Source organism: Burkholderia sp. BCC0506, from assembly GCF_902833145.1.
Taxonomy (GTDB): Bacteria; Pseudomonadota; Gammaproteobacteria; order Burkholderiales; family Burkholderiaceae; genus Burkholderia.
Genome location: NZ_CADFEN010000008.1, coordinates 280873 through 337195 on the forward strand (window position 1 = coordinate 280873; position 56323 = coordinate 337195).

Below are 56323 nucleotides of genomic sequence, written 5' to 3' on the forward strand. Positions count from 1 at the left end.
AACGCCGGCGTAGCTATTGCCCCGGCCTCTTTCGTACGAGTCGACTCGCTCTTGCTGCGTCGCCTTAATTTTTCCTGCAAACCGCGCGCGCCGTGGTTCGAGGTTGGCCTTTTCTTGCAGCGTTTCGTCACGGTTGGCGAGTTCCAATTTCTTCCAGCCGCCCGAGCCGAACCGACGTTTGTCCTCATCGAGCATCTCGATTTCGAAGACATTCTTATCTGGTCCTCGACAAAGCAATGTCCAAGAATCCTGGACGGTTCGCTTGATTTCGACCTTTAACTGTCGCTTTACTGGCAGCTTCGCATGGTTTGAAGCAATTTCGATAAGCTCGGATGAAGTGTATTGAGCTCTCTCATACTTGATACGGCCCCTGATGCAAGGCACTTCCTTCCAGGGCAAGAAGGTGTCGAACACTTCCTCTGGCGTCCAGGACCTGGCTGCCTTTCCGCGCCGCAATCCTTGATAGTACCGGTGGATCGCCGGATCACTGCGTGCGGGTCAGCGCGCGGCCGCCATCATGAGCATGATCCGCTCGGCACAACTGAACGGGCTCGGACCTCTCGCCTATCTGAAGGACGTGCTGACGCGCTTGCCGACCCACAAGGTCAACGACATCGACGCGCTGCTGCCGCATCGCAGGCAGCCACTCTCGGTCGCCGCGTAAACTCGCTCGTCAAGATGGGTTGGCTGGCCGCTTACCAAACTACTTTGGGAAACGCAGAAATGCTGCTGAAGTGACTGCATTAACTTAAACCAACAGGCCTCAACGATTCCCGGTGCGGTTCACACCGACGCGCTATCGAAGCATCACATCTTTTCGATGACGCCGAGTGATGTAATCTTCTGCGACTTAACCTGATAGACCGAAACCGCCGCGTACTTCTGATCGCCCTTGCTGTCGAATTCAATCCTCCCGGTAACGCCGGTGTAGTCAATCGAATGGAGCGCATCAATGACCTTCAACGGGTCGAGGGAACCAGCCTTCCGTATGGCTTCACCAACCACCATCACGCTGTCGTACGTGTACGGCCCGAAGTACTGCGGCGGCTGGTGGAAGCGCGCCTCGTACTTTTCAACGAACTCCTTGGAGCCCGGGAGCTGGTCAAGAGGCGCGCCGGTTTGAGTACAGTATTCCCCCTCCGCGGCGGAGCCCGCGACTCGAACCCAGTTCTCCGTGCAAATCCCGTCGCCGCCAACGAATCGCACGCGCGTCATACCGAGCGTCTTCATCTGCTTCACGAAAGGCGATGCGATGGCATCAGTGCTGGCCAACACGATGGCGTCCGGTTGACTTGACTTTAGCGAGGTAAGGATTGCCCGGAAGTCTACAGCTTTATCGTTCGTGAACTCCCGCGTCACCGCAATTCCGGACTCCCCGGCATCCTTCGCCACCTGGTCGCCCAAACCCTGACCATATGCGGTCCTGTCGTCCACCAATCCTATGCGCTTCGCCTTCAACTGGCGGCGGAGGAATTGAACCATTCCACGCGCTTGTGCGTTGTCGTCAGCGACGACACGGAAAGTGTTCTTTAGGCTTTGCGCCGTAAGCGCGGGATTTGATGCGCCGCTCGATATGAAGGGCATCCCGGCCTGGCTGTAAATGCGTGAGGCTGGAATCGCAACGCCCGAGTTGATGTGGCCCACGACGGCGACGACGTGGTCATCAACCAATCGTTGGGCGACAATCGTGCCAACTCGTGGGTCCGCCCCGTCGTCTGCAGCAACGAGTTCGAAGCGGACGCGCTTGCCGTTCAACATGATGTTCTTTGCGTTAAGCGCGTCAATCGCCAGTTCCCCGCTGTTCTGCACGTCTTTGCCCAAACTCGCCAGCTGACCGGTCGTTGGTCCTGCAACAGCAATCTTCGCTACCAAGTCATCGGCGTTTGAATCGGTTGATGAAAATGCCAGTACGGCGGCGATACAAGCAGCCGCAAGCGGAGTTTGAATCTGAGTGTAGTGAGACATGCTGTTTCTCCCAAAAGGTGACTTCATTCGCTCAGTGAATGCCACGTTCTGACATCGTTTGATATCCTAATTTAATACGTCGTGAATGCCGTCGACTTGAGTGTGCCGGCGAGTCACGAAAAAAAGTGGGTATTACGTAAAAAGCATCATAGTTGAGTCAAAAAACAAATTCTCGCAAATGAGAAAAATTTATTGCGAACCCGACTGCTTAGAAGCGTTCCGCTCGAAACGGCGCGAGGTCGACCGCCGGGCGAACGCCTGTAATCGACTCGGCTATCAAGCGCCCAGTGATGGGCCCAAGCGTCAAGCCGTGGTGAGCATGTCCAAATGCGAACCAGATGTTTTTGTGGCGCGGGGCGGGCCCAATGACGGGCATCATGTCCGGCGTGCATGGGCGGCGGCCAAGCCACGGCTCGGCGTCGACTCGTTCTCCGAGGGGAAAAACTTCGCGGGCGACAGGTTCCACGGCGTCCAGTTGAACGGGTGTTTTCGGGGAGTCTCGAAAGCCAAGTTCCACGCCCGTCGTCAGTCGAATTCCTCTAACCATGGGCGTAATCATGTAGCCAATCTCGGCATCGAGGACTGGCTGATTCAGCGTCGCGCCGGGCCTGCTTGCGTAATGCATGTGATAGCCACGCTTCACTTCCAGTGGCAGTGAATAGCCAAGCCTTGTGGTCAGGTCGCCAGACCATGGACCCATGGCAATGACAGTCGCCTCGGCCTCTGCTAGCCCTGATTCGGTGTGCACGCGCCAGCCGCCTTCGAGGGTGGAAGCGTCGCCAACAAGCACGGTGCCACCGAGACGTTCAAGGAGCTTGGCGTACGCAGCGACGAGACCAGCCGGGTCACTGACTGAATCAGACGACGTGTAGCGTACAGCGGCACGCAGCACAGAACTCAACGACGGCTCGGTCTGATGCAGAGCATCTGCGTCCAGCGCTTCAAACTCGACTCCGTATTCTTCTCTCCATCGTGACGCCTCCGCAACGGCATCTTCGAAAGCTTTGCCTGTACGAAAAGCCTTTACCCATCCGTTCTTTCTGAGTAGAGGCTGTGCTCCAGCTGCTTCAATAAGCTCGCGGTGTTCCGAGACGGAGTGCTCGATCAGCGTGGAATAGGCTCTCGCAATCTGTGCGTGACGGTCAGCGCGCGAGTTCTGCCAATACTTCAGCAGAAACGGCGCCAAACTTGGCATCGCCATCGGGTGATAGCGAACATCCGTCGCGCGATTGCCCGCGTAGTGGACAAGGGACGCAAAGTCGCGAGGGAATGCGTACGGATACACGCCTTCACGCTGGATGAGCCCAGCATTTCCGAGCGAGGTTTCATTACCGGGCGCTTTGCGGTCGATGAGCGCCACTTTAAGGCCTCGGCGCTGCAGTTGCAAAGCGACTGACGTGCCGACGATACCACCGCCGAGGACCATTGCGTCAAACTTCATCTCGATATTCCTTTCATCAGGCACGATGCGAAGGCTTGATTAGCGAGAAGGCCAGTCAAGCGAGCGCCGTAACGCCAATCTCAACGTCCAGGCCCGGTTTCATCAAAATCGACGTAACGCATGCACGCGTTGGAGCGTGCCCTTCGGGCACCCACGCGTCCCAGACACCGTTGAATTGGTCAAAGTGCTGCGGGTCGCTCAACCACACGTTGGCGGTCAGTAAGCGAGTCTTGTCGATTCCGGCTGAGGCCAGCAGCTTGTCGATGCGAGCGAGGATTTCTGTCGCCTGCACGTCGATAGGGGCACCAGCCGTCTCGGGAACCTGCCCCGAAAGATAAACAATACCGTTTGCCACCACGACCTGGCTCATGCGAGCGTTGGTCTGCAAGCGTTCGATTTGATTACTCATGTTTACACCATTGATAAGCCGGATGCATCGCGCCGTCCGGATGGGTTAAAAATCGGAGGTGAAGTAACGATAGACTTCAGTGCTGGATTTGCTTCGCGTAGAAGCAAGATGTTCGGGCGGGGACGGCACAGCGTTGACGAGCAGGCGAAGGCTTGTTCAAACGCGTGAGAAATCGCAAGGGTCTGCGAGTCGCCACGGAACGGGCCGACTATCTGCAAGCCGAACGGCATGCCCGCCCCATCCACGCCACACGGCAAGGAGAGTGCCGGATGGGTCGTGAGGGTAACGACATAGGTGAGCGCCAGCCACCGATAGTAATTTTCCTGTGTTCTTCCTTCCACGGTAGACGCGTAGAGTTCCGTCCACGGAAACGGCGACACCGGCGTCGTGGGTGAGATAACAACGTCGTAACGGGAGAAGGCAAATTGAAAGCGCTGGAAGATTCGTGTCTGCTCGGCTTGCGCCCACGCAGAATCCGCAAGTGACATCTTCGCGCCCATCTCGTAGTTCGCGCGAGTGTTCGGACCCAAGGCGCTCGGGTCGCGTGCGTATGCGGCGTGCAGACCGGCAACGAAGCTTTCGGCGCGGACGACGTCAAAGCACCGATGCGCATCGCCGAGATGGAAGTCAACTGGCTCGCACGTACGAACGATGCCCTTAATGGAGGCGACTCGCGACCGGAACGTTTCTCGGATTGTTTCGTCTACGTCACAACAGCCAAAGTCTTCTGTGTAGCCGACGCGAAGTCGCGAGAGGTCGATGTTGGCAATCCGGCCAAGCCCGAGGGCATCGACTGAATAACTCAATGGGTCATCGGCCGACTCGCCGGCAGTTGCGGCGAGTTGCAAAGCGGCCTCGGCGACAGTTCGCCCCATCGGTCCGACAACTGAAATGGGGGTCCAGCCCAGTAGCCGGCGCGAATTGGGTATAAGCCCTGGTGACGGGCGGAACCCGACCACCCCACATTTTGACGCCGGAATGCGTAAAGAACCACCGGTATCAGACCCTGTGCACACCGGCAACATGTCGCATGCGAGCGCGGCGGCCGAACCGCCTGAGCTTCCACCTGCGTTTAGCGCCGGGTTGAACGGGTTGCCCGTTGCGCCCCATACTGGATTTCGTGTGTTCGCGCCGGCACCGAGTTCCGGCACGTTTGTCTTCGCGAGCAAGATTGCTCCCTGTTTGCGCAACCGCTCGACCAGAACGACATCGCGTGACGGCACATTGCCACGTGACATCGGAGAACCGTAGGTGGTAAGTAAGCCGGCTGTGTCTTCAAGGTCTTTCACGCCCATCGGCAGGCCGTGAAGGAGCCCCAGTTCCCTTCCGTCCATTACGTGCTGTTCGGCGACCTTCGCCTCGCTTCGCGCGGTGTCGAAGCAGGTCGCTGTGACAGCGTTCACCGCCGGATTGAGTGCTTCGATGCGGTCGATACAAGCATCGACCAAGTCGACCGGAGAAATCTGCTTGGTGCCAATCAATCTGCGCAGCTCTTCTGCAGACTTGGTCACCAATTCTTCTTGAGCGCGCGTCATTGTCATTCCTGAGTTCAGCGTTAGTTGATGGCTTCGCCTGTTCGGTCACGCAGCCAGATGACCGGGACCAACGAGATCGCGCAAGCAGCCGCGACATACCACGCCGGAGCCAAAGCATTACCGGTACGCTCGACAATCCAGCTTGCGATGAGCGGGGAAAATCCGCCAAAGAACGAAGCACTCACGACGTATGTCAGTGCAATTCCAGTCGCTCTAACTTCGCGCGGAAACAGCTCCGGAATCATCACGAGAACCGGAACAATCTGGCCGGCGACGAAAATAGCGAGAAATGCGGAGACGATGCACAGGAGGAGGATTGAAGGATGTGCACTCAGCAGCGAGAACGCGGGATAAACCGATGCAAGAAGGATGACTCGCGAGGTAACGAGCACTCGTTTACGCGTGAACCGGTCTGCCAGCTTGCCTGCTATGGGAGCAGCGATAAAGAGCGTCATTGAACTGACCACGCCCGAGATGACCGATGCGGTCGGCGATAGGTGCAACGTTCGAACTGCGTAATTCGGAAGGAAAAATGCCGTGATGTACACGGACACCGAGCCACCAAGTTCTGTGAATGTACCCAGGATGGTCAGCTTAAGGTGGGTCGTGAGGGCAGCTTTCAGCGCACCATCCTTCTTTCCGTCATTAGCTGGTGCGTGGCTAAGCGTTTCCTCGAGCCGGCGTCGAATCAGCATCCCGACCGGCGCAGCCAAGATGCCAAGGAGAAACGGAAGGCGCCATCCCCAATCGTCCACGACCTCTTTAGAGAAGCTGACATTCACCAGCGTGGCGACCACTGCACCGAGTGCAAGACCGAGCGCAGTCGCTGCGAAGTTCCAACTTGCGAAGAATGCGCGCGTGTTGTCCGTCGCGTATTCAACAAGCAGGGTCGTACCAGGGCCGAATTCGCCACCTGCGGCAAAGCCTTGAATTAGACGAGCCGCAAGTACAACCAATGGCGCGAGGACCCCTGCCACTGCATACGGCGGAGCAGACGCGATGAGCGCGCAACTCAGCGCCATCAACATGATGGTCAGCACCATGGCCTTTTTTCGCCCGACGCGGTCAGCATAGGCACCGATGACGACGCCACCGAGGGGGCGAACGACGAAGCCAACGCCGAAGACCCCGATTGAAAGAAGAAATTGATTGACCGGAGACGATGAGGGAAAAAAAAGCTTCCCGATTTGGATGGCGAAGAAGCTATAGATGGTGAAGTCGTAGTACTCAAGCGCTGTTCCAAGGGTAGTCGCAGCAACAACCTGAGTCTTTGATAAGCCAGCCTTTTCGAGTGCAAGCGATGACACGATGCTGCTCCTTCGCGTGATGGACATTGACGTGAGTTATCATATACGAGAAAAAATTAATTCTCGTATACGACAAAACCCGAATTCAAGAGACCTCATGCGAAAGTCCGGAGCACAACGCGAGCAACTGAACCCCCCGTCAGAGACTGACGGAAGCTCGCCTCACATCGACCACAAGGTGGTCGGCGCACAATTGCGTCAGGCGCGCAAGTCGCGCCACTTGACATTGATGCAGTTGTCCGAGCTTTCGGGCATTGCTGTCTCGACGATTTCCAAGGCGGAGCGTGGCGACATCGCGCTCACCTACGACAAGTTCGTTGCGCTGGCCCGCGCGCTCAACGTCGACTTCGACACAATCTTCGGGCGCGCGCCCGGCCGAGCATCGGGACCGATTGAACCCACTCTCACGCGGTCCGGAAAGCAGCTGATTTACGACACGCCGAATTACGAGTACGGAATGATTGCCAACGACCTTGTGGGAAAGCGCATGGTGCCGATGCGGGCGCACATCCGTGCGCGAGCGCTCGACGACTTTCCTGACTTCATCCGCCACAGCGGTGAAGAGTTCGTCTTCCTCTTGCAGGGGGAACTGGAACTTCATTTTGAGAACGGGTCTGTCTTCCGGCTGGAGCGCGGCGACAGTCTGTATTTCGACAGTGCGCAGGGGCATGTCTATATCAGCACCGGAGCAGAAGACGCGGAGGTTCTTGTGTGCTGCGTCGACACCGACGAGCATCGACCACCACAGACGCTTTGATTGGGACATCGCAGGCTCCAGCATGCGTCGGTACACCAAGGCAACCGACGAACGAAGAAAAAATTGCGACAGCGCCCTCGAATCTGACTCGCTATGTGCGTGTCGAGGTACAGCGACAGACAGGCCCGGTTGGAATGTTTTTCTTCCGACACGGTGATGGTTCGTGGCGCGTTTTTCCGCCTGAGACCGAACGATTAGCGATGCGAGCCTATTAGAGTTCAGCCAGGGGCGTATAGCGCCCCTCAGCCTCATGCCTCTGCCACGCCACGTTCAGCTCCCGGACAGCCCCAGCATTTTGTCGAAGAGGAACGTGGCGATGATTCCATATGCGATACCGTTGTTCGGCTTCGCAGTCGTGAATGGCGTAAACTCGCTATTCGTGTTGAATGTACGTACGATGTACGGACTCACGATGACAGTGGGCGTGACGATGATATTGGCGTCTACCCGTACTGCGTACTCGTTTCGACCCACGTTGTAGCCAGTGCCTCCGAAAGCAAGATTGGTCCGTTCAATAAAGCTTTGTTCCGATGCAGTGTTTCGCGTATAGATGACCCGCGCAGAAACAGTGTCGTAAGGCCGGCTCTTTAAAAGGCCCTTCGCGGTTAGGCCGAGCGTGCCGGTGCTCTCAAGCCCAGACGCGTTGTGTTGGTCGAAGCTGCTGGTGAAATTGCCAAATACGCTCAACGAGAAGGCCCCCGGTGTGCCTGCAATGTTGCCGTCCGGATGCCACACCACCTGTTTGGCACCAAAATAGACCCCGGAGCTTCCTTTATACGGCCCCGGCATTATCGGACCCGGGCTTTTGAACGCGTTATGGCTGGCACTGTTGTAGAAGAAGAGTAGTTCGTAATTTTTCGCGTAACGGTCCTGCTGAGGATTGGTCCTGTAAGTCACGTTAGTGAGGTAAGTATTGCTTTGTGGGCCTTTTGCCGACCAAGTCCAGCCATTGTTAAATGGGTAGTTTGCATCCGATTTCCAGAATCCTACCTGCGCGGTGATCTCGTTTGTGAACTTATAGGCAGCCCGGACTCCCCAGTTCGCGGAGACGATTGGGTTGATCTGTCCCGCGTCCTGCAGGATCGGGGAGAAGCAGCCTAAGGGAATTTCGCAGACCGGAACGGCAAAGTAATTTCCCGCGTTGCTCTTTCCAAATTCCACCGTGCCCCGTCCTTCCAGGAACTTCTGTTCCCACGTGAAGAGCGTCAAGTACGCCTTTCGCGGCACATACGGCGACGGCTGGCCGACAATACTGTCGCCCACCTGCCCGCCGTAGAGTGTATTGACAACAGATGGCGCAAACAGTTGTTGAAAATGGATGATCGCGCCAGGAACGCCCAGCATCTTCTGAAGATTGACGTCCGCCCCCACGGCAATGACTGTCAACGCTTCATGATTGCCGGTCTGCTGACCGGCGGACGGATTATCAAGATAGAACTGAGTCAAGGAAAGGCTCGGCGTGATACCGACATTCTGCAGCGCCTGACCTGCCTTCCAGAAAATCGGATGTGCAGCGTCCCGGTCGCTTGCCTGATCGCGCACAGTTCCGATGAGGGGGGGCGTTTCACTGCTCGAGCGTGAGTTACCCGTCGAATCGAGAGCGACAGTCGCACTGTCCAAAGCATATGCGACCGTGGTCGCAGAAGCGTCATCAGCGCGAGCGAACGAGGCGGAACCGGCGAGCATTAGAGCAACAGCCAATTTGCTCTGCGTCTGGCGAGAGACCAACCGCCCAAAGGCGGTCACTGCGCCATGCATTCCAGCGTATAGGCGCGTCTGATCTCGGTTGGATTGGTGCTTCATTGATTGTCTCCGTTTTTGATCGTATTTATATCAATCTGCATGCTTGTTGGTCCGCTTCGTGCATAACGCCCAGTAGACCAACAGTCGCGTGAATCGTCGGCGTTACGATCAGAAAGCAAATGCAACGGACTACTGAATGTATTGCGGAATTTTCTATTTTCCTCCATCGGAGGCCGTCAGCGGCGTCGCTCGCTCTCGCGGGACCTAGGTATTGGATAGCGAAAAATGGCCAGCATTCTTGCCCGCGATCCGACCGAATACGATGGCGTTGGCAACGGAATTACCGCTGCCCAGATAGACCTCGCCCATGGCGCCTCCCGAGGCCTCGCCTGCAGCGTACAGCCCCGGGATGGGTTGTCCCGAAGCGTTCTGCACGCGCGCCTCGCGGTCGATCCGTAGCCCGAAGGACGTCAAGCCCAGGCTCCGCATTTTCAGGACCGCCGCGTAATAGGGGCCGTCTCCCAAAGGCCGGAGATGAAGGGCGTTCTTGAAGAAAAGCGTATCGTTGCCAGCTGCTACATCAGCGTTGTAGCGTGCGACGGTCACAAGGAGCGCCTCGGCGGGAATGCCTGCCTTCGCGGCGAGATCCGTCAACGTTTCGCCACGCAGAAGCCGGCCGTCGCGCAGACCGGCTTCGAGAGTGTCGCGTTTCCAGTCATTTGCCAATTCTCCCGCTCGGATCATCGGTGCATAGCGAAAGTCCAGGGGGGAATCTTCGAAGGAAGCTTGATCGAAGATTGCGAAGGCGACCTGATCGGGCTGAGCTTCCATGATGGACTTTTGGATGCAATACGCGGCGCCTTCGTCCATGAAGCGGCGCCCAAAGCGGTTGACGAAAATCAACCAGCCGGGCGGTAACGTCAATTCGCGGCTTAGACCGGACGTCATCATCATCGTGCCACGGTCCTCGCCGTAGAGATCAGCGCCAACCGCGGGCCCGAAGGTGAGGGCGTCTCCCTGCGCCGTGGCGGGGCCTCCGTACCATCTCCCCTCCACCTGAGAGCTCGGATAATGCCGCGCGAGGAGTTCATCGTTGGCGCCAAAGCCGCCGCTCGCCACGACAACGGCCTTCGCTCTGATGACTTCGCCTTCGACCTCGATGCCCACGACTGCACCGTTCTCAGACACCAGCTTTTGCACCCGAGTGTGGGTGACAATCTCTACGCCAGCCGACTGAGCGCGCCCTTCGAGTATCTCGGTAATGCGCGCGCCCCCACCCACCGGCCAGTGGCTGCGTGGGGTATCTGACACGTCGCCTTGCGAAAGATTGCCGATGCTGACGCCGCAGTCGATCAGCCAGTCGAGCGTCTCGGAACCAGCATCGCAAAATCGCCGCATAACCGATGGTTCTATGCGGTAGCGAGACAGCGCCATCGCATACGTGAACATCGCATCGGGCGTGTCGCCGACGATCCCAGCCTCGCGCTGAACCTTGGTTCCGGCAGCATAGATGGCGCCACCTGAAGTGGCGGTCGCGCCCCCGCAGCGCGCGCCCGCCTCCACGAGCAACACGCGTGCGCCGGTCTCGGCCGCCATCACGGCGGCAGACAATCCCGCTCCGCCGCCACCGATCACGATCACATCAAAGTCGTCTCCTGCCATCGCTCCTCTCCTTTTGTCTCAGAATTTCGTTCCACGAATTGCGTCAATCGCCGATCGGTGTCACGCAGCGAGATGGGCCGCCGCGATATAGCCGAATGTCATCGCCGCCCCCAACGTCGCGCCGGCGCCGGGATAGGAATCGCCGAATGGCGACGCCGAACTGTTGCCGATCGCGTACAGGCCGGGGATGGGCGTCCCATCGGCCTGTTCCACCTGTGCGTTGGCATTGACGCGGATGCCACCCTTGCTGCCGATGTCGCCGATATAGATGCGGATGGCGTAAAACGGCGGTTTGTCGATCGAAACCAGGCTGGGGTTTGGGCTTGCCGACCGTTCGCCGGACATCATCTGGTCAAACAGGGAATCACCACGGCCGAATTGTGAGTCCTTGCCCGTCTTGGCCGCTTCGTTCATCTGCGTGACGACCGAGTTGAGCTGCTCGGATGGCAAGCCTGTCAGCGATGCCAATTCGGAGACCGTGTCCGCTTTGTAGATGAAGCGGTTCCACCATTCACGCGGAATCGTTTTGTCCGACGCCATCGACGACGGAAGGAGGTTGCCGATGGGATAATTCGCGCGATAGCGGGAGTCGAAGATCATCCAATAGGGATCGGAGCTGCGGCGGGTCGATCCTTCGGCAAGTACCTTGTTGCCGATGCGGTCGTAGGACGATGATTCGTTGACAAAGCGTTCACCATCCGAGCGAACGAGAATGCACCCGGGAGAACGGAACACCGGCCCCGGCACCATTGAATTGGGGACGTGCGGATCCGGCAGCACGGCGACCGGCGTCCACCAGAAATGTCCCATCATCTCGGTGCCGGCACCAACGTCCTGCGCCGCCAGCAGACCGTCGCCAGTGTTCACGCCGGGCGCGATACTGTGGCCGGCACTAGTCGGGCGAAGCGCGTGCGTATCTCGTAGGGTCTGGTTATGCTCGAACCCACCCGCTGCGATAATGACACCCTTGGCGGCACGCACCGAGATTTCCCGTCCATCATTGTCGAACGTCGCGCCGCTGACGCGGCCGCCGCTTTCGACCAGATCGGTCATGCGCATATTCAGCATCAGCGGAATACCGCGTTTTTTCATCGCGATCCGCAGGGCGCAGACAAGCGCTGCTCCCATTGTGACGCGACGATCGCGCCGCGTGATCCGGCGCCATGAAATATCTGTCCAGTAACGCGCGAACAGCTTGAGAATCGAAAACTGCCAGCCGGACGGCTTTTCGATAAGCGCGTGCATGTCGGGCCAGTCAAGCGCGATCCGATGTCCCGCCTTCCATAGGTGGGAAGGTTCGCGCATTTCGAAAAACATCGGGCCGAGTGCTTTGCCGTCAAGCTTTTTCGGAGCAACGCTGCGGCCGAACATGCTGCCGTCGACTTCCATGAAATAGTCGGGGAACGTATCCCCAACGATTCCGACACCAATCTCCTCGAGATACCGTGTCATGTTCGGCGCCGCAGCAAGGAAGGCGTCGATGCGATCTTCACGAACGTTGCCATTTGTAATGGCAACAAGATACTTCTTCGCCTTCTCGACACTGTCTTCGCCGTTCAGGAACTGGTGGTTCGGCGCCCAGATTTGCCCTCCCGACAGCGCCGACGTCCCGCCGAAATAATGCGTTTTCTCCATCACGACGCTTCTTTGGCCGAGATCGTGGGCGCGAATGGCGGCAAGCATGCCACCAGCTCCGGACCCCACGACAAGCACGTCGCAGTCGATGTGCCGTTTCGGTTCCATGTTCAAGTCTCCTAATGTCATTATTGTGGTCGGACCGGCAAAGGTAGTTCACCCCGCGGCGGGGCACATCGTCAGTCTCGACGACATGCGCGTCGAAGCGCCTGGCTAGCGTCGTCGAATGCTTTTCGAACTTCAGCTGCCAGATCGAAGAAGCCGCAAAAGCCGTGAATTAAGCTGGCGTACTCGTGATATTCAACTGGGACGTCAGCGTTGGTCAGCCGATCGGCATACATTCTGGCTTCGTCACGGAACATGTCATTGCCACCCACCGCAATGAAGGCGGGTGGCGAGCGGCGGAGGTCCTTACGAAGGAGGATCGAGATACGTGGGTCAGTCCGCTGACTGTCCAACTCGAGGTAATTCTGCATGCAATTGCGGTGTAGCCCGATGGTGATCAGGTGGCCTTCGGCGAATTCGCTCCTTGACGCGGTATCGATGTCGACTTGGGTCATCGGGTAGAACAGCAGTTGCAGCGCACACTGTTTGCTTGGCTCGTCGCGCAATTCGGAAGCGACGAAGGCCGCCATATTCGCACCTGCAGACTCGCCGCCGACCGCGATCCGCTTGGGATCGACGCCTAGTTGTCGAGCATGGTCGAAGAGCCAAGACGTGCTGGCTAACGCGTCATCGTGCGCCGCTGGGAAACGATGCTCGGGAGCGAGGCGATAAGCGACCAACAACACCTTGATGCCCGCACCCAATGCAAGACGTCGTCCGCTCTGATCGTGCGTATCAAGCCCGCCGACCATCCAGCCACCGCCATGAAAGTAGACGAGGCACGGCAGATCGTCCGTGTCGGCCGCGCTGCGGGCTGGTGACAACAAGCGGGCGTCCAGCCTGGTATCGCCGATTTCGATTCGAAAGTCTCTAGATTCGACTCCCGGGATCGGCGTCGGAGCAGATCGGAGGGCACGGAAGAACTGCCGCTGCTCATTGGCGTCCATGCCTTCGAGCGCGGGGCCAGCATGGTATTTCTGAAGCATGGCGGCAAGATTCTGGTCGAGCATAACTGGGCCTTTCTGGTTCGCGCAGTCACCGGCGCGGATGGCTTAGGGTTTTCAGTACATCACACGTCCGCTCGACACGTCGAAGGCGGCGCCGGTCGAGAAACTGCATCCCGAACTCAGCCGCCTGCCGATCATCGCGGTGATCTCCTCGACGACGGCAAGGACGGCAGCCAAAGTTCTTAACAGGATGTAGCGGTCTTTGACCTTGGTCGCTTCGGACGGCCGCGCTTGCTTCCATTTCTTTGCGAAGGTGCGGCGCGTCGGCGTACCGGTGATTTCGCTGCGGTCAGGCGATCTGGGTTAAGAGGGTGCCAAGGCCGGCGACCTCGATCCGGATTTTGTCGCCCGTTGATATGAAACGGCCGTTTTCGGCTCCCACACCCGCTGGAGTTCCGGTGATCAGGACGTCGCCAGGAAAGAGGTCGAATAGGCTGCTGAGGAACGCGATCTGCTCGGCGATAGAATAGATGTGGTTCTTCGTGTTCGAGTCTTGCCGCAATTCGTCGTTGACCCAGGTCTTGATGGCAAGATCCTCGGGATCGGCGATATATTCCGCCGGTGTCAAGAACGGGCCGACAGGGCAAGATTTCGGGAAGACCTTCGCGCCCATCCAGTCGGCCCGAAATGGAGAGCTCACGTCCTCCTGTCGCCGAATCAGTCGATCGCGTGCCGACAGATCGTTGGCGCAACTGTAGCCGGCGACATAAGAAAGGGCGTCCGCTTCGCGGACGTTACGCGCGCGCCGACCGATAATGACTGCGAGTTCCGCCTCGAAATCCAGCTTCTGCACGCCACCGGGATAATCGACGTACTCGCCGTGTCCCGCCAAGCCGGTGCGGCCCGGAATCATGAAGAAGAACGGCGGAGCGCCGCTAGCGCGGGGATCATTCACGGTGATATTCATCACTTTCGCCATCGCTTCGACGTGATCGCGATAATTCGCCCCGCAGGCGTAAATTGTAGCGGCGTTCAGGGTGGGCGCGACAAGACGCGTCACGCCGAGGTCGATCGCCTCCGGCATTTCGTCGCCGTCCGCGATCCGGCGGGCCAGTGCCTTCATTCGTTCGTGCTGCACGTCAACGTCGGTCAGGTAGGCTTCCAGGGTGCAATCCGGCAGGTGGTAGGCCTGATCGGCAACCACGATTCCGAGTTCCGGCGATCCAGACGAGGGCAGAAATTGAAAGAGCTTGTAAGATGCCACGAAATAACTCCCGAACTAGCGCGCCGTAGAATCAGCACTGGAGTGCTGTGCCTGAAATTCCTTGTGGAACTTGCCGTCCTTCATCACCGCGAGAATGTTGCTCTTATCCTGAAGCAGGGTGACATCCTGCGTGACATCGCCTTTCACTAGCACAATGTCGGCGAGATAACCCGGCTTAATCATTCCAAGCTCATCGCCCATGTCCATCAACTGGCCGCCCAACTTCGTTGCGGCGACGAGCGCTTCAATGGGAGTGAAACCCATCTGCTTTACAAAAATGTCGAGATCGCGGGCGTTCCAGCCGTGCGGATTGAAGGGGAAGCCATAGTCGCCGAAGGGCAGGACTCGGATCCCGCGCCGGCGCATTTCGGGGATCAGTTGCCGATGGCGCTCGATCACGTTCCGTGCGTCGGCCTTCTGCTCGGTGAGATCCATCCCAGGCGGTGGCGTGAAGTCCAGCAGGGCCTGAAGCACGCCGATCGCCGGTGCCACGAAGATATCGTCCTTGCGCTCCTCAAGCAGATCCAGCGCTTCTTCGTCCGCGTGGGTGCAATGGTAAAGAACGCGGAAGCCGTGGCGCGCGCCGAGCTTGACGGCTTCGGCAGCATGCGCGTGTCCGTTCAGCCAAATTCCAGATTCGACCGCTTGCTCATGCGCGGCTTGAAGCTCCTCGTCCCGATATTGCAACTCGAACGATGCACCGGGGCGCAGCTGGCTTTCGCCCGACAGCAGGAACTTCACGGACTTGGCACCGAACTCCGCGCACTCCTTGATGAACGCCCGTACCTCTTCCGGGCCGCCAAGTTGATGCTCGGACTTGCCGGGATTGAAGGTGTTATCTTCCCCCGCGGGTGGTTCCTTTTCGATTGACGAGGGAATGAAGCGCGGACCGGGCAGGCCACCGCTTTCAATTTGATCGGCAAGATAGATTTCGAGCCGCTGGCTCATCGCGCCGGCCGAATAGGCGCTAGTAATGCCATGGTCGAGCAGTATCCGCGCGTTGCGCGCAGCGGTCAGCGCGAGCGCTTCGGGCGGCATCGCCATTTCCCTGACAGGACGTTCGACCGAGCTGGGCCACGTAAGGTGAGCGTGCGCTTCCACCATCCCGGGCATCAGGGTCGCGCCCTCGCCATCGATCACATGCGCATCGGCCTGATTGCCTGCGCCGTTCATCGAGCCGCCAGGCGTGACGGAAACGATGCGGTTCTCCTTGACGGACACCTCGCCGGCGAACGGCGGTGATCCCGTGCCATCAAAGATTCGGACGTTTTTAAATATGATCATAATGTTTCCATAAGTAATACTAAACGTTTGAAAGCGATTATTAGGGTGCCCACACCCGTTATCTAACAAGTCATACGTCCGATGCCATACTTGGCGGAGTCGCTCGCGCGACTCACAAGAGGCGTTCGAACAGTTGCGTATCTCCGACGGTCGCAATCATTGTCGAACAACCGTCAAAGTCGTCGCCCGTTCGCTTTTTCGTCGGCCGGTTCACGATCGGCCTACCACCTGCGGCAGTCGGACGGCCGTCACATGAGGCGGAGCCGGAGCCTGTGCTGAGTGTGCGAAGCAGTGCATCAAGTGCGCGCGGAACTTTGACAATCGTCAAAGTTTTGGCGTTTGGTGTCAAGGTCGCGTCACTTGGGATTTTCCCTACCGATGGAAGAGCGGATGACAGCCTTAAAATTCGAAAATGGCAACTCACATCAAAAAGCCCGCACCACGTGATGGGGCGGCGTTTCGGCAGTCGATCCGGCGGACGGCACTCGACGTCTTTTCAACTTACGGCTTCGACGCCACGAGCATGCGCCAGCTTGCGGCCGCTGCAGGCATGGACGTAGGCCATCTCTCGTACTACTACCCTGCGAAGGAGGCCCTGTGGCGTGATGTGCTGACGGAGTGCTCCCGCGACTATGAGCAGCACGTGGAGTCCGCGCTAGCAGCGGCGGTCGATTCGAAGACGGCAACCGAACGTGCCGCTATCGTGCTGCCCAGCCTCCTCGGCTTCATGGCCGACAATCCGAAGCTCTCGCGATTGATGATGCAGGAGTTCTCCATTAATTCGGCCCGCCACGACTGGGTCGTGGACACCATGGCGAAGCGGGTGTTCCTGCGGTTACAACCATTATTCGACGGCCTCAGGTCCGAAGGCGTCCTCGTCGATATCGATCCGACAGCCGCCTACTTTGCGCTAATCGCCGGAGCAGTTGCATTTTTCGCTTCAACGGACGAGTTCGGCCGGATATCGGGCTACGGCGTTCCAGATGCCGAACAGAAGAAGGAGGTGATTGCCTTTTTGTGTCGGGGTTTTCTCGCCACGACGGGGACGCCGTCAGGCAAGCGAGAGTCAGTCGAGAAAGCATCGCGCGGACAGAAGAAGCAGTCGACCTAGGCCCAAACCGCGCATCTCGGATGTGCGATTGGCGACCGTCAGGAAGGCCGGCGCAGACCGAAGGCGCCGGTTGCAAAGCCAACGGGATCGCTCTATTTCGTTACTTCAATTGGCTGTTCCAGTGTATTCCCTTAGCGGGGTAATCGTCGGGATCGTGCAAAAATGGCGATTTGATCTTGAAAGCGCTTATCAATCAATTGGTTACATCGTCGTAACGTGAACGAAGGCCGTCGGAGCGCGAAGCCTTGCTGCATGCGCCTCTGCGAGTGGGTGCCACCAGATTTGGCTCGATCCGGACGATTACGCCTGGCGGCCCGAACACAACTTTAGTTGTGTGAGCGCGAAGAGCGGAAGAAGAGCGCAAGCGGCATGACCAGTGATGGACAGATAACGCACAGTTTCGGCGGCATTGCTGACCGTATCGGGCCTGTTCTAAGCGGACCTGCTCGCGGCAGTGGTCGGTGGTCGGGCTTTCCGCCTGACCGCTCACTGCACCGCGTGCTCCCTCATGACGGCGTCGCGATACACACGAGCGACGAGCGTCCCGGTCCTCTCGATATGCCGCTCGACTGTGCCTTCCTCAAGGCAGTGCAACACATCGAGCGTACTGTCGCCGCAGACATTGCAGTCTCGCCGCGCCAGTTCGAGTTCCTTCGTCATTCCTTTCCTGGTCAACTCGGCAGAGAGCCACTCGAACGCGGTTGCGCCGTCCGTCGGTCGCATGTAGCGGGGCAGTGCCCGCCCATGAGCGCGAGGTCGGAGGCCGATGCCTCTCCAAAGGAAATTCTGCAAAACAGGGGATCTGCCATAGCGCCAGTATCATCTGTCTCGCCGCTCAGGATTTCCTCGGCCAACATGCCGGCCATGCCGACGAGCATCTTCCAGTTCGCAGGTAGCTCGGGAGCGGCAAACCCATGGTTCAGCGCCACCTTGCGCATCACCTCAGGACAGGTGCGAGGACGAAACTGGCCCAGCCATGAGCTCTCGTCTGGATTGCCGCTCTCGTTTTTCCACACAACTGCGTCGCCAGCGCCGCCGAAGCGTTCGTAAAGCATCTTGTGGCCCGCTTCGTGGTACGCGGTGTTTCGGAGCTCTCTGGCAGCTATCTGCTCTTCCGAAAAATCGATCATGTTCGTTGGACGTTGTCGATGCCGTTGCGAGTCCCGCCGGTCGGCGGTCGCACAGGCGCGCGTTGCCTGCAAATGAGTGTAGGTTCGCCGAAGCGGCATGATTTGCCCAAAGTCGAGCAAATCGGCTTTGCCACCTTGTTCTCGCATCGGCGAGACCCGACAGCGGTTACGCCGATTTCCAGTGTCGTTCTCCCGCCAGCCGTGCGGACCGCTGACGACGCGGCGTCCGGAAGAGCCGGTTCGATCTCCCATTGGATGGCCTATTGACTTGCGCGTAGAAATGCGCGGGGGCTTCTCGGTCAAGGCAAAAAGCCGTTTTCGATTAGATACGGATACGCCATGTACCACGGGCGTACCGGGCCCGCACCGGATGCCGGTATCCGCATCTAATCGAAAGTCGTATCCATATCTAATCGAAAGCTACAGAGCCGGACCGAAGCTCCGTACTAACCCTGATTAAAAACACTTATCGCGGTGAAAAATTCCGCATCTTATTGAACCGATATCGGCTGGATATAGTGGCTCGCTTTCCCGCACGCACCACCGGCGTGCGCAAAACGGCAGGAGCCTCTCGATGACCACCGATACCCGATTCACCGAAGTCGAGGATCTGCTGCCCGCCGCCGGCGGGCTGCGCGAGATCCGTCACCACATCCATCGCCATCCCGAACTCGCGTACGAAGAGCACGACACGGCCGCGCTGGTCGCGGACAAGCTCGAGCAATGGGGCTGGCAGGTGACGCGCGGCGTCGGCAAGACGGGTGTCGTCGGCACGCTGAGGGTGGGCGACGGCACGCGCAGCATCGGCATTCGCGCGGACATGGATGCGCTGCCGATCGTCGAGGCGACCGGCCTGCCGTATGCGAGCGGCACGCACGGCAAGATGCACGCATGCGGCCACGACGGCCACACGACGATGCTGCTCGGCGCCGCGCAGCATCTCGCGAAGACGCGCCACTTCTCGGGCACCGTGCACCTGTATTTCCAGCCGGCGGAAGAGCACGGCGTCGACAGCGGCGCGAAGAAGATGATCGACGACGGCCTGTTCGAGCGCTTCCCGTGCGACGCCGTGTTCGGCATGCACAACCATCCGGGCGCGGCGCCCGGCGTGTTCCTCACGCGGCGCGGCCCGTTCATGTCGGCCGGCGACAAGGCGATCATCTCGATCGAGGGCGTCGGCGGCCACGCGGCGCGGCCGCACCTGACGGTCGACCCGGTCGTCGTCGCGGCGAGCATCGTGATGGCGCTGCAGACGATCGTCGCGCGCAACGTCGATCCGTCGCAGCCGGCGGTCGTCACGGTCGGCTCGATGCACGCGGGCACCGCGAACAACGTGATTCCGAACGGCGCGCGCCTGGAACTCAGCGTGCGTTCGTTCAGCCCGGACGTGCGCGCGCTGCTCAAGCGCCGCATCACCGAGCTGGCCCAAACGCAGGCGGCGAGCTACGGCGCGAGCGCGAACGTCGAGTACATCGAAGGCTATCCGGTCGTCGTCAATACGGATGCCGAAACGGATTTCGCCGCGCAGGTCGCGCGCGAACTCGTCGGCGATGCGCACGTGGTCGAGCAGGCCGACCTGCTGATGGGCAGCGAGGATTTCGCGTTCATGCTGCAGCAGCGGCCGGGCTCGTTCGTGCGGCTCGGCAATGGCGAAGGCGAGGACGGCTGCATGGTGCACAACCCGAAATACGACTTCAACGATCGCAACCTGCCGATCGGCGCGGCGTTCTGGACGCGCCTCGTCGAGCGTTACCTCGGGCGGTGATCGCGGCGGCGGCGCGCGGCCGGCGCTTCCGGCCGCATTGACAGGAGAGGATAGCGATGCAGAAGGACCATCTCGCGCTGCACCCCGCGTCGACGGGCGCCGCCGAAGCCGGCGTGTCCGGCTCGCCTGCCGTCACGCGCCACGGCGCGATTACCGCGGCCGTGATCGGCAACTGGCTGGAATTCTTCGATTTCACCGTGTACGGCTTCTTCGCGGTGCTGATCGGCAAGCTGTTTTTCCCGTCGAGCGACCCGACCACGTCGCTGCTGCTGTCGGTCGCGACGTTCGCCGCCGGCTTCTTCACGCGGCCGCTCGGCAGCGTCGTGCTCGGCGTCTACGCGGACCGCAAGGGGCGCAAGGCCGCGCTGAACCTGACGATCATGCTGATGGCGCTCGGCACCGGCCTGATCGCGATCGCGCCGACCTATGCGCAGGTCGGCGTGGCCGCGCCGCTGCTCGTCGTGTTCGCGCGGCTGCTGCAGGGCTTCTCGCAGGGCGGCGAATTCGGCGCGGCGACGTCGACGCTGCTCGAACAGGGCGGCACGTCGCGCCGCGCGTTCCGCGCGAGCTGGCAGCTCGCGACGCAGGGCGGCGCGGCGCTGATGGGCTCGGGCTTCGCGGCGCTGCTGTCGAACACGATGACGAAGGATGCGCTGGAAAGCTGGGGCTGGCGGCTGCCGTTCCTCGTCGGCGTGCTGATCGCGCCGGTCGGGATGTACCTGCGCCGGCGGCTCGCGGACGATGCGCCCGGCGATCGCCATCACGGGATCGAGCGCGGCGTGCTGCACGAACTGTTCTCGAAGCACACGCGCACGGTGCTGCTGCTGATGCTGACGGTGATGGGCGGCACGGTGTCGACCTACATCCTGACGTTCTACATGCCGACCTACGCGATCCACACGCTCGGCCTGCCGATGAAGCTGTCGATGTTCGTCGGCGTCGCGTCGGGCTGCGTGATGCTGGTCACGTGCCCGCTGTTCGGCTGGCTGTCGGACCGGCTCGGCAGCCGGCGCCTGCCGATCTTCGTCGGCCGCGGCGTGCTGGTCGCGCTGCTGTTCCCGGCGTTCTGGCTGATGAACCATCATCCGACGCTGTCGGTGATCCTGCCGCTGACCGCGCTGATGCTGCTGTTCTATTCGCTCGGCTCGGCGTCGGAAATGGCGCTGATGTGCGAGTCGCTGCCGCGCCATGTGCGGGCGACGGGCATCTCGATCGCGTATGCGCTCGCGGTGACGATCTTCGGCGGCACCGCGCAGTTGATCGCGACGTGGCTCGTGAAGACGACCGGCAGCAAGCTCGCGCCGGCCGGCTACGTGGCCGCGTGCGTGGTGCTGTCGCTGATCGCGGTCGCGATGCTGCGCGAAACGGCGCGCGAGTCGCTGGACTGACGCGCGCTGCGCGAGGCGGGCCGCGCCGCGGCCCGATGCGCCTACCGCCCGCGCACCACCCTGAGATACGACGCGAGCATCGTCGCGAGTTCCTGCGCGGCCGGCGTCAGCGGCACGGCCGCGCGCTGCAGCAGGCAGATGTCCTGCGCGTCGGCCCGCTCGCGCACCGGCACCTTCACGAGCGCGCCGGCGAACGGCCCGTGCCGCGTGATCGCTTCGGTTTCGAGCGCGAGGCAATCGGTCTGCGTGACGATCTGCAGCGTCTCGAACATCCCTTCGACGGTCGCGAGAATCTTCGGCGGCGGCTGGCCGTGCGCATCGAAGTACGCGAGCAGCCGGTTGACGACCGGGTCGGCGCTCAGGTTCGGCGAGCGCGTGGACACCCATGCATGGTCGGCCAGCTCGGCGAGCGATCGTGCATGCATCGCCGGGTGCCCGTTGCGGCAGACGACCACCGGCGCCGACGTGCGCAGCGGCGTGACCGCGAGATCGGTCGTGTCGGTCTGCTTCGCGACCAGCGCGATCGCGAAATCGACCGCGCTTTCGCGCAGCCAGCCGATCATCATCCGCGACGTGCCGGTGCGCAGGTGCACGTCCACCTTGTCGAAGCGCGCGCGGAACGCGGTCAGCACGGGCGCGAACGCGTCGATCAGCGGCTCGGTCACGAGGCCGAGCGTGACCGTGCCTTCGTAGGCGCCGCTCAACTGACGGATTTCCCGCTCGACCTGCTCGCATTCGCCGAGGATCGCACCGGAGCGCGCGAGCAGCCGCTGGCCGACGGCCGTCGGCACGATCCCGCGATTGGTGCGCGTGAACAGCGTCGCGCCGAGCGCCGCCTCGAGGCCCTGCAGTTGCTGCGTGACGCCGCTTTGCGCGAGATCGAGCGCGCGGGCGGCCGCGCGCAGGCTGCCGTGCTCGACGACGGCCTGGAAGATGCGGAGCTGGGACAGCGTGAACGCCATGGGAAGCAGCGAGGCCGGTGATCGGAAATACCGATCATGATAAGTCAGCCACGGGTTCCGGCGGCGGTGGCCGCCGCCTACGATCGCAGGCAGTCCGGCTCATGCCGTTTGCCCCCGCTTCCTGCCCGTCGTCGACCATGAAACGTTTCCTCGTCCCGCTCGCTTCCCTGTGCCTTGGCCTGGCGGCCACGTCCGCGTACGCGCTCGACGCGCACGTGGTGCGGCTCGGCATCGACCCGACCTATCCGCCGATGGATGCGAAGGCGCCCGACGGCAGCCTGAAGGGGTTCGACGTCGATCTCGGCAACGAGATCTGCCGCCGCGCGCAGCTGCGCTGCCAGTGGGTCGAACTCGAATTCTCCGGGATGATCCCCGCGCTGCAGGCGCGCAAGATCGACGCGATCCTGTCGTCGATGGCGATCACCGCGAAGCGCGAGAAGCAGATCCTGTTCTCGTCGAAGCTGTTCCGCTTCAAGTCGCGGCTCGTCGCGCGGCCCGGCAGCGGGCTCGACGGCACGGCGGCGTCGCTGGCCGGCAAGCGCGTCGGCGTGCAGTCGGGCACGCAGTTCGAGTCGTGGGCGCTTGCGCACTGGGCGCCGGCCGGCGTCGGCGTGGTGCCGTACAAGAGCCAGGACGAGGTGTTCGCCGATCTCGTGAACGGCCGCGTCGACGCGGCGCTGCTCGGCACCGTGGAGGCCGACTACGGGTTCCTGCGCCAGCCGCGCGGCAAGGGCTTCGCGTTCGTCGGCGCGCCGCTCGACATGGGCGATCGCGGCGTCGGCATCGGCATGCGGCAGTCGGATACGGCGCTCAAGGCGTCGATCGACGGCGCGATCGCGTCGATGCTGAAGGACGGCACGTACGACCGGATCGCGAAGCAGTATTTCGATTTCAACCCGTACGGCGACTGAGCGCCGTGCCGGCCGGTTCTTCCGATTCCCCGCTTTCATCCGTTCGAGATCCTCGATGCAGATTCGCACCACGCCGCTCCTGTCGCCGTCGATCGGCACGCAGCGCACGCTGACGAGCTTTCATTTCGGGCCGGCCGACAGCGGCCGCAAGATCTACCTGCAGGCCGCGCTGCACGCGGACGAGACGCCCGCGATGCTCGCGGCGGTCGTGCTCAAGCAGCGGCTCGCGCAGCTCGACGCCGAAGGGCGGCTCGCGGCCGAAATCGTGCTCGTGCCGGTGTCGAACCCGATCGGCCTCAACCATCATCTGCTTGGGCAGTTCATCGGCCGGTTCGATCTCGCGAGCGGTCGCAACTTCAATCGCGGCTTCCTGCCGCTCGCGGAGATCGCCGCGCGTGCGCGCGACCGGCTGGGCGACGACGGCGCACGCAATCGGGCGATCGTGCGCGAATGCGTCGGCGCGGCGCTCGACGACATCGTGCCGCGCACGGAATTCGATGCACTTCAGCTTGCGCTGCTGAAGCTGTCGCACGACGCCGATGTCGTGATCGACCTGCATTGCTCGCTCGAAGCGGTGATGCATGTGTATACGAGCGACACCGCGTGGCCGGACGTCGAGCCGCTCGCGCGGTATCTCGGGGCGGAGGTGTCGCTGCTCGCCGAGGATTCGGGCGGGCACGCATTCGACGATGCGCATCATCTGCTGTGGTCGCGGTTGCGCGCGCAGTTGCCGGCCGGCACGCCGATGGCGGCCGGCACCGTGGCCGCGACGGTCGAGTGCCGCGGCCAGCGCGACGTGACCTACGAATACGCGCAACGCGACGCCGGCGCGCTCGTCGACTATCTGATGTGGTGCGGCGCGGTGCGCGGCGAACGCGCGCCGCTGCCGCCGCTGGCCGCGCCGGCCACGCCGCTCGCGGGCAGCGAGCAGTTCTACGCGCCGGTGAGCGGGATCCTCGTGCACCGCGCGGCGATCGGCGCGACGATTCGTGCGGGCGATCCGCTGTTCGACATCGTCGATCCGCTGACGGATGCGGTCACGACGATCTCGAGCGCGACCGATGGCGTGTTCTACATGCGCCGCGCGATCCGCTTCGTGACGGCCGGCGCGCCGCTCGGGCGCGTGACGGGTACGGTGCCGGTGCGCACGGGGATGTTGTTGGGCGCGTGAGTGGTGGCGGGGGCGTGTCCGAGCGGCGCCGCGCAATTTCGTTCTCGTCAAATTGACCGGGCGGTGCCGTCCCCCTAAATTGGGCGATGCGGAGCGTGCTCCGTGTTCCGTGAGAAGGACGTTGCAAGCAGAGTCAGAGAGTTGAGCGGGCGGCCCATGCCGCCCGTCTTTTTATCCGCGCCATCTGCGTGTTTCGCGTGTTTCGCGCTTTCCGCGAACGATCGCGTTGCCGATCCGGCGAGCGAAGTAACCGCTCACCCGCGCCGAGCGACGAGCTCCGATACCGTCTGCGCGGCCTGCTGCAGTGGCCCGAGAAACTCCTTCACCATCTGCTTCGCGGTATGCCGCTGCGCATTGCCGCTGATGTTCATCGCGGCGATCACCTGCCCGCGCCGGTTGCGGATCGGCGCGGAGATCGACATCAAACCCACTTCGAGTTCCTGGTCGACCACGGCCCAGCCCTGCTGGCGCACCTGCGCGATCGTCGCCTTCAGCTCGCCGATGTCGGTGATCGTGCGCGGCGTATGCGCGCGGATCGCGCTCTGTGCGAGCGTTTCGTCGAGCGCCGCGTCGTCGAGCGCGGACAGCAGCACGCGGCCCATCGACGTGCAGTACGCGGGCAGCCGGCTGCCGATCGACAGGTTGATCGTCATGATCTTGTGCGTCGGCACGCGCAGCACGTATACGATCTCGGTGCGGTCGAGCACCGCGGCCGAGCAGCTTTCGTGGATCTGCGCGGACAACTGCTCCATCACCGGATCGGCGAGATTCCAGAACGGCATCGACGTCAGATACGCGAAGCCGAGCTCGAGGATCTTCGGCGTGAGCCGGAACAGCCGGCCGTCGGCCTCGACGTAGCCGAGTGTCTGCAGCGTGAGCAGGATCCGGCGCGCGCCGGCGCGCGTGAGGCCGGTGGCCGATGCGACCTCGGTGAGCGTCTGCTCCGGGCGTTGCGCGTCGAACGCGCGGATCACCGCGAGGCCGCGCGCGAACGACTGCACATAGGAGTCGCCGGGTTTCGTCTGAGTATCTTCGGTTGTCGTGAGCGCCTGGAATGTCGTGCAGCCGAGAAGATAGCGCATGGGGCCCGACACGCCAACCGCCCGGCGGACCGCGCGCTTGACAGGTCGTCCCTGCACTCCCTATGATGCGTTGAACGTTCGATACACGATCTTATGTTCGTATGTAGAACATTTAAGCGCATCCCGGCGGGCAATGCAAGGGGCGCGCCCTGTTCATTTCCCAGCCTTTCACGGGACCGGAGACACTGATGACCGAAGCTTTTCTGTGTGATGCGATCCGTACGCCGATCGGGCGTTACGGCGGTGCACTGTCCGGCGTGCGCGCCGACGATCTGGGCGCGGTGCCGCTCAAGGCGCTCGTCGAGCGCAATCGCGACGTCGACTGGACGGCGATCGACGACGTGATCTACGGCTGCGCGAACCAGGCCGGCGAGGACAACCGCAACGTCGCGCGCATGTCCGCGCTGCTCGCGGGTCTGCCGGAAGGCGTGCCGGGTTCGACGATCAACCGCCTGTGCGGTTCCGGCATGGATGCGGTCGGCGTGGCCGCGCGCGCGATCAAGTCGGGCGAAGCCGCGCTGATGGTCGCGGGCGGCGTCGAGAGCATGACGCGAGCGCCGTTCGTGATGGGCAAGGCCGCGAGCGCGTTCGCGCGCCAGGCCGACATCTACGACACGACGATCGGCTGGCGCTTCGTCAATCCGTTGATGAAACAGCTGCACGGTGTCGATTCGATGCCTGAAACGGCCGAGAACGTCGCGGTCGATTACCACATCAGCCGCGCGGATCAGGACCTGTTCGCGCTGCGCAGCCAGCAGAAGGCGGCGCGGGCGCAGCAGGACGGCACGCTTGCCGAAGAAATCGTCGCGGTCACGATTGCGCAGAAGAAGGGCGATCCGGTGGTCGTGTCGCGTGACGAACATCCGCGCGAAACGTCGCTCGAGGCGCTCGCGAAGCTCAAGGGCGTCGTGCGCCCGGACGGCTCGGTGACGGCCGGCAACGCGTCGGGCGTGAACGACGGCGCCGCCGCGCTGCTGCTCGCGAACGAGGCCACCGCGAAGCGCTTCGGCCTGACGCCGCGCGCCCGCGTGCTCGGCATCGCGACGGCCGGCGTCGCGCCGCGCGTGATGGGCATCGGCCCCGCACCGGCCACGCAGAAGCTGCTCGCGCGGCTCGGGATGACGATCGACCAGTTCGACGTGATCGAGCTGAACGAAGCATTCGCGTCGCAAGGTCTCGCGGTGCTGCGCATGCTCGGCGTGGCCGACGACGATCCGCGCGTGAACCCGAACGGCGGCGCGATCGCGCTCGGCCACCCGCTCGGCGCATCGGGTGCGCGCCTCGTGACGACCGCGATGTACCAGTTGCATCGCACGAACGGCCGCTTTGCGCTGTGCACGATGTGCATCGGCGTCGGCCAGGGTATCGCGATCGCGATCGAACGCGTCTGACCTGCGTGACGTTGTGAGGCGGCCGGTTGGCGCCGCGTCACGGTTGTTCCGCTTCGCAACGATGGGCGGCACGAGAATTCTCGTGCCGCCCATCGTCGTTAACCGGCCTGCGACAGTTGCCTGAGGCGGGCGTCGAGCGCGTCGATCTCGGTGTCCGCGAACACCTCGATGCCATGCTCGCGCAGCAGCGCGGCCGTTACGCCGTCGGCCCTTCGAGGTGAATGTCCTCGGGCTCGAGCGCGTAAAGCGCGGGATCGGGCGCCGCGCTGACCGTGAAGCCGAGCCGCAGGTAGAAGTCGATCGTGCGCTGCGACGGCGTGGCCGACACGTACAGACGCCGGGCGCTCATCGCGCGCGCCTGCGCGCGGGCCGCGCGGTAGAGCTGTTCGCCGAGCCCGCAGCCGCGCCAGTCGTGGCTCACGTGCAGGAACTTCAGCTGCAGCATGTCGCGTTGCGGGCCGAGCGGCCGGCTGTCGACGACCACGGCCGCGACGAGCCGTGAGCCGTCGAACCTGCCGAGAAACCAGCCGCCGCGATCGTGGCAGTCGAGCAGGATCGGCGTGTAGTGGTCGGCTTCGCCGTCGGGCCAGCCGGCCACGTCGTAGAACTCGGGCACGCGATGCAGCGCGCCGTCGCGCAGCACGTACAGGTGTTCGATGATTTCGCGCCGGTCGATGGTCCACACGAGCGGCACGTCGTCGCGCGGCAGCAGGCGGGCCGACAGCGCGTCGCGTTCGGCGGCGGTGCGGCGCGTCATGCGGCCGCCCGCTGCGCGGCGATCGCGACCATCAACGGCGGGCGCGGCATGCCTTCGGGCGGCACCATCCGGTTGCTGTCCGGTCCGCGTTCTTCCGGCAACGGCATGGTGCCGCCATGGCGGAAAAACACGGCTTGATCGTTTTTGCGGATGTCATGCGCGACCGTCGCCGTATTCCAGGGCGACCGCTTCAGTTCATGCAATGCTTTTTTCATCGAATTCGAATGCAGACGGATGGAGTGGGATAGGTCGATCGTTTCGCCGCACGCAACGGCTGCCCGCATTGTCAATGCCATGTGGCGCTCCGTGACAGGCAAATAAACGCGCGCGACGATTATCGCCCGATTATTTGATTGAAATCATGGTAACGACGGAATTGCCAATTCCATGCGAAACGGAATTAAGGTTTTCCGGTGAATTGCCGACAGTAAAGACGAGAGTGTCGTAAAGCGATCAACCGTTTTTCGGCTACTGAGCGCGATTTCAGCGCGGCGCGGACGACAGATCCGCCTTTCGGAGCCTTGCATGCGCAACAACCAGCCCGTTACCCAACAGGAATTCGATTTTCCCGACGACGTCACGCTGATGTCGACGACCGACGCCGACAGCACCATCACCTACGCGAACACCACGTTCGCGCAGGTGAGCGGTTTTTCGAACGAGGAACTCGTCGGCCAGCCGCACAATGCCGTGCGCCACCCCGACATGCCGCGTGAGGCGTTCGCCGACATGTGGGCGACGCTCAGGCGCGGCGAGCCGTGGACCGCGCTCGTGAAGAACCGCCGCAAGAACGGCGACCACTACTGGGTGCGCGCGAACGCGATTCCGGTGATGCGCAACGGCGCGCCGCAAGGCTACATGTCGGTGCGCACGAAGGCGCCGCGCGACGAGACCCAGGCCGCGGAAGCGCTGTATCGCGCGTTTCGCGAAGGCAAGGCCGGCCGGCGCCGGTTCCACAAGGGGCTCGTCGTCCGTACCGGGCTGCTGCGCATCGCCTCGCTGTCGCAGACGATGTCGGTGCGTGCACGCGTTCATTCGGCACTGTGCGTGCTGGCGCCGGCGGTCGTCGGCGCGGGCTGGGCCTGCGGGCTGGCCGGCGGCGCGCTCGCGGCGTTTGCCGGCGTGACGGCCGGCGTGGCGGCAGCGGCCGGCTGGTGGCTCGACGCGCAGATCGTGCAACCGCTGAAGCGGCTGCACGAGCAGGCGCTGAACGTCGCGACCGGCGAGAGCCGGCGCGGCGTGCGGATGAACCGCGTCGACGAGATCGGCATGACGCTGCGCACGATCAACCAGCTCGGGCTGATGTTCCGCTGGCTCGTCGACGACGTCAGCGAGCAGGTGCACAACGTGCAGCGTGCGAGCAACGAGATCGCGCAGGGCAACAACGACTTGAGCGCACGCACCGAACAGGCCGCGTCGAGCGTGCAGCAGACGGCCGCGTCGATGGCCGAGATGACGGCGACCGTGTCGAGCAATGCGGAAACGGCGCTGCAGGCGAATCAGCTGTCGGTGTCGGCGAGCGAAGCGGCGGAGCGCGGCGGCCGCGCGGTGAGCGAGGTCGTCACGACGATGAGCGAGATCACCGACAGCTCGCGCAAGATCGCCGACATCATCGGCGTGATCGACGGTATCGCGTTCCAGACCAATATCCTCGCGCTGAATGCGGCGGTCGAGGCCGCACGGGCAGGCGAACAAGGGCGCGGTTTCGCGGTGGTCGCGGGTGAAGTGCGCGCACTCGCGCAGCGCAGCGCGAACGCGGCGAAGGAGATCAAGACGCTGATCGGCGCGAGCGTCGAGCGGGTCGAGTCGGGCGCGCGGATCGTCGATGGCGCGGGCAAGACGATGGAGGACATCGTCACGCAGGTGAAGCGCGTGTCCGATCTGATCGCGGAGATCAGCTCGTCGACGGCCGAGCAAAGTACGGGCGTCGCGCAGGTCGACCAGGCGGTCGTGCATCTGGACAACATCACGCAGCAGAACGCGGCGTTGGTCGAGCAGAGCACGGCGGCGTCGGAAAGCCTGAAGCAGCAGGCGACGCGGCTCGTGGATGCGGTGAACGTGTTCCGCTGATCGCGGCGAGGAAAGGTGACGCGGGCGCGACGGAGAGGGGAGCCGGCCCGCGTCGGGCCGCCCGGTTCCGGCCGGGCGGCGAAGGCCTGTCGCCGGGAAGCGGCAGGCCACGAACCGTCAGACGGCGAGGCAGAGGTACTTGATCACGACGTAGTCGTCGATGCCGTAGTGCGAGCCTTCGCGGCCGAGGCCCGACTGCTTGACGCCGCCGAACGGCGCGACTTCGTTCGAGATCAGGCCCGTGTTCACGCCAACCATCCCGTATTCGAGCGCTTCGGCCACCTTCCACACGCGGCCGATGTCGCGGCTGTAGAAGTACGCGGCGAGGCCGAACTCGGTGTCGTTCGCGAGGCGGATCACTTCTTCGTCGCTGCCGAACTTGAACAGCGGCGCGAGCGGCCCGAACGTCTCTTCCTTCGCGACCTTCATCGCGGGCGTCACGCCCGTCAGCACGGTCGGCTCGAAGAAGCCGTGGCCGAGCGCATGGCGCTTGCCGCCCGTCACGACGGTCGCGCCCTTCGCGAGCGCGTCCTCGATGTGCGCCTCGACCTTCAGCACCGCGGCTTCGTTGATCAGCGGGCCTTGCGTGACGCCCGGCTCCGTGCCGCGGCCGACCTTCAACTGGCCGACGGCCGCCGCGAGCTTCTGCGCGAACTGGTCGTACACGGCTTCATGCACGTAGAAGCGGTTCGTGCACACGCACGTCTGGCCGCTGTTGCGGTACTTCGACGCGATCGCGCCCTGCACGGCCGCGTCGAGGTCCGCGTCGTCGAACACGATGAACGGCGCATTACCGCCCAGCTCCAGCGACACCTTCTTGACCGTCGCCGCGCATTGCGCCATCAGCAGGCGGCCGACCGGCGTCGAGCCCGTGAACGACAGCTTGCGCACGATCGGGTTCGACGTCAGCTCGCCGCCGATCGCCTTCGGGTCGCCCGTGACGACGCTGAACACGCCGGCCGGCACGCCCGCGCGCTCGGCCAGCACGGCCATCGCGAGCGCCGAGAACGGCGTCGCCTCGGCCGGCTTCACGACGATCGGGCAGCCTGCCGCGAGCGCCGGGCCGACCTTGCGCGTGATCATCGCCGCCGGGAAGTTCCACGGCGTGATCGCCGCGCACACGCCGATCGCTTCCTTCGTCACGACGATGCGCTTGTCGCTCGCCGGCGTCGGGATCGTGTCGCCGTACACGCGCTTGCCTTCTTCCGCGAACCACTCGAGGAACGACGCCGCATAGCCGATCTCGCCCTTCGCCTCGGCCAGCGACTTGCCCTGCTCGGTCGTCAGGATCAGCGCGAGGTCGTCGGCGTTCTCCATCATCAGGTCGTGCCACTTGCGCAGGATGACCGCACGTTCCTTCGCGGTCTTCTTGCGCCACGCCGGCCAGGCGGCGTTCGCGGCGTCGATCGCGTGACGCGTTTCCGCCGCGCCCATCGCAGGCACGGTGCCGAGCAGGCCACCGGTTGCCGGGTTGCGGACTTCGAACGTCTCGCCGTTCGTCGCGCCTTGCCATTCGCCGTTGACGTACGCGTGCTGGCGGAACAGCGACGGATCGTTCAGTGCCAGGGTTTCCTGAACAGTGCTCATGTGAATCACCTGCTTTGAAAAGGACGGATGAAAACGGCCGCCGCCGTCTTCACGACGGCGGCGGCGCATTCAGTTGAAGCGGACGGGCACTCAGGCCGGCACGCCGACCGTTTCCTTCAGAACGTCCTCGAGGATCGCGAGCGCTTCGTCGAACACGGCTTGCGGGATCGTCAGCGGGAACAGGAAGCGCACGACGTTCGAGTACACGCCGCACACGAGCAGCAGCAGGCCGCGCTCGAGCGCGCGCGTCTGCACGCGCTTCGTGAATTCGGCATCCGGCTCGCCCGAACCCGGCTTCAGGAATTCGACCGCGATCATCGCGCCCGGGCCGCGCACGTCGGCGATCTGCGGCACGTCGGCCTGCAGCGCGTTCAGCTTCGCCTTCAGCACGTCGCCGAGCTGCGTTGCGCGCTCGCACAGTTTCTCTTCGTCGATGATCTCGAGCACCGCGTGCGCCGACGCGACGGCCAGCGGGTTGCCCGCGTAGGTGCCGCCGAGGCCGCCGGGCGCGGCAGCGTCCATCACGTCCGCACGGCCGACGACGCCCGACAGCGGCATGCCGCCCGCGAGGCTCTTCGCCATCGTGATCAGGTCGGCCAGCACGTCGTAGTGCTGCATCGCGAACAGCTTGCCGGTGCGCGCGAAGCCCGTCTGCACTTCGTCGGCGATCAGCAGGATGCCGTGTTCGTTACAGATCTTGCGCAGCGCGCGCACGAACTCGGCCGGCGCCGGGTTGAAGCCGCCTTCGCCCTGGACCGGTTCGAAGATGATCGCGGCGACGCGCTTCGGATCGATGTCGGCCTTGAACAGCATCTCGATCGCCTTGATCGAGTCGGCCGTCGTCACGCCGTGCACGGCGTTCGGGTACGGCGCGTGGAACACGTCGCCCGGGAACGGGCCGAAGTTCAGTTTGTACGGGGCGACCTTGCCGGTCAGCGCCATGCCCATCATCGTGCGGCCGTGGAAGCCGCCCGAGAAGGCGATCACGCCCGGGCGGCCGGTGGCCGCGCGCGCGATCTTGATCGCGTTCTCGACGGCTTCGGCGCCGGTCGTGAAGAACGCGGTCTTCTTCGGGAAGTCGCCCGGCGCGCGTGCGTTGATTTTCTCTGCCAGTTCGACGTACGACGCGTACGGGACGATCTGGTAAGCGGTGTGCGTGAAGTTGTTCAGCTGGTCGGCGATCGCCTTGACGATCTTCGGGTGGCGGTGGCCCGTGTTCAGCACCGCGATGCCGGCGGCGAAATCGATGAAGCGGCGGCCTTCGACGTCCCACAGCTCCGCGTTCTCGGCGCGGGCTGCGTAGAAATCGCACATCACGCCGACGCCGCGCGGGGTGGCGGCGTTCTTGCGGGCCTGCAGGTCGGCATTCTTCACGGTCATCTCCTTGATGTTCTGTCCGGTAGGGTGAAAATCGGCCGCCTTGGCAGCCCATGGAGGCGACTATAATCACATTTGGCTCTGGCAATCAGAGCCATTTCAATAAATATTCAGGAGCCAATCATGCGCGCGAGCGTGTTGTCGGACTGGCTGGCGCAGCGCCTCGTGCGCGGCGGCGAACAGCCGATCTACCGGCAGCTTCACCGGCTGCTGCAACAGGCGATCCTGTCGCGCGAACTGCCGGCCGGCACGCGCGTGCCGTCGTCGCGGCTGCTGGCCGCGGAGCTCGGGATCGCGCGCAACACGGTCACGCAGGTGTACGAGCAGCTGGCGCTCGAAGGCTATGTGAACTCGGCCACCGGCCGCGGCACGTTCGTCGCCGACAGCGCGCCGGACGAGATCGTCGGCGCACCGCCCGACGCGGCGGCCGGCCCGGCCGTCGTGACGCCGTCCGCCCGGCGGCTGTCCGCGCGCGGCACGCGGCTCGTCGAAGGCGCCGGCGTGTCGAAGCGCCAGGGCGGCGCGTTCATGCCGGGCGTACCCGATGTGTCGCGATTTCCGGCGCGCGTGTGGACGCGGCTGCACAACAAGTACTGGCGGCGCCTGCGCCCGGACCTGCTGACCTACGCGCCCGGCGGCGGGCTCGCGCTGCTGCGCGAGGCGCTGGCCGACTACCTGCGCACGTCGCGCTCGGTGCGCTGCACGCCGGAGCAGATCGTGATCACGACCGGCATCCACCAGTCGATCGACCTCGCGGTGCGCTTGCTGACCGACCCGGGCGACGCGATCTGGACCGAGGACCCGTGCTATTGGGGCGTGCGCAGCGTGCTGAACGTGTCGGGGCTGACCACGCGGCCGATTCCGGTCGACGACGAAGGCATCGCGCCGTCGGCCGCCGATCTGGCCGAGCCGCCGAAGCTGATGCTCGTCACGCCGTCGCACCAGTATCCGCTCGGGATGGTGATGAGCCTCGCGCGGCGGCGGATGCTGCTCGAATACGCGCGCCAGCACGGCTGCTGGATCATCGAGGACGACTACGACAGCGAATTCCGCTACGGCAGCCGGCCGCTCGCGTCGCTGCAGGGTCTCGACACGGCCGGGCAGGTGATCTATGTCGGCAGTTTCGGCAAGACGCTGTTCCCGGGGCTGCGGGTCGGCTATCTGGTCGCGCCGGAGCCGCTCGCGGAGAGCTTCGCGACCGCGAGCGCCGAGCTGTATCGCGAAGGGCAGTTATTGCAGCAGGCCGTGCTCGCCGAATTCATCGCGGAAGGGCATTTCGTGTCGCATATCCGCAAGATGCGCACGCTGTACGGGCAACGCCGCGAGGTGCTGCTCGACGCGGTCGCGCGCCGCTACGGCGATACGCTGCACGCGCTCGGCAGCGACGCGGGGCTGCACCTCGTCACGCAATTGCCGCAGGGCGTCGACGATCGCGCGGTCGCGCAGGCCGCGCTGGCGCGCAACATCGTCGTGCGGCCGCTGTCCGGGTATTACGCGGATCGTGAGCGTGCCGCGTCGGGGTTGCTGCTCGGCTATGCGTGCGTGCCGGAAGACGAGATCGGGGCGGCGTTCGCGACGCTCGCCGAGGCGATCGACGAACGGGCGTTCGACCACGTCGCTGCGGCGGTGTGAGGCGGACGGGCAGTCGCGCCGCGGCCGAGCCGGATCGGTTTCTCCGCGGTGCGGACACGATGCGTGTGCCGCGACGCGCGAGGCGCGCGTCGATCGGCGGATGCATGCCGAGCCGGTTCGATGTGCGCGGCAGCGTCATCCAGGGCCGCTGGCTGGCTGTTCAGAGCCGGATCAACGCCGCGCCCGCGACCACCAGCGCACACGCGGCGAGCCGCTGCGCACCGGGCCGCTCGCGCATCACGAACCAGCCGATCGCGACCGCGAAGATCGAGCTCGTTTCGCGCAGCGCCGACACGGTTGCGACCGGCAGGTGCCGGTACGCGAGGATCACGATCCCGTACGCGGCGAGCGAGATCGTGCCGGCGATCGCGCCCTGCGTGAGCGCGGTGCGCGAACCGAGCACCGCACGCGGGCCGCCGCGCCATGTGCAGACGAGCACGAGCTGCGGCACGCTCCACAGCAAATACACCCACGCGATATAGCCGAGCGCGCTGCCGGACACGCGCGAGCCGATTCCGTCGCAGATCGAATACGACGCGATGAACACGCCGGTGAGCAGCGCGTACGGCACGCCTTCGCCGGAGAACCGGAAGCCGCGCCGCAGCGCGAGCGACATGATCCCGAACGACACGAGCGCGATGCCCGCGAAGCCGAGCGGCGTCGGCCGTTCGTGCAGCATCGCGAGCGCGAGCACCGATACGAGCAGCGGCGAGATCCCGCGCGCGATCGGATAGATCTGTCCGAATTCGCCGCTGCGGTACGCGCGCGCCAGCGTGAAGCAGTACGCGACCTCGAGCGCGGCGGACACGGCGACATACGGCCACGCGGCGGGTGCAGGCAAGGGCAGCAGCACGGCGCCGGCGATGCCGACCGCGAGATACGGCAGCGACATCGTGCCGAGCTGGACGAGGCGATCCTCGCTGACGTGGAGGAATGCATTCCAGATCGCGTGCAGCAGTGCGGAGCACAGTACGAGGGCGATGAAGACGTGATCCATCGTGGTGGAAGGTACGGGCGGCGGCGGGAGCAGGGCAGGCACCCTCGATTATGTGGGTATCGCGCGCGCTCGCACGGAATTGTCGATAATAGAACGTTGTTATTCACCGGATGCCGACGATGACCGAAGCCACCCAAGCCCAGCCTGCCGTTCCGCGCCTCACGAGCCTGTCGCACGGGGGCGGCTGCGGCTGCAAGATCGCGCCGGGCGTGCTGTCCGAACTGCTGAAGCGCGCGACGCCGCCTGCGTTGTTTCCCGATCTGCTGGTCGGCACCGAGACCTCCGACGACGCGGCCGTCTATCGGCTCAACGACGAGCAGGCGATCGTCGCGACCACCGATTTCTTCATGCCGATCGTCGACGATCCGTTCGACTTCGGCCGCATCGCGGCCACCAACGCGCTGTCCGACGTCTACGCAATGGGCGGCAAGCCGATCCTCGCGCTCGCGCTGGTCGGCATGCCGATCAACGTGCTGCCGCACGAGACGATCGCGGCCGTGCTGCGCGGCGGCGAATCGGTGTGCGCGGAGGCCGGCATTCCGGTCGCGGGCGGTCATTCGATCGATTCGGTCGAGCCGATCTACGGGCTCGCGGCGATCGGCGTCGTGCATCCGTCGCGCGTGAAGCGCAACGCGGCCGCGCGTGCGGGCGACGTACTCGTGCTCGGCAAGCCGCTCGGCGTCGGCGTGCTGTCGGCCGCGCTGAAGAAGAACCAGCTCGATGCCGACGGCTACGCGCAGATGGTCGCGACGACCACCAAGCTGAACCGGCCGGGCGCCGAGCTCGCCGCGCTGCCGGGCGTGCATGCGCTGACCGACGTCACGGGCTTCGGGCTGCTCGGCCATACGCTCGAACTGGCGCGCGGCGCGAACCTCACCGCACGCGTTCATTACGCGTCGCTGCCGTGGCTCGCGGGCGTCGAGGCGTTCGTCGCCGACGGCGTGTTCACCGGCGCATCGGGCCGCAACTGGGCCGCGTACGGTACCGACGTACGGCTCGCCGACGGGTTGCCGCCCGTCGCGCAGGCGCTGCTGACCGATCCGCAGACGTCGGGCGGGCTGCTGGTCGCGTGCGCGCCGGAAGCGGTCGACGACGTGCTCGCGTGTTTCCGCGCCGACGGTTTCGACCGTGCGGCCGTGATCGGCGAGATGGTGGACGGGCCCGCGCGCGTCGACGTCGCCTGACGCCGGATTCATCCACCGGATCGTGTCGGCGTCGCTGGAATCGATGTTTTCCATCGACGGTTTCGATGCCATCGACGACCGATGAACGACTTCCTGTTCGGGCTGATGATCGCGCTGTCGGTCGGGCCCGTCGCGCTGATGATCGCGAACTACGGCATGCGCGCCGGCACGGCGGCCGGCGTGCGCGCGGCGATCGGGGTGGCCGCCGCCGACGGCTGCTATGCGGTCGTCGCGTTCACGCTCGGCGCGATGCTCGCGGGCACGCTCGCGTCGCATCTGTCGCTGTTCCGCAGGGTCGGCGCACTCGTGTTGCTCGCGATGGGCGCGCGGATGCTGTGGCAGGCGCTGCGTGACCGGCGCCGCACGCTCGACGGCGACGTACCGACGCCGCCGGGCGAACGCCCGTTCATGTCGATGTTTTTCGTCACGCTCGCGAACCCGCTGACCATCCTGCTGTTCTACGGCTATGCAACGGCTGCCGCCGGTGCGCACCGGCACTGGCTGCTCGGCGCCGCGTGCGTGTTCGCGGGCAGCCTCGCGGGGCAGCTCGTGTTCGCGTTCGGCGGCAATGCGATCGGACGCTTCGTGAAGTCGCCGGGGTGGCTCGCCGCGAGCCATGCGGTCGCCGCCCTCGTCGTGCTCGGTTACGGCGTCGCGGGGCTGATGCGCATGTAGCGCGGCGAGGCGTGGCCGACGTCGCATGCGTCGGCGAACCCGATAGTATTCCTGATGTTTTCAACGCCGCGACGAACGCGCGATCGTCCGTCACGGGGCACGCATCCGTTCGCACGAAGCACCGCCCGCTTTTTTTGTACTCGGGTTCCCCATCGCGCACGCCCGTTCTATACTCGTCGCGCAGTCTCCGAGAGCCGTTCTCACCCAACATCACTGAAACAAGGAACGCCGATGCTGACTCGCTCCATTCTTTCCGCTGCTGCTTTCTCGCTCGCAGCCTGCGCGACCGCGCCGTCGATCGCGCAGGACAACCAGGGCAACAACGCGGGCAACGCTGCATTTGCCGAGACCGGCGCACAGGGCCGCCCGGTCAAGGTCATGATCATCACGATGTTCGGGCCGGAAGGCCAGGCGTGGCTCGACCGGCTCGGCCCGTGGCGCGACATCACCGTGCCGGGCCTGTCGCCCGACTATCCGGCCGTCCACTGCAACAAGCAGGACGTGTGCGTGGTCACGACCGGCATGGGTTATGCGAACGCGTCGGCGACGATCATGGCGCTCACGTTCTCGCCGCGCTTCGATCTGCGCCGCACGTATTTCCTGGTCTCGGGTATCGCCGGCGTCGACCCCGCACAGGGCACGGTCGGATCGGCCGCATGGTCGAAATACCTCGTCGATTTCAGCCTGCAGTGGGAACTCGATGCACGCGAGATCCCGGCCGGCTGGAACACCGGCTATCTCGGCATCAACACGAAGAGCCCGAACGACAAGCCGCCGCTCGACTATCGCACCGAAGTGTTCCAGCTCAACCCGCAGCTGACCGACGCCGCCTACGCGCTGTCGCGCAACGTCGTGCTCGCCGACAGCGCACAGGCGCAGGCCGCGCGCGCGAAGTTCACGTATGCGCCGGCGAACCGGCCGCCGACGGTGATCCAGTGCGATACGTCGTCGGGCAACACGTGGTTCTCGGGCACGCTGATCGGCGAGCGCGCGCGCCAGTGGACCAAGATCCTGACGGACGGCAAGGGCACCTACTGCATGACCGCGCAGGAAGACAACGCGACGTACGAAGCGCTCAAGCGCGCGGCGAGCGTGAAGCGGGTCGACCTGTCGCGCGTGGCCGTGCTGCGTACGGGGTCCGATTTCGACCGGCCGTACGCGGGGCAGACGAGCGCCGACAACCTGCTGAACTACGCGGATCAGGGCGGCTTCGCCCCGGCGACCGAAAACCTGTACCGCGCGGGCAATCCGCTGGTGCAGGACATCGTCACGCACTGGGGCGAATGGCGCGACGGGGTGCCGCGCCGTTGATGACCGCAGGACGGTATCGGCGACACGGTGCCCGGCGCATCAATGCGATTGCGGCGCCGAGCGGAACGGCGTCCAGACCGGCGTCGTGTCGTCCCAGTGATCGAGCGGCGAAGGAAGTTGATCGTTCATCATGTGCTCCTGCAACTAACTGACTCAGCAAGTCGTTCGACAAGGTGGTTCGCGACGCCGCGCACCGGGCAACCCCGCTGCGCGGCGTCGCGCGTTTACCGGCCTCCGCCGGCGAGCTGATTGCTTTCCGGCATCGGGCGATACGGGCCTTGGGCGAGTTCGAGCCCTTGCGGATACGACGTCGCCTTGCGCAGGTACGCGAGCGTGCCGTCCTTGCGTGCCTGCTCGACTTCCGCGCGCACTTCGGCGCGTGTACGCGGGCCGTTGTGCTGCGCGTACCACGACGTGTTGCCGTAGTCGCCGGCGTGCGGCGTACCCGAATCGGCGAAGGCCGGTGCGGACACGGCAAGTGCGAGAGCAAGGGCCGAGAGAAGATGGCGGCGGTTCATGGCGTGACTCCTGGAGATGTCGGAGCGGGCGCCTGAGCGCTGACTCCGGTCCCGCGAGGCGGGATCTGTTCGATGCGCAACGAGGTGCGCGACAGGGTTTACTCTAGGTATCCGTTCCGTCGCGATAAATGCGGCAGACGCGAATTGAATTGTCGTGTCAGTGGAACAATCGCCATCCGCACGGTCGGCAGGGTTATGTCGACATGGCCGGCAGCCCCGTGGCACGGGCGTCGCGGCGTCGCGGCGACGATGCGCAACGACGCACGCGTGCCGATTGCAGCGGGCTGCGCAAAGGTTTACTGCGGATTCGGGAAGGATGGGGTGTTGCGCGTGAAGGTCGCGCGAGGCGGCGCCCAGACGGCGCCAGGGGGATGACGCGCGGGCGCCATGGCCCGCGCGTGCAGGTCAGACGATTGCGCTTACGCCACCCACTCGTTGATGACCGGCGTATCGAGCGCCGGTGCGCGCTCGGCTTCCTCGAACGTGCGCTTGCTGCACGTCGCGTCGAGGCTGCCCTTGCCGCTCAGCAGCGGGCAACGGTCGAACACTTCGGCGATCCAGTCGACGAACACGCGTACCTTCGGCGACAGATGGCGGCTGTGCGGATACACGACCGAGATCGGCATCGGCAGCGGCTTGACGCCGGGCAGCACTTCCTTGAGCCGGCCTTCGCGCAGGTGCGGCAGCACCATGAACAGCGGCGGCTGGATCAGGCCGAAGCCTTCGATCCCGCAGGTGACGTACGCATCCGCGTCGTTCACCGACACGATGCCCTCCATCTTCATCTCGACTTCCTTGCCGTCGATCAGGAACGTCCAGTCGATCGTGCGGCCCGTGCGGCTCGAGAAGTAGTTGACGGCCTTGTGCTGGCTCAGGTCGTCGATCGTCTGCGGCTCGCCATGGCGCTCGAGGTAGTCGGGCGACGCGACCGTCACGCATTCGAACAGGCCGACGCGGCGTGCGACGAGCGACGAGTCCTGCAGCGCACCGACGCGGATCACGCAGTCGACGCCTTCCTGCAGCAGGTCGACCGGCCGGTCCGAGAGGCCGAGCTGCAGGTCGATGTCCGGATAGCGCGTATGGAATTCGCACAGCGACGGAATCACGAGCAGCCGCCCGATCGAACCCGGCATGTCGATACGCAACTTTCCGTGCGGTTTCCGGTTGTTGGCCTGGAAGCTTGCTTCGGTTTCCTCGACGTCCGCGAGGATTCGCACGCATCGTTCGTAGTACGCGGCGCCGTCCGGCGTGAGCGAGAGCCGGCGCGTGGTCCGGTGCATCAGCCGCACGCCGAGGAACGCTTCGAGATTCTGGATGATCGTCGTGACGGACGCTCGCGGCAAGCCGAGCGTTTCTGCTGCCTTGGTGAAGCTGCTTGTATCGACGACGCGAGTAAATACCTGCATGGCCTGAAGCCGGTCCATCACAACCTCCGCAATTTAATTTGCCGCCGGAACAAGAAGGCTGCGCTACCTCGTGGGTAAACGCAGCCTCGGATTGTTCGGGGGCGTTGAATTGTGTTGCCGGATTATAGGCATTTATCCCAATGTCTGCCGGACTCAGAATTCGTTCCATCTCGAAATGGATGCTGCATCGTCATGGACGCTTCTGAATTCAGCAAATTCCTGAAAGCCGCGCTGCCCGCGCAAGCCATAGCGGGCGCGGCGCTGACGGTTGCCGAAGTGGAAATCCCCGGCTACGCACAGGACATCGTGCTGCGTCTCTACCGCCGCCCCGACAAGACCGGGTTGCCAGTAGTGCTTTATTTCCACGGCGGCGGCTTCGTCCGCGGTTCGCTCGAAGACGCGGATTTCGCCGCGCGCTTTTTAGCAGAACGCTTACCAGCTCTCGTAGTGTCGGTCGATTATTCGCTCGCGCCGGCCTTTCCATTTCCGGCTGCGCCGGAGGATGCGTATCGCGCCGCCGTGTGGGCCGCGACGCGCGCCCGCGCGTTCGGCGGCAACCCGAAGAAGATCGGGGTCGCGGGGCATGACGCGGGCGGCCAGCTCGCGAACTGCCTCGCCTTCATCGCACGCGACCGCGGTGAAGTGTCGATCGCCGCGCAGGCGCTGTTCGGGCCGATGCTCGACCCGAGCATGACGCGCATCGGCGACGCCGAGCGCCTCGCGTCCGACATCACCGCGCGCGAATGCGCGGCCTGCTATCGCGCGTACCTGCCGCAGGCGGCGCAGCGCATGCACCCGTACGCGGCGCCGATCGAATCGGTGCGCCTCGCGGGGCTGCCGCCGACGCTCGTCGTCACCGCGCAGAACGACGTACTGCACGTCGAAGCGGAAAACTATGCGGGCTGCCTGATCTCGTCGGGCGTGCTCACGCAGGTGATCCGCTATCCGGACATCACGCACGCCGCGCTCGCCACGCACGAAGCCGCGTTCGAGGAAGCCGTGCGCTTCTTCCAGTGCCGCTTCCAGGCCCGCCAACCGAACCGTCCCGAATAACCAGAACCAATCCACGCTTACTGGAGATCCACATGGCCATCCTACGCACCTCCCGCTCCCGAATCGCGACCGCGGCGATCGTGACGCTCGCCGTCGTCGGCCTCGGCACGTTCGGCGCGATGCGCGTGAACGCGAATGCGCCCGAGAAGGCGGCCGCGCCGCTGCCCGAAGTCGATGTCGCGACCGTCGTGCCGCAGACCGTGACCGACTGGCAAAGCTATTCGGGCCGCCTCGAGGCGGTCGAGAAAGTCGACGTGCGCCCGCAGGTGTCGGGCACGATCGTCGCGGTGAACTTCAAGGACGGCGCGCTCGTGAAGAAGGGCGACGTGCTGTTCGTGATCGATCCGCGCCCGTACCAGGCGGAAGTCGACCGCGCGGCCGCGCAGCTCGCGGCCGCACAGGCCCGCAACGGCTACGCGCAGAGCGACTGGCAGCGCGCGCAGCGGCTGATCGGCGACAACGCGATCGCGAAGCGCGACTACGACGAGAAGCAGAACGCGGCACGCGAAGCGAGCGCGAACCTGAAGGCCGCCGAAGCCGCGCTGGAGACGGCGCGCATCAACCTCGGCTATACGCGCATCACGGCGCCGGTGTCGGGCCGCGTGTCACGCGCGGAAATCACGCTCGGCAACGTCGTGTCGGCCGGCGCATCGGCCGCGCCGCTGACGACGCTGGTGTCGGTGTCGCCGATCTACGCGTCGTTCGACGCGGACGAGCAGACCTACCTGCAATACATCAACGGCGCGCGCAACGGCCGCAAGGTGCCGGTCGAGCTCGGCCTCGCGAACGAAACCGGCTACTCGCGCAGCGGCGAGATCGACTCGGTCGACAACCGGCTCGACACGTCGTCGGGCACGATCCGCGTGCGCGCACGCTTCGACAACGCGGACGGCACGCTCGTCCCGGGCCTGTACGCACGGGTGAAGGTGGGCGGCAGCGCGCCGCACGAGGCGCTGCTCGTCGACGACGCGGCGATCAACACCGACCAGGACAAGAAGTTCGTGTTCGTCGTCGATCAGCAGGGCCGCGTGTCGTACCGCGAAGTGCAGCCGGGGATGCAGCACGGCAACCGGCGCGTGATCGTGAGCGGGCTGTCGGCCGGCGACCGCGTGGTCGTGAACGGCACGCAGCGCGTGCGCCCCGGCGAGCAGGTGAAGCCGCACATGGTCCCGATGACGGGCGGCGACGAGCCGTCCGCGCCGCTCGCGGGCACCGCGAAGCCGGCCGCACCGGCGAAGGCGGATTCGTAAGCGGCGCGCCGCTTCGCATCCGCGTTCAACCAGACAGAGCAACCCATGAACATTTCCAAATTCTTTATCGACCGGCCGATCTTCGCAGGAGTCCTATCGGTGATCATCCTGCTCGGTGGGGTGATCGCGATGTTCCTGCTGCCGATTTCGGAATATCCGGAAGTCGTGCCGCCTTCCGTGATCGTGAAGGCGCAGTACCCGGGCGCGAACCCGAAAGTGATCGCCGAGACGGTCGCGTCGCCGCTGGAAGAGCAGATCAACGGCGTCGAGGACATGCTCTACATGCAGTCGCAGGCGAACAGCGACGGCAACATGACGATCACCGTCACGTTCAAGCTCGGCACCGACCCGGACAAGGCCACGCAGCTCGTGCAGAACCGCGTGAACCAGGCGCTGCCGCGCTTGCCGGAAGACGTGCAGCGGCTCGGCATCACCACGGTGAAGAGCTCGCCGACGCTGACGATGGTGGTCCACCTGATCTCGCCGGACAACCGCTACGACATGACCTACCTGCGCAACTACGCGCTGATCAACGTGAAGGACCGCCTGTCGCGGATCCAGGGCGTCGGCCAGGTGCAGCTGTGGGGTTCGGGCGACTACGCGATGCGCGTGTGGCTCGATCCGCAGAAGGTCGCGCAGCGCGGGCTGTCGGCCGAGGACGTCGTGCAGGCGATCCGCGAGCAGAACGTGCAGGTCGCGGCCGGCGTGATCGGCGCGTCGCCGTCGCTGCCGGGCACGCCGCTGCAGTTGTCGGTGAACGCGCGCGGGCGTCTGCAGACGGAAGACGAATTCGGCGACATCGTCGTGAAGACGACGCCGGACGGCGGCGTCACGCACCTGCGCGACATCGCGCGGATCGAACTCGACGCGTCCGAATACGGGCTGCGCTCGCTGCTCGACAACAAGCCGGCCGTCGCGATGGCGATCAACCAGTCGCCGGGTGCGAACTCGCTGCAGATCTCGGACGAAGTGCGCAAGACGATGGCCGAGCTGAAGCAGGACATGCCGGCGGGCGTCGACTACAGGATCGTCTATGACCCGACGCAGTTCGTGCGCTCGTCGATCAAGGCCGTCGTGCACACGCTGCTCGAAGCGATCGCGCTGGTCGTGATCGTCGTGATCGTGTTCCTGCAGACCTGGCGCGCGTCGCTGATTCCGCTGATCGCGGTGCCGGTGTCGATCATCGGCACGTTCTCGCTGCTGCTGGCGTTCGGCTATTCGATCAACGCGTTGTCGCTGTTCGGGATGGTGCTCGCGATCGGGATCGTGGTCGACGATGCGATCGTCGTCGTCGAGAACGTCGAGCGCAACATCGAGAACGGGATGAACGCACGGCAGGCGACCTACAAGGCGATGCAGGAAGTGAGCGGGCCGATCATCGCGATCGCGCTGACGCTCGTCGCCGTGTTCGTGCCGCTCGCATTCATGTCGGGCCTGACCGGCCAGTTCTACAAGCAGTTCGCGATGACCATCGCGATCTCGACGGTGATCTCGGCGTTCAACTCGCTGACGCTGTCGCCGGCGCTGTCCGCGATCCTGCTGAAGGGCCATGGCGACAAGGAAGACTGGCTCACGCGCGTGATGAACCGCGTACTCGGCGGTTTCTTCCGCGGCTTCAACAAGGTGTTCCATCGCGGTGCGGAGAACTACGGCCGCGGCGTGCGCGGCGTGCTGTCGCGCAAGACGCTGATGCTTGGCGTGTACCTCGTGCTGGTCGGCGCGACCGTGCTCGTGTCGAAGATCGTGCCGGGCGGCTTCGTGCCCGCGCAGGACAAGGAATACCTGATCGCGTTCGCGCAGTTGCCCAACGGTGCATCGCTCGACCGCACCGAGAAGGTGATTCGCGACATGGGTTCGATCGCGCTGAAGCAGCCGGGCGTCGAGAGCGCCGTCGCGTTCCCGGGGCTGTCGGTGAACGGCTTCACGAACAGCTCGAGCGCAGGCATCGTGTTCGTCACGCTCAAGCCGTTCGCGGAGCGGCATGGCAAGGCGCTGTCGGCCGGTGCGATCGCCGGTGCGCTGAACCAGAAGTACGGCGCGATCAAGGATTCGTTCGTCGCGGTGTTCCCGCCGCCGCCGGTGCTCGGCCTCGGTACGCTCGGCGGGTTCAAGATGCAGATCGAGGATCGCGGCGCGGTCGGCTACGCGAAGCTGTCGGATGCGACCAACGACTTCATCAAGCGCGCGCAGCAGGCGCCGGAACTCGGCCCGCTGTTCACCAGCTACCAGATCAACGTGCCGCAGCTGAACGTCGATCTCGACCGCGTGAAGGCGAAGCAGCTCGGCGTGCCGGTGACCGACGTGTTCAACACGATGCAGGTGTATCTCGGCTCGCTGTACGTGAACGACTTCAACCGCTTCGGGCGCGTGTACCAGGTGCGCGTGCAGGCCGATGCGCCGTTCCGCCAGCGCGCGGACGACATCCTGCAACTGAAGACCCGCAACGACAAGGGCGAAATGGTGCCGCTGTCGTCGCTGGTGACGGTGACGCCGACGTTCGGCCCCGAAATGGTCGTGCGCTACAACGGCTACACGGCAGCCGACATCAACGGCGGCCCGGCGCCCGGCTTCTCGTCGGGGCAGGCGCAGGCCGCGGTCGAGCGCATCGCGCACGAGACGCTGCCGCGCGGCGTGCGCTTCGAATGGACCGACCTCACGTACCAGCAGATCCTCGCGGGCGATTCGGCGATGTGGGTGTTCCCGATCAGCGTGCTGCTCGTGTTCCTCGTGCTCGCCGCGTTGTATGAAAGCCTGACGCTGCCGTTGGCGGTGATCCTGATCGTGCCGATGAGCATCCTGTCGGCGCTGACGGGCGTGTGGCTCACGCAGGGCGACAACAACATCTTCACGCAGATCGGCCTGATGGTGCTGGTGGGGCTGTCGGCGAAGAACGCGATCCTGATCGTCGAATTCGCGCGCGAGCTCGAACACGACGGCAGGACGCCGCTCGAGGCCGCGATCGAGGCGAGCCGGCTGCGGCTGCGTCCGATCCTGATGACGTCGATCGCCTTCATCATGGGCGTGGTGCCGCTCGTCACGTCGACCGGCGCCGGTTCGGAAATGCGCCATGCGATGGGTGTCGCGGTGTTCTTCGGGATGCTCGGCGTGACGCTGTTCGGGCTGATGCTGACGCCGGTGTTCTACGTCGTGCTGCGCACGCTCGCGGGCGGCAAGATCCACGTCGCCGGCAAGGACTCGGCAGGCTATGGTGTGCCGGCTCCGGGCGTGCCGGCATCGGATGCTTGAGGACAACACAATGAACGATCTGAACAACACGAACGGCCTGATGCGCTTCGCGAAGGTGGCGGCTGCCAGCACCCTGCTCGCGACGCTGCTCGCCGCGTGCGCGGTCGGCCCCGACTACAAGCGCCCGGACGCGGCCGCGCCCGCGGCGTTCAAGGAAGCGCCGACCCTCGCTGCCGGCGAGCAGGCCGGCACGTGGAAGACGGCCGAGCCGTCGGATGGCGAACATCGCGGCGAATGGTGGAAGGTGTTCGGCGACCCGGTGCTCGATTCGCTCGAGACGCAGGCGCTCGCCGCGAACCAGAACCTGAAGGCCGCGGCCGCGCGGGTCGAGGAAGCGCGGGCAGCGACGCGTTCGGCGCGCTCGCAATGGTTCCCGCAGATCGGCGCCGGTTTCGGCCCGACGCGCGAGGGGCTGTCGTCGGCGTCGCAGTTCCAGCCGCAGGGCACGGGCCCGACGAACGCGACGCTGTGGCGCGCGCAGGGCACGGTGTCGTACGAAGCCGACCTGTTCGGCCGCGTCGGCCGCAACGTCGAGGCGTCGCGCGCCGATCAGGCGCAAAGCGAAGCGCTGTTCCGCTCGGTGCAGCTCGCGCTGCAGGCCGACGTGGCGCAGAACTACTTCGAACTGCGCCAGCTCGATTCGGACCAGGACCTGTATCGCCGCACGGTCGAACTGCGTGAAGAAGCGCTCAAGCTCGTGCAGCGGCGCTTCAACGAAGGCGACATCAGCGAGCTCGACGTGTCGCGCGCGAAGAACGAACTGGCCAGCGCGCAGGCCGATGCGGTCGGCGTCGCGCGCCGGCGCGCGGCATCCGAGCATGCGCTGGCCATTCTGCTCGGCAAGGCGCCCGCGGATTTCGCGTTCAAGGAAACGCCGATCGTGCCGGTCGCGGTGAGGATTCCGCCGGGCCTGCCGTCCGCGCTGCTCGAACGGCGCCCGGACGTGGCGGCGGCCGAGCGCGCGATGGCGGCCGCGAATGCGCGGATCGGGCTCGCGAAATCGGCGTACTTCCCGAAGCTCGACATCACCGGGTCGTTCGGCTATGAGGCGTCGACGCTCGGCAACCTGTTCCTGTGGTCGAGCCGCACGTTCCTGCTCGGGCCGTTCGCCGGTACCGCGCTGACGCTGCCGCTGTTCGACGGCGGACGCCGTGCGGCCGGCGTGCAGCAGGCGCGCGCGCAGTACGACGAGCAGGTCGCGAACTACCGGCAGCAGGTGCTCGTCGCGTTCCGCGAGGTCGAGGACAATCTCGCCGATCTGCGTTTGCTCGATGATCAGATCCGCGCGCAGGATGCGGCCGTCAACGCGTCGCGTCGCGCGGCGACGCTGTCGCGCACGCAGTATCAGGAAGGGGAGGTCGCGTATCTCGACGTGATCGACAGCGAGCGCTCGGTGCTGCAGTCGCAATTGCAGAAGAACCAGTTGACGGGTGCGCAGGCGGTGTCGACGGTCAACCTGATTCGCGCGCTCGGCGGCGGGTGGGGCACGGCGCCGACGGCGGTCGGCGATGCGGCGTCCGTCAAGGCGGATGTGGCTGCGCGGTAAGCACTAACGGTGGGCGGGTCGTCGCTCGCCGGCCGTGAAGGGAAGAAGCCCGGCATGCAGGCGCAGGTCTGCATGCCGGGGTTTTTATGGTTGCTCGCAAATTTCGCGAGACGTTGGCGATCGGCCAGGAACGGTCGCTCGACGAGCGCAGCTAAATCGTCGACCGTTTTGGACGCAAACGTAAGCCGGCTACGATATGAGCCTTGCCGCTGCAGCGAGGTAACGCGATGATGGATCGCGTCGGTCCTCGCAAAGACAGGTGTATGTCATCTTGATCACGTGATCGTCGTCCGAGGTGACGGCCATCCGGCAGACGTCGCTCCAGTCAATGTCGATATCTGGAACATTTGCTTCTGCGAGGGGGAGTCTCCCGACCGTTGCGTAAGCGGCGCATAGCGCAATCCAGAGGTTCGGCAGCAACTGCTTGATCAGGTCTTCGTGAAGCTGGGCAAAGACGATTCGTGCGGCACGGGTTGAGGTAACGGTATGGAGCAGTGTGAAGTTCGGCATACGCCAGTAAGCGCCGATGGTCGCCTGCGCCAGATCGTCCAGCAACGCGACATTGAGCGGAGGCGCAAGGACCGCGTTGCCAAACCGCACATCGGCGGCAACAGCACGCAAGCGCGACGTGATCGAGTCGCGCGGGAGTGTTACACCACTCAATGCCTGTGCGACATGGTCGAATCCGGCATCGATGCTGTCCGCCCTGGGGTTTTGGTCCGGAATACCGGCAATTGGCAGGTGCGACGAAATCAACGATGCAAGGCCCGAAGCAATCTCGCCGACATGTCCGACCTCAATGCCATAGGCCAGTCGGATCAGGGCGTGAAAGGCCCCGCTAGCGGGAGCGAACGGGACTGCTTGCAGCACGGCCGCGATCACTGGAACGATGCCGGCATCTGTCATCCAGTCCTGAAAGCAAAGACGCAGAGCGCCGAACGCGGCCCGGTTACCTAAATGTTTTGTCCAGTCGCCGCGAGAGATTGTCGTGTCGACTGGTGGCGCACGTAACGCGAATTTGCGCTCCCACATATCGAAAAATTCCTGCAGGCGAGCTGACGAGGCGCCCATATTGGCCAATGCAATGAGCGCCATCGGGCAGTGGTTCGTCGTACCTTTGGCAGCAAGATCGAAGCGTGCGTTCGCATCGAGAAGCTCGTTCAGTTTGAGGCGAACCGAGTCGGAGTCGTGGCGCATATTGCCGTCTCTCTATCGGAGGGATGAGCGTCATGATAAAAGTTCAAGCAAACTTCAAGTCAAGAGCAGTGACGAGAGCACAGCGGCCGTCTGATCGCGGAGTAATATTCCCCCATGTCCAGGAGATTGCCCGGCCCCTACGGCGCACAGCCGACCCCGTCCGTGACGACAGCGACAAGCTCGTCAAAGCATTTGGAACCCGCTTCAACGATACGTGTAGTGGCGCCGGCCGTGGCGACGGCATCGATGGGAATGCATCATGTCAACCGAGTGGAAGCACCGCGTCAGACTGTTTGTCCAGCGTTTCTGGCAGCCGACCAGTGCGTGCATGACGTGCATGCCGGGCAGCTGGGGAAATATCACGAGCCTTTCCCACTGGACTATCGCATTTCATACCGGACTGCTTACCGGACTCCTGGCCGTACTTTTGACTTTCACGTCTGTAGGGAAACTCTACGGGCATCGATACGGCAATGCGCTGGTCGTTGGCGTCCTGACGACGTTGGGCGACGCTTACTCGCACACGAGTCATTACCGTATCCCCTATGTCGAGCACATCGTGACGGGTGCGATTTCAGGTCTCTTGACGCTTGCAGCCTCATATCTCTTGGAAGACCGCGCGCGACGCCTTAGGGCGGTGTGGGCCCGGGTTTCCGGACAGCTTATCCGCTGACTTTCCGGGCAACGTGTCGATAAGTGACCGTTCCGGCGCGGAAGGCGACGTTCGTCATGCCTGCTGCTCGGGCCGTACGTCGGTACGCTCGGCGATCACCACCGCGTAACGGCCGACCGCATCGGCGATGCGCTGCGCGAGTTCGGGATCGCGCACCGCACGCGCGAGCGTGACGCCGCCCGACAGCAGCGCGAGGAACGCGATCGCGCGATCGTCATCGGGTGTCTCGCCGAGCCCGGACGATACTTCGTCGACGATCTGCCGCAACGCTTGTTCATACGCATCGCGCGTGTCGTCGTCGGCGCGCATCACTTCGGGCGACAGGCTCGGCAGCGCACAGCTTTCGCCGAGCGAGCAGGTGCGTCGCGGCCCCAGGTAGAACGATACGAACGGGCGTCGCCAGCGCGCGCCATGCTCGGCCTTGAAGGCCGCGACGCCTTGCCGCAGTTGATCGAGCCCGTCCAGCACGATCTGGCGGAAGGCTTCACCCTTGGACTTGAAATGCCCGTAGAACGCGCCATTGGTGACGCCCGCCGCTTTCGTCAGCGGACCGATGCCCGAGCCGCCATATCCTTCCTGGCGGAACAGGCGGCTCGCGGCTTCGAGGATGCGGGTGCGGGTTTCGTTCTTGTGCTCGGCGGAATAACGCATGACGGGCTCGCTTCAGAGCGATCGCTCTTTATTGCTTGCATAGAGAGCGATCAGTGTCTAATGTATAGAGAGTGACTGGTATTTATATCACGTCACGATCCCGATGACCTGACCTGGAGAAAGTGCGATGCCGATTACGCTGACCGTATCAGAAGGGGTTTTCACGCAGGAAGACGAAGGGCCGGTGTTTGCCGAGTTGACCGATGCGCTGCTGGAAGTCGAAGGATTGACCGGGAACGCGTTCCTGGCGCCGAACGTGATCGGCACGCTGAACGTGTTGCCGCGTGACCGGACCTTCGTGCAGGGCCGCGCGGAACCGGCGGCGTTCGTCGAGCTGAAGCTGCCGGCCGTCGCGCTCGCGGCGTCCGACAAGCAGCGGCAATTCGTCGAACGGGCGACCGAGATCGTGTTGCGCCGCGCGGGCGGCCGGCTCACGCCCACGCAGGTCTGGGTCAACGTCGTTCACGCGGTCGACGGCGGATGGGGTATCGCCGGGCGACGTTACGACAACGCGGCGCTGGTCGACGCCATCCAGAGCGCGGCGGCGGTGCAGTGATCGCAACTAACGGTCAAGCCATAGCGCGTTGACCGACGGTGCGGCGATACCCTCGCCGCACCGCTCAATGCCGACCGTCTTCAGCGCGCAGCGCCCGTACGAGTTCCCCGGCGGCCTTGCCGATCCCGGTATGTTTCAGCCGCCGCAAATACACGGGCAGCGGCAACCCGTTGCGGATGTTCGCGAACACGAGCGGCGCGAGTTCGCCATCGGCCACGTACCGGCCGATGATCGATTCCGGCAAATTCGCCCAGCCATGACCGGCCTTCACGAGCGCGATCGCGGTGGCCATGTCGGTCACCTTCCACGTGCGGTTGCCGATCAGCGGCCGCACGTCGGTCAACGGCCGTTCCGGATCGGCGATCACGATCTGCCGAAATCCCGACAACCGCTCGATCGTCTCCGGATGCGCGACATCGGCAATTGCCGGATGGCCGGGCGCGGCGACCGCGATCAGCGTCTCGGTCCACAGCGCGTGAATCTGTTCCTGCGGATGAAGGTCGAGCCCGCCGTACGCGACGCAAAGATCGACGGCGCCGCGATGCAGCGCATCGACGATCGCATCCTGCGGCGCGGTGACGAGGCCGACCGCGAGCGCCGGATACTTCACCGCGACGGCCGTCAGCGCGCGTGCAACCGGTGCGCCGTCGATCTCGGCCGCGAGCCCGAGCCGCAGCGTGTCCTCGACCCCTTCCGACAGGTGCTGCGCATGCGCACGCAGCGCGTGCAGCCGGTCGGCGATCGCGCGCGCGTCGGGAAGCAGCGCGGCCATCGCGGCGGTCGGCGTGGGCTCGCGCGTGCCGCGATCGAACAGCACGAGGTCGAGCTCGGCTTCGAGGTTCGCGATCGCCATGCTGACCGCCGACGGCGTGCGGCCGAGCGCGCGCGCGGCCGCCGAGAACGAGCCTTTGTCGATGACGGTCAGCAGCATGTCGATGTGATCGCTGGTCAGCATGGTCAGCCGCCTCCTGTCAGAAAAATTGAAAGGACCTGACTTTGGCGGACGAAGGGCCCGCGGTAGTCTCGCCACCTTGTTCGATATGAAGGCGGTCGGTCATGCAAGGATGGAAGAGACGCATAGTCTACGTCGTGATGTTCGAGGTGCTCGGCATCCTCGTCGCATCGTCGGTGCTCGGCATGCTGAGCGGCGCGAGCGCGGCGACGAGCGGCCTGCTCGGCGTGATGATCTCGACGACGGGCGTCATCGTCAATTTTCTGTACAACCTCGGGTTCGAGGCGTGGGAGCGGCGGCGTGCGGAAACGACGCGCACCGTCGGGCGGCGCGTCGTGCATGCGATCGGGTTCCAGGTCGCGCTGGTGACATTCCTGATTCCGCTGATCGCGTGGTGGCTCGACGTGTCGCTGTTGCAGGCGTTCCTGTACGACGCGGTGCTGATCGTGTTCTTCCCGATCTTCACGTTCGCGTACAACTGGGCGTTCGACAGCGTGTTCGGGTTGCCGGATGCGGTGACGCGCAAGGCGGCGTCGGCTGCGTGATGCAGAGGGATGCGAAACGATGCGGACAGCCGCGCCGTTTCGCTTGTGCAAGATTCTGCAACAGAGAGGAAAGCCGGGCGGCGCGCATGCCGCCCGCGTTACGCGGCGACGAATTCGTGTACGTAACGGTTGAATACCGCGGGGCTTGCCGCGTTCATCCCGTGCGACGCACCGGCGACGGTTTGCCGTTGCGCATGGCCGATCCACTGCGACAGCGTGTCGACGTTGTGGCGGAACATCTTCGGGCTGCGCTGGCCGTCGATCAGCAGCGTGCGGCATGCGATATCGCCGGCCGTGTGCTGCGAATACGCGGGCAGCGGGTCGCGCAACTGCTTCGGCAGCGTGCTCGCGTTGTCGATCGCCATCGTGCGGAAGCGCGACGTGCTCTTCTTCCATGCGCCGGGCAGGCTCACGGAATCGACGAACATCTCGAGACCGGCTTCGACGTCGCCTTGATCGATCAGGTTCACGGCCTGCGTGCGCAGCGCGAGGGCGGCGGCCGGCAGCGCGGCTTCGCGCACGCCCGGCTGCTGGAGCGGGCCGCCCGGATCGGCGAGCGTCAGCGATTCGACGAGGTGCGGATGCTGGCGCGCGACGTTGAACGCGACGCTGCCGCCACGCGAATGGCCGACCAGGTGCACGGGGCCGAGATCGAGCGCGTCGATGAATTCGGCGAGCTCGTCGACGTGGTTCTGCCAGCTGAATTCGTCCTGGATGCCTGCTTCGACGGCCGGCCAGTAGTGGCTCAGGCTCGGCGCGATGCAGCGGTAGTGCGCCGACAGCGCCGCCAGCTGCGGATCCCAGTAACGGTAGTCGCACAGCGAGCCGTGCACGAACAGCATCGGCGCCCCGCTGCCGCGCTCGACATACGGCAGGCTGATGCCTGACGAAAGCGTCGCAAATTGCAGGTCGGGGTTCGCGAGCACGGACGGCTCGATTCGCATGTTCATGGCTGAAAGACTAAAGGTGCGTCAACACGACGCAACTATGCATCACGGCGACCTGCAAGGAAAACGCATAATTTTCATCGTGACGATCAATTTTATTGATGGCTGCGGCGGAAACTCCTGTCGGAGCGTGGTCATGCGTCGAAGCCTTCAATCATCTGACGATTGATTGCGGCGCTGAAAGGGCGTGCGACGGCCTGCGCGCACGCGCCTTTGCGTTGGGAAAGCGAAGGGGGTGTCAGCGCACCGTGAACGCGGGCGCGGTCTGAAGCTCGACGGGGAGATCGTTGTCGGCGGCGAATTGCATCGCGAATTCGAATGCATCCGCACACACCGCGCGCAATTCGTCGGACACGAACAGGCATTTGACGCCGCCGTCGACGACCGGCATCGCGAGCCGCGACAGCGCGCACGGGTAGCCGGGCCGCCGTTCGCCGACGAACAGCGTGATGACGCCCGCGAGGCGCTCGGGCCAGTCGCTCGGGCGGAAGGTTTTCCGCGCGCGCGTGACGCCGCGGATCAGGTGGCCGTCGACGCGGCCGCGTTCGGTGATGTCGATACGATCCATGCTGGGGGCGTGTCCTCGTGCGCGTCATTCGCCGCCGTCGGCAGCCGCGTCGCCGCGCGCGGGAATCCGCAGGTTGCGCAGCTTGTGATAGAGCGTTTTCTTCGGCATGCCGAGCGCCTCGCTCGCGTCCGCGACGTTGCCGTTGTGACGCCGCAGCATGTCCTCGATCAGCATCCGCTCGAAATACGCGAGCTGCTCCGCGAGCGTGCTGCCGGCCGTCGGCGTGCCGCCGGACGACAGCAGGCTGTCGCCGGTCAGTCCGAGCACGAAGCGGTCGGCCACGTTCTGCAACTCGCGTACGTTGCCGGGCCATGCGTGCGTCATCAGTTCGGACACCTGCGCGGCGGTGACGACCGGCGCCGGCTGCCCGAAGCGCCGCGCGGCCGCGAGCACGAAATGCTCGAACAGCAGCGGCACGTCCTCGCGCCGCTCGCGCAGCGGCGGCAGCTCGATCTGCGCGACGTTGAGGCGATACAGCAGATCCGCACGAAAACGTCCGTCGGCCGCGAGTTCGGCGAGATCGGCCTTCGACGCGGCCACCACGCGGCAGTCGACCGGAATCAGGTCGTTCGCGCCGAGCCGCTCGACCACGCGCTCCTGCAGCACGCGCAGCATCTTGATCTGCAGCGCGATTGGCATCGTCTCGATCTCGTCGAGGAACAGCGTGCCGCCGTCCGCCCATTCGATCTTGCCGATGCGCTTCTTGATCGCGCCGGTGAACGCGCCGGCCTCGTGGCCGAACAGCTCGCTCTCGAACACCTGTTCGGGCAGGCCGCCGCAGTTCAGCGCGACGAAATGCGCGTCGCGCCGGCTGCCGAAGTCGTGCAGGCTGCGCGCGATCAGCTCCTTGCCGGTGCCCGTCTCGCCGGTGATCAGCACCGATACCGACGTGTCGGCGAGGCGCAGGATCTTCTTGCGCACGTCGGCCATCGCGGGCGACTTGCCGAGCACGAACGCCTCGATGCCCTGCCAGTTGTTCAGCGCCGCGCGCAGCCCCTTCACCTCGAGCGTCAGGCGGCGCTTCTCGACCGCACGCGCGACGCGCCCGGCGATCACGTCCGACGAAAACGGCTTCTCGATGAAGTCGTACGCGCCGACCTGCATCGCGCCGACGGCCGTCGAGATGTCCGCATGGCCGCTGATCAGCACGACCGGAATCTGCGCATCGATGGCCATCACGCGGTCGAGCAACTGCAGCCCGTCGATGCCCGGCATCCGCACGTCCGACACGATCACCACCGGCGCGCCGGGCGCGACGTGCGCGAGCGCGTCGGCGGCCGACGCGAACGCGTCGACCGGGAACCCGGCGAGCGCGACGGCCTGCTCGACGCCGATCCGGACGTTTTCATCGTCCTCGACGACCAGCACGCGAATCTCATCTTCCATGCTCTGTCCTTTGTTGCGGCGTCGCCGCCGCGAATTCGATGGTGAATTGCGCGCCGCCTTCGTCGCGGTTCGCCGCGACGATCTTCGCGCCGAAGGCCTCGACGATGCGCGACGTGATCGCGAGGCCGAGCCCGAGGCCCTGGCCGCGCGGCTTGGTCGTGACGAACGGCTCGAACAGATGCGGCAGCACGTCGGGCGCGATGCCGGCGCCGCTGTCGGCCACCGTGAAACGCACGCGGCCGACGCCGTCCGCCTCGGTCGCCTCGGTCGCCTCGATGACGATGCGGCGCACCGGTGCGTCGTGCACCGCGTCGAGCGCGTTGCCGAGCAGGTTCACGATCACCTGCTGCAACTGGCTCGATTCGGCCGAGACCGTCGTGCCGGGCGCGATGTTCACGTCGAGCCGCACGCCCTCGTCGCGAATCCGCGCATCGTAGATGAGCCGCGCATGCGCGACGGCCTCGTTCAGCGATACCGCGACGCGCTCGACGTCGGGCTTGCGCGCGAAGGTCTTCAATTCGCCGGTGAGCACGGCCATGCCGTCGACCAGCTTGCCGACCCGTTCGAGATTCGCGAGCGCCGGCGCCGGCTGGCCGCGCTCGAAGAACGTGCGCGCGTTGTCGCACAGCGTGCGGATCGCGACGAGCGGCTGGTTCAGTTCGTGTGTGAGGCCGGCGGCCATCTGCCCGAGCACCGCGAGCTTGCCCGCGTGCACGACTTCCTGCTGCGATGCGCGCAGTCGCTGCTCGGTGCGTTCGCGCTCGTCGATCTCGCGCTGCATCCGCTCGTTCGCGGCCGTCAGCGCGGCGGTGCGCTGCGCGACGGTCAGTTCGAGCCGGTCGTTCGCGCGGCGCAGCGCGTCCTGCGCGTTCAGCCGCGCGATGATCGCCCGGCGGCGCTGGATCGCATAGCCGACCAGCAGCGCGACGATCAGGAACGCACCGGTGACGAACACGAACGCCGTCTGCTGCTGGCGCCGCGCGCCCGCGATGTCGAGCAGCACCATCAGCGAATCGCCGGCCTGCGGCGCGGGGCGCGACATCACGAGATAGCGCGTGGTGCGGCCGGCGTGGTGCGGATCGGGGAAGGTGCCGAACCACGCGGCCGAGCTGCGGTCGCCGATGCGGCGATAGGGCAGCGCGTCGACGGTGCGGCCCGCGTACTGGCGCGATGCCTGGATGTCGCGCTGCTGCTGTGCGGTGATCGGGCGCAGCGCGGTGAATTTCCACGCGGGCTCGGTCGAGATCACGACCACGCCGTTGCTGTCGACCACC

General features: G+C 64.5%; 49 protein-coding genes and 2 pseudogenes (2 of these 51 running past the window's edge). 20 read left to right on the forward strand and 31 right to left on the reverse strand.

What is annotated here, in order from left to right; all coding sequences use genetic code 11:
• Window positions 1-414 carry the 5' portion of a hypothetical protein gene (locus HWX62_RS20420; protein ID WP_175932142.1) on the reverse strand. It extends 210 nt beyond the left edge of the window, so the window shows 414 of its 624 coding nt (coding positions 1-414); the start codon lies at window positions 412-414; its stop codon lies beyond the left edge, outside the window.
• A 58-nt stretch (window positions 415-472) separates the two neighbouring features.
• Between HWX62_RS20420 and HWX62_RS20425 the strand changes: the two are divergent.
• A pseudogene (locus HWX62_RS20425) lies at window positions 473-664 on the forward strand (transposase domain-containing protein); the annotation flags it as partial.
• A gap of 143 nt (window positions 665-807) precedes the next feature.
• Here HWX62_RS20425 and HWX62_RS20430 read toward each other — a convergent pair.
• From HWX62_RS20430 to HWX62_RS20450, 5 genes are all read right to left on the reverse strand, one after another.
• Window positions 808-1965, reverse strand: coding sequence for a branched-chain amino acid ABC transporter substrate-binding protein (locus HWX62_RS20430; protein WP_175932141.1), 1158 nt, complete (start codon window positions 1963-1965; stop codon window positions 808-810).
• A 208-nt stretch (window positions 1966-2173) separates the two neighbouring features.
• The gene (locus tag HWX62_RS20435) at window positions 2174-3406 is read right to left on the reverse strand and encodes an FAD-binding oxidoreductase (protein WP_175932140.1); all 1233 of its coding nucleotides are present in this window, start codon (window positions 3404-3406) and stop codon (window positions 2174-2176) included.
• 55 nt (window positions 3407-3461) lie between these two features.
• The gene (locus tag HWX62_RS20440) at window positions 3462-3815 is read right to left on the reverse strand and encodes a RidA family protein (protein ID WP_175932139.1); all 354 of its coding nucleotides are present in this window, start codon (window positions 3813-3815) and stop codon (window positions 3462-3464) included.
• Window positions 3816-3817: 2 nt separating this feature from the next.
• A complete protein-coding gene (locus tag HWX62_RS20445; protein ID WP_175932138.1) occupies window positions 3818-5350 on the reverse strand; it encodes an amidase in 1533 nt (510 codons plus the stop codon).
• Window positions 5351-5370: 20 nt separating this feature from the next.
• Entirely contained in the window at window positions 5371-6657 is a 1287-nt protein-coding gene (locus HWX62_RS20450; protein WP_175932137.1) for an MFS transporter, read from the reverse strand.
• Window position 6658: 1 nt separating this feature from the next.
• Between HWX62_RS20450 and HWX62_RS20455 the strand changes: the two genes are divergently transcribed.
• Window positions 6659-7414: an XRE family transcriptional regulator gene (locus HWX62_RS20455; protein WP_244136070.1), complete on the forward strand. Its 756-nt coding sequence runs from the start codon at window positions 6659-6661 to the stop codon at window positions 7412-7414.
• A 270-nt stretch (window positions 7415-7684) separates the two neighbouring features.
• On the opposite strand, the gene HWX62_RS33110 is transcribed toward HWX62_RS20455, so the two are convergent.
• From HWX62_RS33110 to HWX62_RS20485, 6 genes are all read right to left on the reverse strand, one after another.
• Entirely contained in the window at window positions 7685-9217 is a 1533-nt protein-coding gene (locus HWX62_RS33110; RefSeq protein WP_244136071.1) for a carbohydrate porin, read from the reverse strand.
• 204 nt (window positions 9218-9421) lie between these two features.
• Window positions 9422-10819 (reverse strand): FAD-dependent oxidoreductase, encoded by a 1398-nt coding sequence (locus HWX62_RS20465; RefSeq protein ID WP_175932135.1) that lies wholly within the window; start codon window positions 10817-10819, stop codon window positions 9422-9424.
• A 60-nt stretch (window positions 10820-10879) separates the two neighbouring features.
• The gene (locus HWX62_RS20470) at window positions 10880-12562 is read right to left on the reverse strand and encodes an FAD-binding protein (protein WP_175932134.1); all 1683 of its coding nucleotides are present in this window, start codon (window positions 12560-12562) and stop codon (window positions 10880-10882) included.
• Window positions 12563-12633: 71 nt separating this feature from the next.
• A complete protein-coding gene (locus tag HWX62_RS20475; RefSeq protein ID WP_175932133.1) occupies window positions 12634-13569 on the reverse strand; it encodes an alpha/beta hydrolase in 936 nt (311 codons plus the stop codon).
• 286 nt (window positions 13570-13855) lie between these two features.
• Window positions 13856-14770 carry a fumarylacetoacetate hydrolase family protein gene (locus HWX62_RS20480; protein ID WP_244136072.1) on the reverse strand — a complete coding sequence of 305 codons (915 nt, stop codon included), beginning with the start codon at window positions 14768-14770 and terminating at the stop codon, window positions 13856-13858.
• Window positions 14771-14785: 15 nt separating this feature from the next.
• Complete coding sequence (locus HWX62_RS20485; RefSeq protein WP_175932132.1) at window positions 14786-16054, reverse strand: amidohydrolase family protein; 1269 nt, start codon at window positions 16052-16054, stop codon at window positions 14786-14788.
• 412 nt (window positions 16055-16466) lie between these two features.
• Here HWX62_RS20485 and HWX62_RS20490 point away from each other — a divergent pair, with 412 nt between their 5' ends.
• Window positions 16467-17165, forward strand: coding sequence for a TetR/AcrR family transcriptional regulator (locus tag HWX62_RS20490; RefSeq protein ID WP_175932131.1), 699 nt, complete (start codon window positions 16467-16469; stop codon window positions 17163-17165).
• 486 nt (window positions 17166-17651) lie between these two features.
• On the opposite strand, the gene HWX62_RS20495 is transcribed toward HWX62_RS20490, so the two are convergent.
• Both HWX62_RS20495 and HWX62_RS20500 read right to left on the reverse strand, forming a co-directional pair.
• Window positions 17652-17825, reverse strand: coding sequence for a hypothetical protein (locus tag HWX62_RS20495; RefSeq protein ID WP_244136073.1), 174 nt, complete (start codon window positions 17823-17825; stop codon window positions 17652-17654).
• 11 nt (window positions 17826-17836) lie between these two features.
• Window positions 17837-18295, reverse strand: a complete 459-nt coding sequence (locus HWX62_RS20500; RefSeq protein WP_244136074.1) for a hypothetical protein — start codon at window positions 18293-18295, stop codon at window positions 17837-17839.
• 574 nt (window positions 18296-18869) lie between these two features.
• Here HWX62_RS20500 and HWX62_RS20505 point away from each other — a divergent pair.
• Entirely contained in the window at window positions 18870-20060 is a 1191-nt protein-coding gene (locus HWX62_RS20505) for a M20 aminoacylase family protein (protein WP_175932129.1), read from the forward strand.
• 56 nt (window positions 20061-20116) lie between these two features.
• On the forward strand, window positions 20117-21448 hold the full coding sequence (locus tag HWX62_RS20510) for an MFS transporter (protein ID WP_175932128.1): 1332 nt from the start codon (window positions 20117-20119) through the stop codon (window positions 21446-21448).
• A gap of 41 nt (window positions 21449-21489) precedes the next feature.
• Here HWX62_RS20510 and HWX62_RS20515 read toward each other — a convergent pair whose 3' ends face one another.
• Window positions 21490-22410 (reverse strand): LysR substrate-binding domain-containing protein, encoded by a 921-nt coding sequence (locus HWX62_RS20515; RefSeq protein ID WP_175932127.1) that lies wholly within the window; start codon window positions 22408-22410, stop codon window positions 21490-21492.
• Window positions 22411-22547: 137 nt separating this feature from the next.
• Between HWX62_RS20515 and HWX62_RS20520 the strand changes: the two genes are divergently transcribed.
• Both HWX62_RS20520 and HWX62_RS20525 read left to right on the forward strand, forming a co-directional pair.
• On the forward strand, window positions 22548-23321 hold the full coding sequence (locus HWX62_RS20520; RefSeq protein ID WP_175932126.1) for a transporter substrate-binding domain-containing protein: 774 nt from the start codon (window positions 22548-22550) through the stop codon (window positions 23319-23321).
• 55 nt (window positions 23322-23376) lie between these two features.
• Window positions 23377-24492, forward strand: coding sequence for a succinylglutamate desuccinylase/aspartoacylase family protein (locus HWX62_RS20525; protein ID WP_175932125.1), 1116 nt, complete (start codon window positions 23377-23379; stop codon window positions 24490-24492).
• 254 nt (window positions 24493-24746) lie between these two features.
• Here the strand turns inward: HWX62_RS20525 and HWX62_RS20530 are convergent, their stop codons facing one another.
• The gene (locus HWX62_RS20530) at window positions 24747-25574 is read right to left on the reverse strand and encodes an IclR family transcriptional regulator (RefSeq protein ID WP_175985217.1); all 828 of its coding nucleotides are present in this window, start codon (window positions 25572-25574) and stop codon (window positions 24747-24749) included.
• 188 nt (window positions 25575-25762) lie between these two features.
• Here HWX62_RS20530 and pcaF point away from each other — a divergent pair, with 188 nt between their 5' ends.
• On the forward strand, window positions 25763-26965 hold the full coding sequence (gene pcaF / locus HWX62_RS20535) for a 3-oxoadipyl-CoA thiolase (protein ID WP_175932123.1): 1203 nt from the start codon (window positions 25763-25765) through the stop codon (window positions 26963-26965).
• Window positions 26966-27063: 98 nt separating this feature from the next.
• Here pcaF and HWX62_RS33115 read toward each other — a convergent pair.
• From HWX62_RS33115 to HWX62_RS20545, 3 genes and pseudogenes are all read right to left on the reverse strand, one after another.
• Window positions 27064-27168: pseudogene (locus tag HWX62_RS33115) on the reverse strand (DUF523 domain-containing protein); the annotation flags it as partial.
• Window positions 27162-27722 carry a GNAT family N-acetyltransferase gene (locus HWX62_RS20540; protein WP_175932122.1) on the reverse strand — a complete coding sequence of 187 codons (561 nt, stop codon included), beginning with the start codon at window positions 27720-27722 and terminating at the stop codon, window positions 27162-27164. The gene HWX62_RS20540 and the pseudogene HWX62_RS33115, both read right to left, overlap by 7 nt.
• Window positions 27719-28018 (reverse strand): hypothetical protein, encoded by a 300-nt coding sequence (locus HWX62_RS20545; protein ID WP_175932121.1) that lies wholly within the window; start codon window positions 28016-28018, stop codon window positions 27719-27721. The genes HWX62_RS20540 and HWX62_RS20545 overlap by 4 nt, the downstream gene beginning before the upstream one ends.
• A gap of 229 nt (window positions 28019-28247) precedes the next feature.
• On the opposite strand from HWX62_RS20545, the gene HWX62_RS20550 reads away from it, so the two are divergent.
• The gene (locus HWX62_RS20550; protein ID WP_175932120.1) at window positions 28248-29792 is read left to right on the forward strand and encodes a PAS domain-containing methyl-accepting chemotaxis protein; all 1545 of its coding nucleotides are present in this window, start codon (window positions 28248-28250) and stop codon (window positions 29790-29792) included.
• 117 nt (window positions 29793-29909) lie between these two features.
• Here HWX62_RS20550 and gabD read toward each other — a convergent pair whose 3' ends face one another.
• Window positions 29910-31379, reverse strand: coding sequence for an NADP-dependent succinate-semialdehyde dehydrogenase (gene gabD, locus HWX62_RS20555; protein WP_175932119.1), 1470 nt, complete (start codon window positions 31377-31379; stop codon window positions 29910-29912).
• A gap of 90 nt (window positions 31380-31469) precedes the next feature.
• Window positions 31470-32753: a 4-aminobutyrate--2-oxoglutarate transaminase gene (locus tag HWX62_RS20560; RefSeq protein WP_175932118.1), complete on the reverse strand. Its 1284-nt coding sequence runs from the start codon at window positions 32751-32753 to the stop codon at window positions 31470-31472.
• Between the two features lie 126 nt (window positions 32754-32879).
• Between HWX62_RS20560 and HWX62_RS20565 the strand changes: the two genes are divergently transcribed.
• Window positions 32880-34388, forward strand: coding sequence for a PLP-dependent aminotransferase family protein (locus tag HWX62_RS20565; RefSeq protein WP_175932117.1), 1509 nt, complete (start codon window positions 32880-32882; stop codon window positions 34386-34388).
• Window positions 34389-34548: 160 nt separating this feature from the next.
• Here HWX62_RS20565 and HWX62_RS20570 read toward each other — a convergent pair whose 3' ends face one another.
• The gene (locus tag HWX62_RS20570; protein WP_175932116.1) at window positions 34549-35385 is read right to left on the reverse strand and encodes a DMT family transporter; all 837 of its coding nucleotides are present in this window, start codon (window positions 35383-35385) and stop codon (window positions 34549-34551) included.
• Between the two features lie 119 nt (window positions 35386-35504).
• Here HWX62_RS20570 and selD point away from each other — a divergent pair, with 119 nt between their 5' ends.
• The 3 genes from selD (at window position 35505) to HWX62_RS20585 (ending at window position 38555) form a co-directional block, all read left to right on the forward strand.
• Window positions 35505-36569, forward strand: coding sequence for a selenide, water dikinase SelD (selD, locus tag HWX62_RS20575; protein WP_175932115.1), 1065 nt, complete (start codon window positions 35505-35507; stop codon window positions 36567-36569).
• An 81-nt stretch (window positions 36570-36650) separates the two neighbouring features.
• Window positions 36651-37244, forward strand: a complete 594-nt coding sequence (locus tag HWX62_RS20580; RefSeq protein WP_175932114.1) for a LysE family transporter — start codon at window positions 36651-36653, stop codon at window positions 37242-37244.
• Between the two features lie 231 nt (window positions 37245-37475).
• Window positions 37476-38555, forward strand: a complete 1080-nt coding sequence (locus HWX62_RS20585) for a purine nucleoside permease (protein ID WP_175932113.1) — start codon at window positions 37476-37478, stop codon at window positions 38553-38555.
• A 224-nt stretch (window positions 38556-38779) separates the two neighbouring features.
• Here the strand turns inward: HWX62_RS20585 and HWX62_RS20590 are convergent, their stop codons facing one another.
• Both HWX62_RS20590 and ceoR read right to left on the reverse strand, forming a co-directional pair.
• Entirely contained in the window at window positions 38780-39073 is a 294-nt protein-coding gene (locus HWX62_RS20590; protein ID WP_175932112.1) for a DUF4148 domain-containing protein, read from the reverse strand.
• Window positions 39074-39492: 419 nt separating this feature from the next.
• The gene (gene ceoR, locus HWX62_RS20595) at window positions 39493-40497 is read right to left on the reverse strand and encodes a putative multidrug efflux transcriptional regulator CeoR (RefSeq protein WP_175932111.1); all 1005 of its coding nucleotides are present in this window, start codon (window positions 40495-40497) and stop codon (window positions 39493-39495) included.
• Between the two features lie 174 nt (window positions 40498-40671).
• Here ceoR and HWX62_RS20600 point away from each other — a divergent pair, with 174 nt between their 5' ends.
• From HWX62_RS20600 to opcM, 4 genes are read left to right on the forward strand one after another with little or no spacing between them, the layout of a single operon-like run.
• Entirely contained in the window at window positions 40672-41532 is an 861-nt protein-coding gene (locus HWX62_RS20600) for an alpha/beta hydrolase (RefSeq protein WP_006484499.1), read from the forward strand.
• 32 nt (window positions 41533-41564) lie between these two features.
• The gene (gene ceoA, locus HWX62_RS20605; protein ID WP_175932110.1) at window positions 41565-42782 is read left to right on the forward strand and encodes a multidrug efflux RND transporter periplasmic adaptor subunit CeoA; all 1218 of its coding nucleotides are present in this window, start codon (window positions 41565-41567) and stop codon (window positions 42780-42782) included.
• Window positions 42783-42827: 45 nt separating this feature from the next.
• Window positions 42828-46028, forward strand: coding sequence for a multidrug efflux RND transporter permease subunit CeoB (gene ceoB / locus HWX62_RS20610; RefSeq protein ID WP_175932109.1), 3201 nt, complete (start codon window positions 42828-42830; stop codon window positions 46026-46028).
• Between the two features lie 10 nt (window positions 46029-46038).
• On the forward strand, window positions 46039-47574 hold the full coding sequence (opcM, locus tag HWX62_RS20615) for a multidrug efflux transporter outer membrane subunit OpcM (protein ID WP_175932108.1): 1536 nt from the start codon (window positions 46039-46041) through the stop codon (window positions 47572-47574).
• A 189-nt stretch (window positions 47575-47763) separates the two neighbouring features.
• Here opcM and HWX62_RS20620 read toward each other — a convergent pair whose 3' ends face one another.
• Complete coding sequence (locus HWX62_RS20620) at window positions 47764-48771, reverse strand: questin oxidase family protein (protein WP_175932107.1); 1008 nt, start codon at window positions 48769-48771, stop codon at window positions 47764-47766.
• A gap of 259 nt (window positions 48772-49030) precedes the next feature.
• Here HWX62_RS20620 and HWX62_RS33120 point away from each other — a divergent pair, with 259 nt between their 5' ends.
• On the forward strand, window positions 49031-49444 hold the full coding sequence (locus HWX62_RS33120; RefSeq protein WP_175932106.1) for a hypothetical protein: 414 nt from the start codon (window positions 49031-49033) through the stop codon (window positions 49442-49444).
• A 54-nt stretch (window positions 49445-49498) separates the two neighbouring features.
• Here HWX62_RS33120 and HWX62_RS20625 read toward each other — a convergent pair whose 3' ends face one another.
• Entirely contained in the window at window positions 49499-50095 is a 597-nt protein-coding gene (locus tag HWX62_RS20625; protein WP_175932105.1) for a TetR/AcrR family transcriptional regulator, read from the reverse strand.
• A 127-nt stretch (window positions 50096-50222) separates the two neighbouring features.
• Between HWX62_RS20625 and HWX62_RS20630 the strand changes: the two genes are divergently transcribed.
• Window positions 50223-50651 (forward strand): Tautomerase enzyme, encoded by a 429-nt coding sequence (locus HWX62_RS20630; RefSeq protein WP_175932104.1) that lies wholly within the window; start codon window positions 50223-50225, stop codon window positions 50649-50651.
• Between the two features lie 64 nt (window positions 50652-50715).
• On the opposite strand, the gene HWX62_RS20635 is transcribed toward HWX62_RS20630, so the two are convergent.
• On the reverse strand, window positions 50716-51606 hold the full coding sequence (locus HWX62_RS20635) for a LysR family transcriptional regulator (RefSeq protein ID WP_175932103.1): 891 nt from the start codon (window positions 51604-51606) through the stop codon (window positions 50716-50718).
• A 101-nt stretch (window positions 51607-51707) separates the two neighbouring features.
• Here HWX62_RS20635 and HWX62_RS20640 point away from each other — a divergent pair, with 101 nt between their 5' ends.
• Window positions 51708-52148 (forward strand): PACE efflux transporter, encoded by a 441-nt coding sequence (locus HWX62_RS20640; RefSeq protein WP_175932102.1) that lies wholly within the window; start codon window positions 51708-51710, stop codon window positions 52146-52148.
• A gap of 98 nt (window positions 52149-52246) precedes the next feature.
• Here HWX62_RS20640 and HWX62_RS20645 read toward each other — a convergent pair whose 3' ends face one another.
• From HWX62_RS20645 to HWX62_RS20660, 4 genes are all read right to left on the reverse strand, one after another.
• Window positions 52247-53098, reverse strand: coding sequence for an alpha/beta hydrolase (locus HWX62_RS20645; RefSeq protein ID WP_175932101.1), 852 nt, complete (start codon window positions 53096-53098; stop codon window positions 52247-52249).
• A gap of 235 nt (window positions 53099-53333) precedes the next feature.
• On the reverse strand, window positions 53334-53663 hold the full coding sequence (locus tag HWX62_RS20650; protein ID WP_175932100.1) for a DUF3579 domain-containing protein: 330 nt from the start codon (window positions 53661-53663) through the stop codon (window positions 53334-53336).
• A gap of 24 nt (window positions 53664-53687) precedes the next feature.
• Window positions 53688-55049 carry a sigma-54 dependent transcriptional regulator gene (locus tag HWX62_RS20655; protein WP_175932099.1) on the reverse strand — a complete coding sequence of 454 codons (1362 nt, stop codon included), beginning with the start codon at window positions 55047-55049 and terminating at the stop codon, window positions 53688-53690.
• On the reverse strand, window positions 55039-56323 hold the 3' portion of the coding sequence (locus HWX62_RS20660; RefSeq protein ID WP_175932098.1) for an ATP-binding protein. It continues 611 nt past the right edge of the window; only the last 1285 of its 1896 coding nucleotides appear in the window; its start codon lies beyond the right edge, outside the window; it ends in the stop codon at window positions 55039-55041. Before HWX62_RS20660 ends, HWX62_RS20655 begins: the two co-directional genes overlap by 11 nt.

Bases quoted from the DNA above. Each gene is read 5' to 3' on its own strand.
- HWX62_RS20580 (WP_175932114.1), top strand. From the start codon at position 36,651: ATGAACGACTTCCTGTTCGGGCTGATGATCGCGCTGTCGGTCGGGCCC.
- HWX62_RS20440 (WP_175932139.1), bottom strand. From the start codon at position 3,815: ATGAGTAATCAAATCGAACGCTTGCAGACCAACGCTCGCATGAGCCAG.
- HWX62_RS20600 (WP_006484499.1), top strand. From the start codon at position 40,672: ATGGACGCTTCTGAATTCAGCAAATTCCTGAAAGCCGCGCTGCCCGCG.
- ceoB (WP_175932109.1), top strand. From the start codon at position 42,828: ATGAACATTTCCAAATTCTTTATCGACCGGCCGATCTTCGCAGGAGTC.
- HWX62_RS20525 (WP_175932125.1), top strand. From the start codon at position 23,377: ATGCAGATTCGCACCACGCCGCTCCTGTCGCCGTCGATCGGCACGCAG.
- HWX62_RS20520 (WP_175932126.1), top strand. From the start codon at position 22,548: ATGAAACGTTTCCTCGTCCCGCTCGCTTCCCTGTGCCTTGGCCTGGCG.
- HWX62_RS20485 (WP_175932132.1), bottom strand. From the start codon at position 16,054: ATGATCATATTTAAAAACGTCCGAATCTTTGATGGCACGGGATCACCG.
- HWX62_RS20650 (WP_175932100.1), bottom strand. From the start codon at position 53,663: ATGGATCGTATCGACATCACCGAACGCGGCCGCGTCGACGGCCACCTG.
- HWX62_RS20550 (WP_175932120.1), top strand. From the start codon at position 28,248: ATGCGCAACAACCAGCCCGTTACCCAACAGGAATTCGATTTTCCCGAC.
- HWX62_RS20475 (WP_175932133.1), bottom strand. From the start codon at position 13,569: ATGCTCGACCAGAATCTTGCCGCCATGCTTCAGAAATACCATGCTGGC.
- HWX62_RS20510 (WP_175932128.1), top strand. From the start codon at position 20,117: ATGCAGAAGGACCATCTCGCGCTGCACCCCGCGTCGACGGGCGCCGCC.
- HWX62_RS20620 (WP_175932107.1), bottom strand. From the start codon at position 48,771: ATGCGCCACGACTCCGACTCGGTTCGCCTCAAACTGAACGAGCTTCTC.
- ceoA (WP_175932110.1), top strand. From the start codon at position 41,565: ATGGCCATCCTACGCACCTCCCGCTCCCGAATCGCGACCGCGGCGATC.
- HWX62_RS20505 (WP_175932129.1), top strand. From the start codon at position 18,870: ATGACCACCGATACCCGATTCACCGAAGTCGAGGATCTGCTGCCCGCC.
- HWX62_RS20495 (WP_244136073.1), bottom strand. From the start codon at position 17,825: ATGACGAAGGAACTCGAACTGGCGCGGCGAGACTGCAATGTCTGCGGC.
- HWX62_RS20570 (WP_175932116.1), bottom strand. From the start codon at position 35,385: ATGGATCACGTCTTCATCGCCCTCGTACTGTGCTCCGCACTGCTGCAC.
- HWX62_RS20625 (WP_175932105.1), bottom strand. From the start codon at position 50,095: ATGCGTTATTCCGCCGAGCACAAGAACGAAACCCGCACCCGCATCCTC.
- HWX62_RS20540 (WP_175932122.1), bottom strand. From the start codon at position 27,722: ATGACGCGCCGCACCGCCGCCGAACGCGACGCGCTGTCGGCCCGCCTG.
- HWX62_RS20635 (WP_175932103.1), bottom strand. From the start codon at position 51,606: ATGCTGACCAGCGATCACATCGACATGCTGCTGACCGTCATCGACAAA.
- opcM (WP_175932108.1), top strand. From the start codon at position 46,039: ATGAACGATCTGAACAACACGAACGGCCTGATGCGCTTCGCGAAGGTG.
- HWX62_RS20490 (WP_175932131.1), top strand. From the start codon at position 16,467: ATGGCAACTCACATCAAAAAGCCCGCACCACGTGATGGGGCGGCGTTT.
- HWX62_RS20565 (WP_175932117.1), top strand. From the start codon at position 32,880: ATGCGCGCGAGCGTGTTGTCGGACTGGCTGGCGCAGCGCCTCGTGCGC.
- HWX62_RS20445 (WP_175932138.1), bottom strand. From the start codon at position 5,350: ATGACGCGCGCTCAAGAAGAATTGGTGACCAAGTCTGCAGAAGAGCTG.
- HWX62_RS20515 (WP_175932127.1), bottom strand. From the start codon at position 22,410: ATGGCGTTCACGCTGTCCCAGCTCCGCATCTTCCAGGCCGTCGTCGAG.
- HWX62_RS20530 (WP_175985217.1), bottom strand. From the start codon at position 25,574: ATGCGCTATCTTCTCGGCTGCACGACATTCCAGGCGCTCACGACAACC.
- HWX62_RS20545 (WP_175932121.1), bottom strand. From the start codon at position 28,018: ATGGCATTGACAATGCGGGCAGCCGTTGCGTGCGGCGAAACGATCGAC.
- HWX62_RS20590 (WP_175932112.1), bottom strand. From the start codon at position 39,073: ATGAACCGCCGCCATCTTCTCTCGGCCCTTGCTCTCGCACTTGCCGTG.
- HWX62_RS20640 (WP_175932102.1), top strand. From the start codon at position 51,708: ATGCAAGGATGGAAGAGACGCATAGTCTACGTCGTGATGTTCGAGGTG.
- selD (WP_175932115.1), top strand. From the start codon at position 35,505: ATGACCGAAGCCACCCAAGCCCAGCCTGCCGTTCCGCGCCTCACGAGC.
- HWX62_RS20430 (WP_175932141.1), bottom strand. From the start codon at position 1,965: ATGTCTCACTACACTCAGATTCAAACTCCGCTTGCGGCTGCTTGTATC.
- HWX62_RS20585 (WP_175932113.1), top strand. From the start codon at position 37,476: ATGCTGACTCGCTCCATTCTTTCCGCTGCTGCTTTCTCGCTCGCAGCC.
- HWX62_RS20645 (WP_175932101.1), bottom strand. From the start codon at position 53,098: ATGAACATGCGAATCGAGCCGTCCGTGCTCGCGAACCCCGACCTGCAA.
- HWX62_RS20435 (WP_175932140.1), bottom strand. From the start codon at position 3,406: ATGAAGTTTGACGCAATGGTCCTCGGCGGTGGTATCGTCGGCACGTCA.
- HWX62_RS33110 (WP_244136071.1), bottom strand. From the start codon at position 9,217: ATGAAGCACCAATCCAACCGAGATCAGACGCGCCTATACGCTGGAATG.
- HWX62_RS20470 (WP_175932134.1), bottom strand. From the start codon at position 12,562: ATGGAACCGAAACGGCACATCGACTGCGACGTGCTTGTCGTGGGGTCC.
- gabD (WP_175932119.1), bottom strand. From the start codon at position 31,379: ATGAGCACTGTTCAGGAAACCCTGGCACTGAACGATCCGTCGCTGTTC.
- HWX62_RS33120 (WP_175932106.1), top strand. From the start codon at position 49,031: ATGTCAACCGAGTGGAAGCACCGCGTCAGACTGTTTGTCCAGCGTTTC.
- HWX62_RS20655 (WP_175932099.1), bottom strand. From the start codon at position 55,049: ATGGAAGATGAGATTCGCGTGCTGGTCGTCGAGGACGATGAAAACGTC.
- HWX62_RS20630 (WP_175932104.1), top strand. From the start codon at position 50,223: ATGCCGATTACGCTGACCGTATCAGAAGGGGTTTTCACGCAGGAAGAC.
- ceoR (WP_175932111.1), bottom strand. From the start codon at position 40,497: ATGGACCGGCTTCAGGCCATGCAGGTATTTACTCGCGTCGTCGATACA.
- HWX62_RS20465 (WP_175932135.1), bottom strand. From the start codon at position 10,819: ATGGCAGGAGACGACTTTGATGTGATCGTGATCGGTGGCGGCGGAGCG.
- HWX62_RS20500 (WP_244136074.1), bottom strand. From the start codon at position 18,295: ATGATCGATTTTTCGGAAGAGCAGATAGCTGCCAGAGAGCTCCGAAAC.
- HWX62_RS20455 (WP_244136070.1), top strand. From the start codon at position 6,659: ATGCTGCTCCTTCGCGTGATGGACATTGACGTGAGTTATCATATACGA.
- pcaF (WP_175932123.1), top strand. From the start codon at position 25,763: ATGACCGAAGCTTTTCTGTGTGATGCGATCCGTACGCCGATCGGGCGT.